A 57671-nucleotide genomic window follows, 5' to 3' on the forward strand; every position below is an offset into this window, starting at 1 on the left:
CTACACCAAATACTCGGGCGGCGTGTACTCGTCGGAGTGGTTCTGGTCGAAAATCACCCGCATCACCCGCGTCAACGAGCGGGTGGCCCGGGCCGCCTACTCGTGGCTGGAGCACTGCGACTGGCTGACGCTGGAGCTCACCGGCCTGCCGCTGGCCGAGCTGAAGCGCAGCCGCTGCGCCGCCGGCCACAAGGCCATGTGGCACGCTGAATGGGACGGCCTGCCCGCTGAAGAATTCCTCACCCAGCTCGAACCCCAGCTGGCCGGTCTGCGCGCCCGCCTCTACCAGCAAACCTACCCCGCCGACGAGCCCGCCGGCACCCTGAGTTCCGCGTGGGCCGAAAAGCTGGGCCTGGGCCCCGCAACGGTGGTGGCTGTGGGCACCATCGACGCCCACGCCGGGGGGGTAGGGGCCGGCATCACGCCCTATGCTATGGTGAAAGTGATGGGCACCAGCACCTGCGACATTGTGGTGGTGCCGCCCGCCGACCTGGCCGGCCACCCGCCCGTAGCCGGCATCTGCGGGCAGGTGGACGGCTCGGTGGTGCCGGGGCTGGTGGGCCTGGAAGCCGGCCAATCGGCCTTCGGCGACCTGCTGGCCTGGTTCGAGGGCCTGCTGAGCTGGCCGCTGGCGGCGCTGCTTGGCCAAGCCGGCAGCCTGAGTGCCGGGCAGCGCGAAGAGCTGCTGCTGGAGGCCGAGCGCAACCTGCTGGTGCTGCTTACCGAGGCCGCCGAGGCCCTGCCCTTCGCCGCCGAAAACCCCGTGCTGGCCCTGGATTGGGTGAACGGCCGCCGCACGCCCGACGCCAACCACCAGTTGCAGGGCGCGCTCCGCAACCTGACCATGGGCAGCAGCGCCCCCGAGGTTTTCCGGGCGCTGGTAGAGGCGCTGTGCTACGGCTCGCGCCACATTCTGGAGCGGTTCGAGCACGAGGGCATTGCCATCAAGCAGATCATCGGTATTGGCGGGGTGGCCAAGAAATCGGCTTACCTGATGCAGACGCTGGCCGACGTGCTGGGCCGGCGCATCGTGGTGACGGCCTCCGAGCAGGCCCCGGCTCTGGGCGCGGCCATGTACGCGGCCGTGGCCGCCGGCTGCCACCCCAGCGTGGAGGCGGCCCAGCAGGCCATGGGCAGCGGCTTTTCGGAGCAGTACGACCCCAACCCGGCGCGGGTGGCGGCCTACGACGCCCGCTACGCCGAATACCGGGCCCTGGGCGGGTTCATTGAGGCCACCACGCCCGGCCCCGAAAATCCGGCCAGCGCATAATCCGGGAACAAGCTGGGCTTTAACGGTTGATAATCCGTACTGCTTCACGGGCCGCTAAAGCCCGCTCATTTTCCACTTTCCGCATACATGGCTGAATCCTTTCTAACGGACATCAAAAAACATTTCGGCTCCGGCAACTACGAGGGCGACGAATTCGGCGGGGCCAGTGGCACCTCGGGGCAGGGGCTGCCCACCGGCACGCCGGGCAACTTCATGTTCGCCACCGGCATCGAGTGCTCGTACCCTACCATCGAGCACGGCAAGGTGCGGCGCGATTTGCTCGAAGAGTGCGGCCACTACGAGCACTGGAAAAAGGACCTGCAACTGGTGCAGGATATGGGCCTGAAGGTGTTGCGCTACGGCCTGCCCTACTACAGCATCCACAAGGGCCCCGGCGAGTACGACTGGGAGTTTGCCGACAAGGTGATGGCCGAAATCCAGCGCCTGGGCATTACCCCCATTCTGGATTTGATGCACTTTGGCGTGCCCGACTGGCTGGGCAACTTCCAGAATCCCGAGCTGCCGGTGCACTTCGCCGAGTACTGCGGCGCGGTGGCCGAGCGCTACCCCTGGGTGCGCTACTACACGCCCATCAACGAGATTTACGTCACGGCCAAGCTCAGCGCCAAAGACGGCATCTGGAACGAGCAGTTGCGCTCAGATAAAGCCTTCGTAACGGCCCTCAAGCACATGGTGGCGGCCAGCATCATGGGCAACCAGCAGATTGCCAAGCGCCGCCCCGACTGCGTCATCGTGCAGAGCGAGTCGGCCGAGTACACCCACGAGCTGCGCACCGAGCGCACGCCCCACATTCAGCTGGAAAACAAGCTACGCTTCCTGGCCCTCGACCTGCTCTACGCCCACCACCCCGATGGCGAGGTGTACCAGTACCTGCACGAGAACGGCATGAGCAAAGAGGAATACGACTGGTTTATGGCCGGCGAGCCGCCGGGCTATCAGATTATGGGCAACGACTACTACGGCCGCAACGAGCGCATGATTCTGCCCGACGGTGAAGTGTTGGTGGCGTCCGATGTGATGGGCTGGTTCAACATCACCCACGACTACTACCTGCGCTACCGCAAGCCGGTGATGCACACCGAAACCAATATTTTCGACCCCAACGAGGCCCCGGCCTGGCTCTGGAAACAGTGGGTCAATATCCTCCAGATGCGCAAAACCGGGGTGCCGGTGCTCGGCTTCACCTGGTACTCGCTCATCGACCAGGTCGATTGGAACCGGGGTCTGGAGGTGAAGGAGGGCACTGTAAACGCCTGCGGCCTGTTTGATATGGACCGCAACCCGCGCCCCGTAGCCGCCGCCTACCGCAAGCTGCTCCAGGAGTACGGCCAGATTACCATCATCCCGCACGGCGAGCTATTCGAACAAACCACCCGCCCCGCCACGCTTAAAGTGGAGATTTAAGGGGGTAGAATTTAGAAGTTAGAAGCTAGAATACGGCCTGTCATCCTGAGCGGAGCGAAGGACCTTGAACCATCCGTAAATCAGGTGGTACAAGGTCCTTCGCTCCGTTCAGGATGACAGACCGTATTCTAACTCCTAGCTGAATTGACAAGGTAAATTGGTATGCGGAACGTCATTCAGAGCGCAGCGAAGAATCTGGCGTGAACTCGTTCAACGGCTGTTCGAGCGAGATTCTTTGCTGCGCTCTGAATGACGTTCTGTACACCAAATTAGCCTGTCAGTTCAGTTAGCTCCTAGCTCCTAAATTCTAAACCCTGATTCCTAACTTCTCAAAAAATAATCCTATCGGATTTGCAGTAACGGAATAGAGTGGCTACTTTCCAGCAGTTCAACTGCTTAACGGCTGCCCGATGGCGAAATTCTACTTACTGGTAGTGCTTTTGGCCGGGCTGCCACTGGCCGCCCGTGCCCAGGGCCTGTGGGGTGCCCGCTCGGCCGCGCTGGGCCAGATTGGCTCCGTGCTGGAAGCCGACGGCTGGGCCGGCGCCGCCAATGCCGCCGCCCTGGGTCAGCTAAACCGCCCCACCTTAGGTGTGGGGGCCGAAAACCGCTACTTACTGCCCTCGCTCAACACTGTTTCGCTGGTGGTGGCCATGCCGCTTGGCTACCGCGGCAGCCAGGCACCGGCTGCCGCGCCGGTGGCGGGTGTGGCCGCCGCCGTGGCCGGAGCCGGGGCGCCGCGCTACGGCACGCTGGGCGTTACGGCCCAACGGTTCGGGGGCGCGCTGTACTCGGAGCAGCGGCTGGGGCTGGGCTACGGCTACCAGCTGGGTACTGTGCGGGTAGGGGCCCGGGTCGAGATGCTGCAAACCAGCATTCAGGGCCTGGGCAGCCGCCGGGCGGTGGCCGCCTCACTAGGCGGGCAGGCCGATATCATTCCGCGCAAACTCACGTTCGGGGCCACGCTCTACAACCTCAACCAGGCCCGGCTGGCCGAATACCAGGACGAGCGGGTGCCCACCGTACTACGCGCCGGCCTGGCCTGGCGCCCTGCCGAGAAAGTGCTGTTACTGGTAGAAACCGAGAAAGACGTGGAGCAGGACGCCGATTTCAAGGCCGGCCTCGAATACCAGCCCCTGCCGGCCCTGGCCCTGCGCGCCGGCCTGAGCACGCTCAGCAGCCAGCTCACTGGCGGCCTGGGCCTGCGTACCGGCGCCTTCCGCATCGACTACGCCGCCGGCTGGCACGAGGCCCTGGGCCTGAGCCAGCAACTGAGCGCCGCCTACGTGTGGGAAAAACCAGGCAAGCCATGAAGCGGGGCGGGGTACGGGGCGGCTGGCTGTGGCTCGGACTTCAGTCCGTAGCCCGAGCATTGCCTGCGGTTCTCACGGGCGGGCTACGGACTGAAGTCCGGGCCACAGCCATAGCCGCCACGCTGCTGCTGCTAGCCGGCAGCGCCAGCGGACAGGAGTACCCGCGCCCGCCGGTGCCCGACCTCGACCGGCTCACGCAGGAGCTGTTTGCCGAAATCCAGAGCGACGAAAGCGGCGTGGCTTATGAGGACCTCTACGAAACCCTGCTGCTCTACTACCAGACCCCGCTCAACCTCAACCTGGCCTCGCGCGACGAGCTGCGGAGTTTGCTGCTGCTCTCTGAAACTCAGATAACCCACCTGCTGGAGCACCGCCAGCGGACTGGTCCGCTGCTGAGCTTCTATGAGCTGCAAAGCGTCGAGGGGTTCGATTTGCGCACCATTTACCGCATCGCGCCCTTCGTGGCGGTGCTGACGTCGGACCCCAACGCGGCCCGCGGCAACCTCTGGCAGCGCATCGCCCACGAAGAAAACAACGCCCTGTTTCTGCGCTACGAGCGCACCGTGCAGGGCCGCCCCGGCTACGGCCCCGCCGATACCACCAGCACCGGCCGGCCCGCCACCCGCTACCTGGGCTCGCCCGACAAGCTGCTGCTGCGCTACCGCGTGAGCCGGAGCCGCGACTTCAGCCTGGGCTTCACGGCCGAAAAAGATGCCGGCGAGCAGCTCGTCTGGGACCCCGGTACCCGCCGCTACGGCGCCGATTTCTACTCGGCTCACTTCGTGGTGCAGGAGCGGGGCCGGCTCAAAACCCTGGCTTTGGGCGACTATCAGCTGCAATTCGGGCAGGGGCTGCTGCTGTCGTCGGGCTTTGTGGTGGGCAAGGGGGCCGAAACCATTACCACCGTGCGCCGCAGCTCGGTGGGCGTGCGGCCCTACGCCTCGGTGCTCGAAAACTCATTTTTTCGGGGCGCGGCGGCTACGGTGGCCGTTACACCCACGGTGCGGGCCACCGTGTTCGGCTCGCGCAAGCGCGTCGATGCCTCGTTGCAGCAGGCCCAGGATTCGCTGACCGATTTCCGCGAGTTTACGTCGGGGTTGCAGCTGAGCGGGTTTCACCGTACGCCCACCGAGCTGGCCAACCGCGAAGTGCTGCGCGAAACCGTGCTCGGCGGCCACGCCCAATACACCAGCCCCGACGGCGACCTGCAAATCGGGGCCACGGCCGTGAATACGCAGTTCGACAAGCCCCTGCAACGCCGCGACGAGCTGTACAACAAGTACGAGTTGCGCGGCGACCGGAACCTGGCCCTGGGCGTCCACTACAGCTACGTGTGGCGCAACCTGCTGCTGTTCGGCGAAACGGCCCGCAGTGCGGGTGGCGGCCTGGGCACCGTGAACGGGCTGCTGGCCAGCCTGTCGCCGGCCGTGGATATAGCGGTGCTCCAGCGCCACTACGCCCGCAATTTTCACACGCTCTACGGCAACGCGTTCGGCGAAAACACGCGCAACATCAACGAAAACGGACTGTATGTGGGCCTGAAAGTGCGGCCCGCGCCGCGCTGGGAGGCTTCGGCCTACTACGACCGGTTCAGCTTCCCGTGGCTGCGCTACCAGGTGGGCGCCCCCAGCGCGGGCCACGACTGGCTTGTGCGCCTCACCTTCAGCCCCAGCAAAACCAGCCTGCTTTATGCTCAGATCCGCCAGCGCACCAAGGCCTACGACGCCGACACGCTGCGGGCCGTACCGCTGCCCGTGCCCACCCAGCGCCGCAGCCTGCTCTTGTTTTACGATACCAGCCCGCTGCCCCAGCTCAGCCTGCGCACCCGCGTGCAGGGCAGCCGCTACCGCGAAGACGGCGGCGGCCCCGCCCGCCACGGCTACGTGCTGGCCCAGGACGTAACCGTGCAGCCCCTGCGCCGCCTGCGCCTCTCGGCCCGCTACGCCCTCTTCGACACCGACGACTACGACACCCGCCAGTACGTGTTCGAGCAGGACGTGCTCTACGCTTTCTCCATTCCGGTACTCGCCGGCCAGGGCACCCGCACCTACGTGCTGGCCCAGTTCGACGTCAACCGCCACCTCACGCTCTGGCTGCGCTACGCCGACACCCACTACCGCCACCAGGACACCATCGGCTCGGGACTAGACGAAATCCAGGGCAACCGCCGCTCCGACGTAAAAGCCCAGCTACGGTACCGGTTTTAGGTGTTAGAGCTTAGGTATTAGGGCTTAGAAGCTATTTGAGTTAACCCCGCACGGTGTAGAGACGCATAGTTGCGTCTCGTCGTTGAACGGTCGTTGAACGGTCATGTAGAAACACCTCAGCAACGACGAGACGCGATGGGTCGCGTCTCTACACCGTGCGGGGTTAACTCAAACAGCTTCTTAGAGAAATGCTTGAATAAAGGTTGGAATAACGTTCGGAGGCAGCGCGCAACAGCAGAATTTCGCGGTACGGTCTAAGAAGTAAAAGCGCAAAAAAACGGTCATCCCGCGCCAAAGGCGAAGGATGACCGTTTTTTCTAAGCTCTAAAGGCTTATTGCTTCAGCAGGCGCACTACGCTCGTGCCGTTGGGCAGGTCAAGGTGCAGCTGGTAGATGCCGGCCCCCAGGGGGCTCAGGTCGAGGCTGGTTTGCAGCTCGGCCGCGCCTTTGGTCAGCGTCCGGGTTTGTACCAGGCGGCCCACAGCGTCAGTCACGCGCAGCGTGACGGGGCCGCGCTGGTCGTTGCCGATGCGTACCCGGAACAGGCCGGTGCTGGGGTTCGGGGCCACCTCAATACCCTGCAGGGCGGCCGCTACAGTGCGCGTAATCACCGAAACCGTCTGGCAGGCCTGGTTCGAGTAATCCGAAGCGCCGGCCGTGTTGATGGCCCGCACGCGGTAGCAGTACTGGCCGTTGGCCGTCACCTTGTCGGTGTAGAAGGTGGTGCCGGCGGCTACGGTGCCTACTTTGGCAAAGGTGCCGGTGCTGCCCAGGGCACGCTCAATCTCATAGCCCGTTTCGTTGGTCGCGTTATCCAGCCAGATCAGGTCGATATCGGCGCCCGTCGTAGTAGTTACCGGGGCCAGAACCGTTAGGGAGGTAGGCGCGAGGGGCAGCTCATCCAGGGTACATACTTCCAGGCTCCAGCCCGTCAGCGTGCCGCCGTTGCCGGGCTTGTTGTCAACGATGGTGAGCGTCCAGTTGCCGTTGGCGGGCGAATTGAGCAGCTCGCCGAGCGGGTTGAGCGGGCGTACCGTCGAGCCGGCTACCAGCGGGCAGGCCAGGGCCGCAGTGGCCGCGTCGTCGAAGCTCAGGCTCAGGTTGCCGGTGCCGGGGCAGGTGCGCGAGAACAGCACCACCCGCCGGCCGGCGGGGTTGGTGAGCGAAATTTCCAGCTCGCTCACGTCGGGGTGCGTGATGGCCAGGTTGCGCACCCGGATGTTGGAGGCGCGGTTGGTGTTGGTTACGGCGATGATGGAGGTAACCGTAGCCGTTGCCGCGTCCGAAATGGTGAGCGGTACGTTGGTGGCGGCCAGCGTCTGGCAGGTCTGGGTGCCGGTTGTGAAGCTGGTTACGGCCGAGTAAGGGCCCGGGCCGCAGCCGCTGAGCGCCCGTACCCGCACAAAGTACTGAGTGGAAGCCTGCAGCTGGTTGGGCACGAAGCTGTTGGCGGGGCTGATGGTTTGGGTAATGACGCCGGTCGTGAAGGCGGCATCAAGCGCTACCTGCACTTCGTAGCCCGTGGCATTGGGCACGGCCGACCAGGTAATGGCCGGGCGCAGGCTGTTGCGGGTGCTGGCCGTAATCGGGGCCGTAATGGTTGGCGCCTGCGAGATGCCCGGCAGAATGGTCAGCAGCACATCGAGCGTGCGCGTGTCGGTGCCGCTCACGCCCGTCAGCTGCAGCGTGTAGGTGCCCGAAACAGCTGCGTTGGTCGTGGTAATAGTGGCCGTGCTGCTGGTGCCGGCTGCTACCGTAGTGGCGGGGTAGGTAACCGTTACGCCGGCGGGCAGGCCGGTGGCGGCCAGCGTTACCTGGCCGGTGAAGCCCTGGAGCTGGCCTACGGTGAAGGCTACCGTGCCCGAGCTGCCGGCGCAGAAGCTGAGGGCGCTGGCCGGTCCGGCCGGGCCCTGCAGGAAGAAGGTTGGCCCGGCGGGCACCTCAACCTTGAAGTTGTTGTCCGAAACATCGAAGAAGATGCCGCCCGTGGCCTGCACCTTGATGCGGGCCTGGGCCGTGGCGGCCACGCTGGCCGGGAGCGTCAGGGTTTCGTAGCCGTCGTTGGGCGTGTTGGCCAGCAGCGTCGTCGGGAAGGTCAGCCCGCCGTCGGTCGAGAGCAGAATATCAACATTGGCCGCGCTGATGGGTGCCTGGGTGGTGTTGGCCACATCCCAACTCACCTGCTGCGGCGCGCCCACCAGCCAGGTGGTGGCGGCCGAGTTGGGGGCCGTTACCACGAAGGGGCCGGCCGTGGGCACTACCACCACGTTCATCGAGTCGTAATCGACCCCGCCGCCGCCGGCGCGGTTGTCGCGGGCTACGAGGCGGAAGATGAGGCGGCGGCCGTACGTCGGCAGCAGCTCACCCTTGGTCTGGGTGTTGTTGAGAACGTCGGCCAGGCGCGGGAAGGTGCGCGAGGGGCTGGTGGTGGGGGCGAAAACGCGGAACAACGGAGCATCGGCCGCCGGGGCGCCGGGTGCGCCGGCTGGCCCCAGGTTGTACTGCTCCCACGAGTAGGTAAGCGCGTCGTTGTTCACGTCGGTGGCCGAGCCGGTGAGCGTGAAGGGCGTGCGCACCGGAATGGCGTAGTTGCGGCCGGCATTCACGACCGGGGCCGTGTTGCCGGTGGGCGTGTTCACCGAGCAGTTGCCATTGCCCGTGATGTGGGCTACAATCTGGTCGAAGCTGCGTGAGTGGAAGAAGGCGTCGGAGTTGGGCTGGGTGTTATCAGCCCCGCAGATACCGGCGTAGGCCATAATGGTGGTGCCCGAACCCGGCTCGTAGGCCGAAGTAGTGGCCCGGTTGCCGCCGCCGCAGGAGCCGGTCTGGCTGTTAAACGTATGGTCGCCACCGAACTGGTGGCCCATTTCGTGAGCTACATAGTCTACATCGAAGGCGTCGCCGATGGGGCTGCTGGTGCCGGTTACGCCGCGGGCCTTGCCCGAATTGACGCACACCGAAGGCCGTTGGGCCACGCCCCCGCCGTTGGTGCTGAACACGTGGCCAATATCGTAGTTGGCATTGCCAATGAGGTTGTCGACGTTGGTCTGGTTCTCATTGAGCATCGTACTGCCATTGTTGTTGGTGTACGGGTCGGTAGTGGCGTCGAAATAAATCAGCTTGTCGTTGTCGGGCACTATCACCATGCGCACGGCCACTTCGCGCTCGTAAATGCCGTTCACGCGGTTCATAGACGTGGCCATGGCCGCCATTACGGTTTCCTTGGTACCGCCGTGGAAGGCCGAGTATTCGGCTGTGGCGGCCAGGGCCAGCCGGTAGGTGCGCAGGGTAGTGCCGTTGGCTACGGCCGCGCGCTGGGCGTTTGTCAGCTTCACTTCCGGCTCGCTGCCATCGGGCGAGGCAACGGCGCACGCAAAGGCGGGCAGCAGCATGTTGCGCCGCTCAAATACCAGGTGCGTGCTGCTGCCCTGGGCCGTCGGGTCGATGTATACAGTGTAGCCGGCGGCCAGAATCTGGGCATGGAAGCCGGCGGGCGTTACGTCGAGGCGGGCCGTGGCCGACGCATCGTCGAGGCCCTGGGCTAGGTAGGTGCGGATGCTGGGGTAGCGGGCGGCCAGCGCCGGCGACATTACCGGCACCTGCTCTACCCGAAACCGCTGCGAAGTGCCGTTGGGCAGGGGCAGCGAAATAACCGTGGCCGCGCCCCGGTTGCCGGTGCGCTCAAGCGGCGCGGTGCTCAGGGCCTCGCGCACGGCATCGAGCTGAAAATCGACCGTCCGGAAGTGGGTGAGGGCCTGCGTGGCGGCGCGGGCCTGGGCTGGCACGCGGGCCGCATCGGCCCACAGCACGCGCTGGGCCTGGGCTACCGGCGCAGCTGCCAGCAGCAGCGCCGAACCGGCCAGCAGCGGCCGCCAGGCCCGTTGCAGCAGAGTAGAAAGTGGTTGCATAGAGAAAGAGAAGGGTGAGAAAGAATAGAAAAAGGGCGTCTTCCCGCAGTTGTCAGGAAAACGCCCTCAAGATAGAATTTTTGTCGGCAGCCAGCCGCATTTATTGCCAAAATGGCAAAGCATTTCCTCTCGAACGCCCGCCCCGCCGGCCAGCACCGGCAGGTGGTGCCGCGCACTGCCGTACGCCGGCCCAGTTTACCTCTCAGGCAGCCTCCAGGCCACTAACCCAGCCTGCAGGCCGCAGCGTTGGGGCTGGGCTAGGCATCCGTTTTCAGCAGCACCAGCTGAGCTTTGTCGGCGGCGCTTACTTTGCGGCGGAACTCCAGATAGGCCGGATAGTCGGCGCGGGCGAAACGGGTGCGCGGCATTTCGAGGCGGCGCACGTAGCGGAGGCTGCCGTTGGGCAGGGCCAGCAGCTGGCTGGAATAGGTACCGAAGGGGGTGCTCAGTTGCACGGGGGCGGGTAGCCGTTCGGGCTGCAGGCTGGCCGGCAGGTGCAGGTGTACGGTATCGAGCTGGGTGAAGGCATGATCGAGCCAGATATCGGTTTGCCGCTCGCCTACGGTGGCGGTGGGGGCCGGCAGGCGACTGAGCAGGTTGGGGGCAAGGAACACGCGCTTGCCGCTGGGCGGGGCCAGGCCGGGCAGCGTGAGGGCCAGCGTTTCTACTAAACCCGGTACCGGGGCCGTGGCCGGCAGCGGCTGGAAACCTACTTTGTTGAGCGTGAAATTGCCCAAAGCCAGACGGCTGCCCACGTGCTTTTTCTGCTCGCTCAGCTCCAGGCCCGCCAGGCCGGCCACGGCGTCGTACTCGAGGCCGGTGCGCAGCGTACGCAGGGTAGCGGTGGCGTTGCCGTCAGTATCCAGGTACACATCGGCGCGGCGCTGGCGGCGGTTTTCGGCGGCTCCGTAGCGGGGCGTGGACACCAGCCGGCCACCTTCGGGCAGCAGCAGCAGCGCGTGGCGGTTGCCCGTAAAGCCGCCCATATAGCCGAAGGGGTTGGTTTGGTCGGTGCATTCCAGCCACACGGTATCGGCCCTGGCCGCCTGGGTCAGGGGCACGCACAGCACTACGTGGTTGAACTGCGAGCTGGGGAAGTCGGTGCGGATATCGTGCGCATCGGGGCCGGCTTTTATCAGGGCGGCGTGGGCCGTTATGCCGGCCGCGCTCAGCAGGGCCTGGCAGTAATTGGTCAGGGCCTTGCAGTCGCCGTAGCCCTTGGCAGCCACGTCGGCGGCCGGAAACGTCTGCCAGCCGCCCAGCCCCAGCTGCACCGAAATGTAGCGGGTGTTGGCCTGCAGAAACCGGTATACTTTCCGGATGCGGGCCCGCTCGTCGGTTTCGCCGGCCACCAGCGCCTGCATACCGGCCACCAGGGCAGGGGGCAGCGTGGCCCGGTTGGCATTCAGCTCGTAAGTCCAGCGGCTGAGGTCGGCCCAGCTGTTGAGTTTGCCTGTATAGCCCTGCACTTCAAATTCGCTGGGCGCCGTGAACACGACCGGCGTCAGCTCCGACACCGGCGGCGCGTCGGCTTCTCCCTCCAGCGCCACCAGGTTCTGCACCCGCCACTCGTATACCTGCTGGCTGCCCTGCGTGCTTTTGGCCAGCGCCGTGCCGGCCGGCAGCCGCTGCTCCTGGAAGCGCAGGTTCAGTCCGGCCGGCATCACCACCTTAAACGTGGCCTCCTGCACGCTGAACTGCTCGGTGCGCTGGGGCTGCCAGGTTGAGTAAAACAGCGCATTGTCCGACACTACCTCGTACTCGAACTCGACGGTGTAAGGATACGTGGGCTGGCTCAGGTCGGCTACCCGGCCGCGGGCGTCGGTGGCCAGGCTGAAGCCGTCGGAAAGGCTGATGTCGCGGATGTCCTGGGCGCGTAGCTGCCGCAGCTGCCGGCCGCTGGCGTCGTACACCGCGCCCCGGAAGTAGCTGATGCGGTTAAGCGAGCTGTAGTACACCAGCTCGGAAGCCCAGCCGCTGCCGGCCTCGTCGAGAATGGTGGTGGCCCGCAGCACCGTTTCCACCGTCCGGGCCGCCGATTTCACGGTCAGCAGCTCATCGTGGCGACGCTCCACGGCGTGGGCATTTTCGCGCAATGTGGCGGGCAGCTCGGCCACCGCGTATTTGGGCGCCGGGCCGGCCAGAGCAGCCGGCGGGCCGCCACCCAGAATAAAGGCAAAAGCCAGCGGGATAAATCGCATGAGATAAGGCTTGAACAGTTGGCAGTTGCGGCTGCCGGCGGGTAACCGGCCGCTGCTACTAGGCTTTCTTTTTGATGACCAGCCGCTCGCTCTGCTTGGCCATGAGGCGGGCAAAAAACTCGCGCAGGTAAGCGTACTCCTCGGCCGAATACACCGGCTTGCTCAAGCTCAGCCGGCTTACCAGCTGCAGGCCCGTGGGGCCGTTCTGCACGCCGTAGGTGAAGCGCCCACCCTTTTCGGGCAGCTCCAGTATCAGGCCCTGGGGTGTTTCTTCCAGCTCGTAGCCGGCGGGCAGCGTCAGGCTTACCACAATGGTTTCTTCGAGCTGAGTGCCCAGATCAACCGGAAAGCGGCGGTTTTCGTGCAGGAAAGGATTTTTGCTGATCCCAAAGTCGCGCAGTGGGCTCAGGTAAATCGTGCTCACCGGCCCATCGGAGCTGCCGGTGCTCACAAACTCGTAATCCAGCAGCAGCGGCTTGTTCAACTCGTCGCGCTGCTTGAACGCATACTTGCCGATGCTCCAGCCCTCGTGGCCAGTGCTCATTTCGGTTACGTACTTTTTCTCGCCCAGCTCGCGCAGCTTTTCGCGCTGGCTAAGGCCCTGGTAGCCGGCGTGCTCCTGGTGCACCTGGCCGCGCAGCTCCCCGCTGGCAGCCACCTGCAGACTGATTTGGCGGTAAGTCGTCAGGCGGTCGGCGCTTTTGAGGGCCACCCAGCGCGAATCTTTTTCCTGGGGCATGACCAGGCGGCCCTGACCATTAAGGCAGTGGTGGGGCAGCATGCCCGCCGGCGCCAGCTCCTCGGTGGCATCTACCAGCATCTCCTGGCCGTCGGGCAGCTGCACGTGGGCCAGCACGTAGTTGAGGCGGCTGAGCAGCGGTACCTCGGGCTGCAGGCGGCCGTGGCTGCGGGTGCTAAGCACCACGGGGTTGGCCGTGAAGCCCGCCTCGCGCAGGGCCGCAATCAGCAGCAGGTTCACATCGGCCGACGAACCGGTTTTCTGGTCGAAGGCTTTGCGTACGCTGCCAGTCGTCCGCAGCCGGTGCTGGCCGTTGTGCTTCACGCTGCTGCGCACCAGCCCGTGCACGGCGGCTATGCGGGTGGCCGCATCCGTGCCGGCCGCGGCCAGCAGGGGGCCGAGCTTTTCCTTCAGAAAGCCGGCCCGGTTAAGCTGGGCCCCGAAGTTGTCGTCGGCGAGCAGCTCATGCTCGATTTTTCTCCACGAGCCGGCCGTGGTTTCATACGGCTGGTTGGGCATGCGCACCCCGGTCAGTTCGAAGTCAATGCGGGCCAGGTAGTCGTCGGGGGTGGTCATGTAGGGCTCCTCGTGCAGCGCCGGTACGTCTTTGATAGCCCAGCGGTAGTTGGTTACGACCGGGGTAATGGTTTCGGCGCCGCCCGAGGTGCGTCCTTCGCTGGTAGTATTCGACGACCAGCGGACCGTAAACTGGCCTACCGCCGAGTTCTGCTCGCGCACCGTCAGGGGCTCGTAGCCCTGCATCAGCATCTTGTAGTCGAAATACTCCGGAATGGAGGCCCGGTACTCGCTCCAGCGCACCGGAATGTCTTCCTGAAAGGTCCAGTCCTGGAAGTTGAAGGCGAAGTCGGACGAAACCGAGTAGGCATACTCCACCACCGATCCCACCCGCACGTTGGGCAGCGTAAACTTGCGAATCGTCACGTTGGCCGAGCTTTCCTCCCGGAAAATGGCATCGGAGTTGAGCTTGTCCTTCACCACCTGCCCATTCACAAGGTTGTAGGTGAAGCCCTTAACGCTCGTGAGCTTCTCTTCGCGGCCGTTGGCATGGTAAAGCGGAACGCGGCCGTTGGCATACTCGTAGCCCGATTTTTTGAGAATTTTAATGCGTTTAACCCGCTCAAAAACCACGATAAAGCCTTTCTCGCCGTAGTCGAAGCGCGAGCGGCCAAAGTCGCACAGCACTACGGCCGAGGCGGCAGTGTCGGCCGCAAAGGGCCGCTCGGTCAGGTCGGCCTCGTCGATTTTGCCAAATTTGATGGGGGCTTCCTGGGCACGGGCCAGGCTGGCCGCCGCAACTGTAAGGGCGCCCACCAGCAGGCCCCGGGTAAGTAAAGGTTGCATCATAGGTAAAGTAAATGGGTGCGAAGAAATAGGCGCCAAGTGAAAACGAGAACCGGAAACGCGCCGGCGCCTACTGCCGCTGCAGCACGATTGGTTCGGCCAGTTTGGCCAGGGCTTTAGCGTAGAACTCGCGCAGGGCGTGGTATTCCTGGGCCGAATAGCGGGTCTTGTTTAGCTGCAGGCGGCTGACCAGCGTCAGCTTGTCCGGGCCGTTGGGCACGGCCTGGAATATAAACCGCCCCCCGTTGTCGGGCAGAGCGAGCTGGATATTGGCGGGCAACCCGGTGGCCGTATAACCGCCGGGCAGGGTCAGTTCCACGGTTTGCTCCAGCCGGGGCGGGGCGGCAAAATCAACCGGGTAAAGGCGGGTGGCGGACCGAAAGGGGTTGCCCAGCTCGCCCAGGGCCTGCAAAGGCCGCAAATAGATGGTGCCGGCCGGCGCCCCGCCACCAGGCAGGCGGGCCTGTAGGTGCAAGGCTACCGAGCCGTCGGCGGCGGCAGGCAGCAAATCAGCCTTTTCCAGCTGCCAGTCGGGGTGGGCCTGCTGCCACTGCTGGCGCAGCGTGGCCACTGGCTGGCGGCGGTCGGCGGCCGCGTAGCCAGCGTATTCCTGCCGGATAGTGCCGCTTAGTTCGCCGGTGGAGGCCAGCGTCAGCTTTGCCTGGGTATAGGTGAAATGGCTGGCCGCCGGCGCTAGCGACACCCAGCCCCCCTTGGGGCCCAGCAGCCGGCCCTGGTCGTTAAGGCAGTTCTGGGGCAGCAGCCCGGCGGGTAGCCGGGCATCGGTGGCATCGAGCAGTAGCGGCTGGCCGCCGGGCACCGCCACGTGCGCCACCACATAATTGAACTGGCTGAGGACGGGCAGCTCCGTTTGAATGCGGCCGTGGCCGCGGGTGCTGAGCAACAGCGGCTGGGCCTCCAGGCCGGCCTGCCGCAGCAGGGCTATCAGCAGCAGGTTGAGGTCGGCGGCGTTGCCCTGGCGCAGTTCCAGAACCCGCCGGGGCGGGGCGCTGGCGTACAGCGTGGGTACTTCGTTGTACACCACCGCGCCCAGCAGCAGCTGCCGCACGGCCCCGGCCCGGGCCGCCACATCGGGCAGCGAAACCAGGGCAGCGGCAGCGGCTTTCAGGGGCGAGTCGCGCTCCAAAAAACCGCCGAAATCGGTATTTTTAAGCAGCTGCGCCTCAATCTGGGCCCAGCTGCCCACCTGGAACTGCGGGTCGTGGGTGGAGTCGAACTGAATGCGCTCCAGCTCGAAATCGACACCGCTCACGTAGTCGCGGGGCGTGGTCATGTACGGTTCGGGCCGGAAGGCGGGGGCCTCCTTCAGCACCCAGCGACGGGTCAGGGCCTTGGTGGAAAGCGTCAGGTTGCGGCTGTCGAAGGCCGAGTTGCCGTAGCCGGTGTCGCCCGATTGCTGGTAGGAGGTCTGGTAGGACTCTACCCCGGTTTCGTTCACCGCAAAGGGCAGGTAGGAGCGGGTCAGCTCCTTGTAGCTGTAAAAAGCCGGAATCGACACCCGGTATTCGCTCCAGCGCACCGGAATATCCTGCTGAAACCGCCAGTCCTGCAGGTTGAACAGGAAGGGCGAGGTGAGCAGGTAAGTGAATTCGAGGATGGCCCCGGCCCGCACGTTGGGCAGCGTGAAGGCATATTCGTCGTGGTGCTCATCGAGCTTGCGGCTGAATACGGCCTCCGTTTTCAGGGGTTCCTTGCTGAGCTGGGTGCCCGTGAGGTGGTAAGTGAGGCCCTTAAGCTGGCTGATTTTCTCGCGGCCGCCCTCCTTGTCGTGGTAAAGCACAATCCGGACGGTGGCCTGATCGTAGCCTTCCGTTCGGCGGATGAGCAGGCGGGCCGTGCGCTCGAACCGCAGCTCGAACCCATCCTGCTTGCCTTTAATGCGCGACTGGCCAAAGTCGCAGAGCACTTCGGCAGCGGCCGAGTCGGGAGTGGGCTGGGCCAGCAGCGCAGCGGCTTCGCGGGCTTCCAGTTTGCCAAACTTCAGCGGCGCTTCCTGGGCCCTGGCCAGTCCCAGCGTTGTACCAATAAGGCCAAAAACTAACAGCCCACGCAATAGGAGAGGGGTAGACATTAATAAAGCGGAAACAAACAGGATAAAGCAACTTCAGCGAGTAGCTGCCAACTAGATAGCTAGTGGCAGTAGAACCGAAATATCCAATTTATTCCGAAGATCAACAACGCGCGAAGCAAACTTATTTTCCGGTCGCCAGGAGCCACCGGACCGGGGTTGCCCGGCAGACTAACCGAAGCGGGGTTTAGAGAACCGAACGGACTGACCGGAGCGCGGCTGCGCGGTGTTGCGTCAGGCCACTTCCTCCAGTACCGCGGGCACGCGCCGGCGCATGGTCAGCAGAAAAACCAACCCCAGCAGTACGCTGCCGGCGCTGGCCAGGTGCACGAAGGGCAAGTGGGCCGGCTCGTTGCTGAATATCCAGCCCGCCAGCAGGGCCCCGATGCCGATGCCCGCCTCCAGGGCCATGTACATCGTGGAAACGGCCCGGCCGCGCCGTTCGGGGTGGCTTAAATCCACCGTCCAGGCATAAATGGTGGGTGAGTTGAGGCCGGTGCCCAGCCCGAACAGCACCGCCCCGGCCAGGAAACCCGGTACTGAGGGCGCAAAGGCCAGCAGCAGCAGGGCGGCAATCATCACGCCCGACGAGCCGATGAGCACCGGCACCCGGCCATATTTGTCGGAGCTGCGGCCGCCCACCAGGCGCACCACCAGCGAGGCGCCGGTGTAGCAGAGGTAAAACAGGCCCTTGCTCTCGCCCGTCAGGCCCAGCACCCGGCTCTGGTCGGGCACGACGGTAAAAATGGCTCCGAACGGAAACAGGAACAGCAGCGTAGCGGCGGCCGGCACCAGCACCCGGGGCTCGAACACCTCCTGCCAGCTTTCAATCTTGAGCAGTTTCCAGCTGAAGCGCTGCCGCTGGGCCGGGGCCAGGGTTTCGGTCATGGTGCCCTGCACAATCAGGCTGAGCAGGGCCAGGCCCGAGGAGCAGTAGAACAGCACGTTGAGCGAGAAGTGGGCCGCCAGCCACGAGCCCAGCGTGGGGCCGGCCGCCATGCCCACCGACCCGGCCACGCCCAGCAACCCCATGGCCTCGCCCCGACGGGCCAGCGGCACGATATCGGCAATGAAGGCGGCCGTGCCGGTGGGCTTGAAGCCGGTGCTGAAGCCGTGCAGCAGCCGCAGCCCCAGAAACCCCACCACCGTAACCGTAAACGGGTAAAAGAAGCCGCAGATAAAGCACACCAACGAGCCGAACACCATCACCGGAATGCGTCCGACGGTGTCGGCCAGCTTGCCCGAAAAGGGCCGCGAGAGGCCGGCCGTGAGCGTGAACAGGGCAATAATGTAGCCCTTGTACTCGCCGCCGCCCAGGCTGGTCAGGTAGTCGGGCAGCTCGGGCAGCAGCATGTTGAAGCTCATGAAAAACAGGAGCGACGAGAGGCACATCAGCCAGAAGCCGACGGTGTACACGCGGGGCGGCCGGGGCGTGGGGGCTGTAGTGGTGGTTGAGGTAGCCATGCGGCCGTAAAGGTACGGCGGCCCGGCCGGGCTTCGGTACGGAAAACAGACAATACCGCTACGGCTCGGCCTAGGGCTGCTGCCGCAACAGCCCGGCCGCCCCGGAGCCCGGCATGGGCAGCAGGGCCAGCAAAGCCTTCGGCCCCGGTAGCGTGGCGCGAGCTGATACCAGCTGGCGCCGCGCTACCGGGGCCGAAGGCTTTACGCGTCAGGCCGTCGTTTAGCCTACTGCGCCGGCGGGGTTACCACCAGCACCTCGCCGGGCTTCACGGCGAAATCGGGCTTGCCGTTCCACTCGATTAGCTGCTTGATAGTGACGCCGTAGCGGCGCGAAATGGCATAGAGCGTTTCGCCCGGCTGCACCGTGTGGCGCACCACTGCCGGCACCGCGGCGGCGGGCACGGCCGAAGCCGGACGAGCCGTTGGGGCAGCCGGGGTAGCAGCAGGTTTAGTGGCCGGAGTAGTAGCCGGGGCCGCATCGGTAGCGGGGGCCGCCACGCGCAGGACCTGCCCGATTTTCAGCGACGGGTTGGCCGGCAGCTCGTTCCAGGCAATAATGTCGGCCGGGCGCAGCTTGAAACGGCGGGCCACCGAGTACAGATTTTCCTTGGGCTCGACGGTGTGCAGGCCGCTGGCGGGCACCGGCTCCACGATGGTGGGCGGCCCGGCGGGCACGGCCGCCGCCTCCGGGGCTGGAGTTGGGGCCGGCGCGGCTGGCTTTACCGGAGCGGGCACTGGCGCCGCCGCCGGGGCCGGCGTGGCGGGAGCCGATGTAGCAGGACGGGGAGCCGGTGCGGGAGCTGGCCGCGGGGCTTGTGGCTCGGCCGGGGTAACCGGTGCGGCTGGCGCTCCGTCGCGGGGCTCGTCGGCTACGGGGCGCGGGGCAGGCAGCGGTCGGCGCGGCGGCAGCGACGAAGCCGGAGGGGCGGAAGGAGCCGCCGGCGCCGGAGCTGGCATTGCGCCGGCCGCTGCTACCGGGGCTGGGGCTGCTACCGGGGCTGGAGCCGCAGCTGGAGCCGCAGTTGGGGACGGCAGCTCGTTCACACTTTCCATCTGCCCATCAATTTCGGCGGTGGCCGAGTCGTCTTCCACGGCATCCTCCAGCGTCCGGGTGGCGCGGGCGGTGCTGCCACGGTAGGGCTCCGAGTCGTTGGCGGTGCGCTTTTTGGGGAGCTGCGGGGCGGGGCGGCTGGTTACGGGCTGCTCGAAAGCGGCCAGGGCGGCGCGGTTCTGGCTATCTACAAACTCGATGGGCGTGGTTTTGGGGCGGGTGTGTTGCAGCCACAGCACCCGGCCGGGGCGCAGCTCCTCGTTGCGGGCCATGCGGTTCTTCTGCCAGATAGCCTTGGCCCGCAGCCCGTACTTCTGCGACACGGTCAGCACGCTCTCGCCGGGCTGGGCTACGTGGTACTCCACGGCGGCCTTATCGCGCTTCTTCTGGAGGAAATAAGGCTGGCCGGGTACAATCTGGTCGAAGGCGAACAGGTCGTTGTACTTGAGAAAGCGCCGCAGCTTGAGGTTGCCGCGGCGGGCCAGGCTCTCCTTGGTGTCGCCGGGCAGGGCCACCAAAGCCCGCAGACCATTTACGCGCACCAGTTCGGCGTTTTCTGGGTCGGCAACGGGCGGGGTGAGCAGCTGGTTGGCGGCGGCGGTTTTCTGCTGGGCGGCCAGCAGCGTCAGCTGGGCCGGGTCGGAGATGGGCACCAGCACGGTGTATACGCGGTCGGTGGGCACGGTGGGGGCCAGCAGCCAGCGGTTGTGCTTGGCCAGCTCGTCGGGGTTCTGGCGCAGGCTGGTGGCGAGCAGCGCTAGGCTCTGCCCGGCCGGGGCCGGAAACTCCTGGAACAGCAGCGGCGGCCGCGGATTTAGGTTCAGGGCCGGCTCGAAGGCTACTTTATGGGCCAGAAACGTGAGCACGTAGCCGTTGCTCCGCTCCGTAATTTCCATTTCGGTGGCATCGTAATCGGTGGGCAGTGTATAGGGCTTGGCCCCGGTCAGGCCCAGGTTGTAGCTGATGAGGGCGTTGATCCAGTTATGAAACGTTTTGTTGTTGCGCAGCAGGTACTGAGCCGCGGCCTTCGACGAGGCCACGATGTGCTTACGCTCATCCACGGCCTCGTTTATCAGCAGGCCAAAGTCCTGGGCCGTTTCGCGCTTGAACTGCCAGTAGCCCACGGCGTCGTGAATGCTCTGTGCGTCGCCCTGCAGGCCGCTTTCGTGGAGCACCAGGAAGTGAAAATCCAGCGGCAGCCCTTCCTGCTGAAACACCCGATCAATAACGGGAAAGTAGGCATCGGCCAGCACCACTTTCGCCTGAAACGAGGCGGGGTGGCGGCGCAGCGCATCCACTTTCTGCTGCACGGCGGCCTGGCCGCCGGGCGTCAGGCGCAGGCGCAGATTGCCCAGCAGCAGGTTGGCCGGTACGGGCACGGTTTGGGCCATTCCCAGCAGCGGGAACAGCATTAGTAGCAGCAGGTAAACTCGTTTCATAAAGCAGCAAACCAGAGGCACAACGGCCGGCAATAGGGCCGGACCCGCCTCGTCGGGCCGCAAAATAGCGGAAAATACGGCGGCGGATGGCCTTTCATCTACCCCACCCCCTAGCCCCTCCCCTCCGGGAGAGGGGGAATTAGTTTCTAGCTTTATGGCCAGGTATAGAAAACTAAAAGCTAGTCCCCCTCTCCCGGAGGGGAGGGGCTAGGGGGCGGGGTACACGCAAGAGCACCCTAAAAGCCCCCTGGACGACCCCCATCAAGGCGTCCGCCCCCGCCTCCCGGCCGGCCCCCACCGGGGCGCGCACCATCGTTGATGTCCCCGCTTTCACGCTCGGGCCCCGCGCCGGCGCTGCCGAAGCTGCGGATGTTGTAGGTGAAGCTCAGCAGGAAGTAGCGCTGCAGGATGTTGGTGCGCACGTCCTCGGTGTAGGCGGCCGCAATGTTGCGCTGGATGCTGTTGTTCTGGCCCAGCAAATCGAAGGCGAACACCTGGATTTCGCCCCGCTGATTGGCGAAGATTTTCTTGCCCAGCGAGGCATTCCAGAGCACAAAGTTCTGGTTGAAGCCCGCCGCCAGGCCCGAATACAGCTGGTGGTTGACATCGGACTTGAGCGTGATGCCCCTGGTGATAATCCAGCTCAGGCGCAGGCTGGTGTTCTGGCGGAAGTAGCGGCTGTTGAGCTGCTGCTGCAAACTGTTGCGCACCCAGCTCTGGCTGGAGTTCGACGAGAGCGTAAAGTCCACCTCGGGGCTGATGTTGCTGCTCAGCGCCACGCCCAGGTTGGCCGAGGGGGTGCGGTTGTAGTTGAACTCCCCAAACACCAGGCCCGGCGTCTGGGAGTAGTTGGCGCCGGCATTCACGCTCAGATTTGACTTGATAAAGGCCAGCGGCTGGCTGTAGTTGGCGAAGGAGCGCACCGAATACTGCCGGCTCAGGTTGACGGGCCGCGTGAGCTGGCCCCCGGCCGGAATGACGATGCCATCGACGGTTAACGGCTCGCCGCTGGCGTAAATGGTGTTGTTGGTGATGTAATTGTTCACGTAGCTGCCGCCCAGAAATGCGAAGAAGGAGCGCGACTTCTCGGGCACCGCCGACGAGTAGCGCACGAACAGGTTCTGGCGGGTTTCCTGGCGCAGGTTGGGGTTGCCGGTCGTCAGCTGGAGCGGGTTGGCGTTGTTCACCACTTCCTGCAACTGGTTGACGGAGGGCGGGTTGGTGCTGGTGCGGTAGTTGAGGCGCAGGTTCTGCTGCTTCGAGAAGTTATAGCGCACCTGGGCGTTGGGCAGCAGGTTGAGGAAGGAGCGGCGGGTGCTGCCGGGCCTTGGGAACTCCTGGTCGCTGCGCAGGCGGGCGTTCTGTAGCTCCGCGCCCACCGCCCATTGCAGCTGCTGGTTGCGGTAGCGGTAGGTCAGGCCCCCCGAGTTGGTGAGGTAGCTGCTCTGGAACACCGAGCTGAGTGTGTCGTTGAGGCGGCTGAACTCCTGGTCGGCGGCCACGAAATCGTAGGTGCGTTTGTCCGACTGGTTGGGCGTGTAGGCCACATCGTACTCGGCCTGCAGGGCCCCGTGCTGGCCCAGCGGCTCGGTGTAGTCGAGGCTACCGCGCCAGTTCCAGCCAGTCTGGGTCAGCTCCGAAAACTGGTTGAGCGTGCTGGTAAGCGGCTGCTGCTGGCGGTAAAAGGTAGTGCTCGACAGCAGGTTGTTGTCGCCGCGGTTGTCGTTGTAGCCGGCGTTGAAGCCCGCTGCCAGCGTGCGGCCGCGCCGGGCAAAGCGGTGGCGGTACAGCAGCTGGCTGCTGCCCGTCAGGCCCGTCAGGGCCGAGCGGTACGAGCTGGCGTTGCCGCCCTGGGGCGTGGTGGCATTGGTGCCATCGGGCTGGTCGAGGTAGGTGGTACCGTCGAGCAGACTGTTGCCGGTGTTGCGCTGCATGGAGAAGCTGGGCCGCCACAAAATCGAGTTCAGCGAGTCGAATTTGTGGTCGATGCGCAGGTTGAAGCGGTTGTTGAAGTTGCGGCTGGTGGCGCGCGAATCCTCGGCGTAGCGCAGATCCTGGGGCTGGCCCACGGTGGGCACGTAGCGGCGCAGTAGGCTGGTGGCGCTGGTGTTGTCGCTCATATTAAAGAAGTAGCTGCCCTGCACGTCGGTTTTCGTGCCCCAGGTGTCGGAGTAGTTCAGGCCCAGCGCGTGGGTTTTGCTGATGCCCCCCTGCTGGTTCACCAGAAAGTCGCCCGCGTTGCCGCCGCCGCCCTGGCCGCCGCGCCCGCCACCGCCGCCGCGGCCACCCCGGCCGCCCCCGCCCGACGAGCCCACCACGCCCAGCAAGTCGTCGGTGCCGAAGTTCTGCTCGTTGATGTTGTTGCTCTGGGCCACCACCGACATGCGCCGCTTACCCTTGAAACTGTTCAGGTTGCCGCTCACCCGATACCGGTCGTCGAGGGGCCCGTAGCCGGCCACCACGCGCCCAAACTGGCCGTTGCGGAATTGCGGCTTGGTGATAATGTTGATGGTTTTCTGCTGGTTGCCGTCGTCGAAACCCGTAAACTGGCTCTGGTCGGAGGCCCGGTCGTACACCTGAATCTTGTCGATTACCTCGGCCGGCAGGTTCTTAAGCACGGCATCGGGGTCGTTGCCGAAAAACTCCTTGCCGTCTACCAGCACCCGCTGCACCTGCTCGCCCTGGGCCTGCACCTTGCCGGTGGCAGGGTCCACGGTCACGCCGGGCATCTTCCGGATCAGGTCGCCGGCGCTGGCGTCGGGGTTGGCTTTAAACGAGCCGGCGTTGAACTGGGCCGTGTCGCCCTTTTGCACGGCCGCGGCAGCCTGGCCCACCACTTCCACGCCCTTCAGCGCCACGCCCCCGGCCTGCAACGTCAGGGCGCCCAAATTCAGGGGCGCGCTACCCACTTCCACGGTGCGCTGCAAATCCTGGTAGCCTAAAAACGACACCGTGAGCCGGTAGCGCCCCGCCGGCACATTCGGCACCACAAACGCGCCGCTGGCATCCACCGCTGCCCCGCGCCGCACCGAGTCGGGCAGTTGCAGCAGTACCACGTTGGCCCCCAGCAGCGCCGACTGGTCCTGACCGTCGAGCACCCGCCCGCTCACGGTCGTCGTCTGGGCTTGGGCGGCGGTTAGTAGGGAAGTGAACAGCAGCAGGACAAGGAGCAAACGTAGCGTCATCAGATGGGGTAGAAAGGCGTTAGCCGGCATAGACGCCAGAATTCCGCTACGGTTTAACGAACGAGCTTTTTTCTTTTGAAATAGATTTGGTTGCCAGTAAATGGAACGTCATGCTGAGCTTGCCGAAGCATCTCACGTGCTGATGTTGCCATAGTAACTCAACGTCAGCACGCGAGATGCTTCGACAAGCTCAGCATGACGTTCCTTTTACTGGCAACTCATAATTTCCGCACCAACAGCAGCCCGTCGCGCATGGGCAGCAGCACGTTTTCCACCCGCGGGTCGGCCTGCACTTTGGCGTTGAAGGCGCGTACGGCGTGGGCGTCCTTGTCGGCGGGTTTCAGTGGGTAGTCGGGCAGCACCTTGCCGTTCCAGAGTACGTTGTCAATCAGGATGAAGCCGCCGGGCCGCACCTGGGGCAGCACCAGCTCGTAGTACGTGTCGTTGTTGATTTTGTCGGCGTCGATGAACACCAAATCCCAGGTTTCGGCCAGCGCGGCCAGCACCCGCCGGGCGTCGCCGATGTGCAGCCGAATCTGGTGTTCCAGGCCCGCCTCGGCCACGTAGCGCCCGATGCGGCCGGCCAGCTCGGGGTTCTGCTCGATGGTGTGCAGCAGTCCATCGGGGGCCAGCCCCTCGGCCAGGCACAGGGCCGAGTAGCCGGTAAACGTGCCCAACTCCAGCACCCGCCGCGGCCGCACCATGTGGCTGAGCATGCTCAAAAGCCGCCCCTGCGCGTGCCCCGACAGCATCCGGGCATGCAGCACCTGCACGTGGGTTTCGCGGTTGAGGCGCGCCAGCAGCGGGCTTTCGGGGCTGGTATGGTCGTCGGCGTAGCGCTGGGCGTCGTCGGGGGAGTACATAGGAGGAAGGGTAGAAGTCTGGAAGAATGTCATGCTGAGCTTGCCGAAGCATCTCGCGTGCAATTCTAATCAAACGATAGGGTTACATCTGCCCGCGAGATGTTTCGACTTCGCTCCGTCCTTGGCTTGATGCGCCGCCTGCTCAGCATGACTGTTCTTTCAACTTCCCAACTCAACCACCGGCACCAACCGAAACTTCCAGACTTGAAAACCGGCCTTGCCGGGCTCGTGCACGGCGGCCACTACCCGATAAAGTCCTTCGTAGCGGTAGCCGAAACCCGCCTCCACTGCAACCCGCCGAAAAACCCGCACCGGGCGGCCGGTTGCGAGGCTTTTGTGCATATACAGGTTGCGGCCGCTCAACTCCTGGTGCGCCGTTTGCCGGCCGGTGCGCGGGTCGCGGCCACCGCTGCCCGAGTACGTCAGGTCGTGCTCCCGAAAGTCGTCGTCCTCATACTGGTCGGCCAGAATAATGGATTCGGCCCCTTCGTCGGCCGAGCCGCTCACGCCGGTGCGCGTGGGCCGGTGCAGCCCGGCCCGGCTCAGCGCCAGCCGGCTGTCCAGCACATCGCCCGGCCGGTAATAGCTGATGTGGCCAAAGATGGGCATGAGGTGAGATGGTGAGATAATGAAATGGTGAGTTTGCTATTCGGGTGGCCTGACCTCCCAAGTGGAACAAGGGTCTTGTCATGCCAAAAGGAGCCGTTGGTACAGCCGTCCGAGCAAGATAAGTCCCTCTAGCGCTGGCTTGATGCGCTCTATACTCAGGATGACAGCACGTCAACTCACCATTTCACTACTCACCATCTCACCTACTCCGGCACGTACTGCAGCACGCTCAGGTTGTCGTCGGTGAGGATTTCGTTGGCTATTTCCAGCAACTCGGGGGCGCTGATGCAGCGGACGCGGTCGAAGATTTCGTTGATGCTCTCGACGCGGCCCAGGTCGAGGGTGCTTTTGGCCAGCAGCTGCATCAGGCCGCTGTTGCTTTCCTCGGCCATGGCCAGCTGGCCCATCAGCTGCTCCTTGGCCGTATGCAGCTGCGAGGTTCCCAGGGTTTGCTCGCGCAGGCGCTTAAGCTCCTTCTGCACCAGGGCCACGGTGCGGTTCACCTGCTTCTTCTCGGTGCCGAAGTAGATGCCGAACAGGCCCGTGTCGGTGTAGGGCGAGTAGGTGGAGTCGATGGTGTAGACGAGGCCATACTTTTCGCGCACGCCCAGGTTGAGGCGCGAGTTCATGCCGGGGCCGCCGAGCAGGTTGTTGAGCAGGAAAAACGGCACCCGCCGCTCGTCGTGCAACGCGTAGGCCGGCCCGCCAATCAGGCAGTGGGCCTGGGTGATGGGCTTGCGCTCCAGCCGCTCCAGCCGCTGGTAGCCCTCGAAGCCCAGCCGGGGCCGGGCACCCAGCCGGGCCGGCAGGGGGGCCAGATACTTGTCGGCCAGCCGCTTCACTTCCTTGAAGGGCAGGTTGCTCACCGAGCTGAACACCACCCGGTCGGTGCGCACGTTGTCGGCCAGAAACTGGTGGAAATCGGCCTGCTGGAAGCCCGCCACGCTTTCGCGGGTGCCCAGAATGTTGTGGCCCAGCGTGTGGCGGGCAAACACCACGTCGTCGAAGTCGTCGATGATGGCGTCTTCGGGCGCGTCGTGGTACATGGCCATTTCCTCCAGAATCACGCCGCGCTCCTTTTCAATCTCCTTTTCGGGGAAGACGGAGTTGAACGTCAGGTCGGTCAGCAGCTCGAAGGCCCGCTCGAAGTGGGTGCTCAGCAGCGAGGCGTAGAAGCAGATTTTCTCCTTAGTAGTATAGGCGTTCAGCTCGCCGCCCACGGTTTCGAGGCGGTTGAGAATGTGGAAGCTCTTGCGCTTGTGGGTGCCCTTGAAGGCCATGTGCTCCCAGAAGTGCGCCAGCCCAAGCTGGTGGGGCTTCTCGTCGCGCGAGCCAATGTCGAGCAAAAACCCACAGTGGGCGATTTTGGTGTGCGGAACCTGCTTATGCAGCACCCGAATTCCGTTGGGCAACTCGTACAGGTCGTAATCAGTCATTTCAGAGGATAAAGGGAAATTGAGCACTCAGGGACCTGGCTTTTTGCACCAGCGGCCCATCGGCCCCGCCCGGTATAACCACGCAGCGGCGCGGTAGGTTGCAAAGGTACAATGAGGTGAGATGGTGAAGGAACAGTCATTCTGAGCGGAGCGAAGAATCTCGCGTGCCAAAGTATCTCCTATCATCAGGAGTTACCATTGCACGCGAGATTCTTCGCTCCGCTCAGAATGACCGTCCTTTTACAACCTGACCACCTCACCTAAAACCGCCAGCAGCTGCTCGGTTCTAATATCGTGGGCGCAGCGGAAGTGGCCCAGGGGGCAGGCGGCGTGGCCGTGCAGGCCGCAGGGGCGGCAGGGCAGGGGCCCTTCGATTTCCACGATGCGCGAAAACGGACTCAGCGGCCCGAACCCGAAGGCCGGCACCGTGGAACAGTACACCGCGCACACCGGCGCACCCACGGCCGAGCACAGGTGCATGGGCGCCGAATCGTTCACGTAGTTGAGCACCGCCCCGCGCATGAGCGCCGCCGAGGCCAGCAGCGACAAACGGCCCGACAGATTCACCAGCCCCGGCCGGCCGCTCAGTTCCAGCAGCCGCTGGCAGGCTTCGGTGTCGGGCGGGCCGCCGAGCAAAAACACGCGGTACTCGGGTGGTAGCGCGGCCAGCAGCTTTAGCCACTGCTCCTCTGGAAACTGCTTGGTAAACCACACCGACGTGGGCGCGATGCAGATGTAGGGCCCGCCGCCGGCCGCCGCCACGGCTTCGGCGGCCGCCTGCTCGTCGGTGGCGGAAGGGTAGAGGCGGGGCGGCACCACCGGGCCCTGGTAGCCGGGGGCCAGCAGGCGCAGGTTGCGCATTACCTCGTGCACGCCGTCCTCGATAACGTGCGGGGCGGTGCGGGTGAAAAACCGGGCCAGCGGGTTCTTATCAAACCCCACCCGCTCCGGCGCGCCCGAAAAGGCCGTCAGCAGGCCGGTGCTGGCGAAGCGCTGCAGCGTAACGACGCGGCCGTAACCCGTGCGCCGGATCTGGCCCAGCAGCCGCAACAGGCCCCGGTACTTGTCCTGCTTCTTGTCCCACACCAGCACCTGCCGCACGTGCGGGTGGACCCGCAGCAGCCCCTCATTGCCCTTACGCACCAGAAAATCGACGGGCGTTTCGGGCTCGGTGCGGTGCAGGTACTCCAGCAGGGCCGTAGCCAGAATCACGTCGCCGATGAAGGCGGTCTGGATGAGCAGGACGGCGGGCGGGGTAGTGGGCATGGCGGGCTGGGTGGGCACACAAAGATACGGTAGTAGGGGCGGGGGAAATTGACCGTCATTCAGAGCGCGGCGAAGAATCTTGCGGGCTGATGTCGGGTTACTTGTTACAGCCTCAGCCCGCGGGATTCTTCGCCGCGCTCTGCATGACGGTCAATTACTACTTAACTTGGCCCGGCCGCTTCGGCGGCTTTCATCTGTTCTACCTCATCCCTGCCCTTATGCGCTACGGCCCTATTTCGCCCGATTTGTTCGTTGAAAACCGCCGCCGCTTCCGCGAGCTGCTGCCGCCCAACTCGCTGGCCATCTTCCAGGCCAACGACATCATGCCCACCAACGCCGACGGCACCATGCCGTTCCGCCAGAACAACGACCTGTTCTACCTGAGCGGCGTCGACCAGGAAGACAGCATCCTCGTTATCTGCCCCGACGCCACGCTGCCCCAGCACCGCGAAATCCTGTTTCTGAAGGAAACCAGCCCCGAAATCCTCATCTGGGAGGGCTACAAGCTCACCAAGGAGCAGGCCCGCGAGCAAACCGGCGTGCGCACCATCATGTGGCTCGACTCGTTCGAGGCGGTGCTGCCGGCCCTCATGAACGAGGCCGATCAGGTGTACCTGCCCAGCAACGAGCATATCCGGGCCGTGGTGGAGGTGGAGACCCGCAACGCCCGCTTCATCAAGCGCTTGCAGGCGGCTTATCCGCTGCACCAGTACCGCCGCGCCGCTCGCCTGCTCGACCAGCTGCGGGCCATCAAAAGTCCCGAGGAAATCCGGCTCATGCAAAAGGCCGCCGACCTCACCGAGGCCGCTTTCCGCCGGTTGCTTTCGTTTGTGAAGCCCGGCGTGATGGAGTACGAGGTAGAGGCCGAAATCTTCCACGAGTTTCTGCGCGGCGGCTCGCGCGGCCCCGCCTACGGCTCCATCATCGCCTCGGGGCCCAGCGCCTGCATCCTGCACTACGTCAGCAACGACCGCGAGTGCCAGGCCGGCGACGTGATGCTGCTCGATTTTGGGGCCGAGTACGCCAACTACGCGGCCGATATGTCGCGCTCCATCCCCATCAGCGGCACGTTCAGCAAGCGTCAGCGGGCCGTGTACGACGCCGTGTTGCACGTGATGAAGTTCGCCACGGCCCGGCTCGTGGCCGGCGGCAATATTGAGGAGTACCACGCCGCCGTGGGCGCCGAGATGGAGCAGCAGCTCATCAAGCTGGACTTGCTGAACGCGTCGGATGTGAAAAACCAGGACCCCGCCGCGCCGCTCTACAAGCAGTACTTCATGCACGGCACCAGCCACTACCTGGGCCTCGATGTGCACGATGTGGGCCACAAGTACCGCACCTTCGAGCCGGGCATGGTGTACACCTGCGAGCCGGGTATTTACATTCCGGCCGAGGGCCTGGGCATCCGCCTCGAAAACGACATTCTCATCACCAAAACCGGCAACGACGACCTGATGAAGAACATTCCGCTCGAAGCCGACGACATCGAGCGGCTGATGCGCCGCTAGGCAGCCGGCGGGCTGTTTACCAACAGCGTGCCGTCAATTTAAGGCTGGTGGTCATTTTCAACTCCGAAAATGGCCGCCAGCCTTTTTTTGCGGCCGGAATTCGGCTCGTTTAACTTTTTTTTTCGGGCGCTTTTTGGGGCAGCGCCGGAGAGCAAAGGTCCGGGGAAATTGCGCTGAGGCCGGAGGATGAAAAAAGCCCCGATTTGCCTGATCCGGTGCGTAATAGCTGATCTGTAGGCGTAGCCGGCCGCAAAATTAATAACATATTAGAGCAACCTAATTTTGTGTGGGCCGGTATAGGCACCATACCCGTGCTCGAAAGCCGCCGGTGCGGTTGCCAGGCCGGAAAGCCTACCTTTGCCTTCTCAAACCTCTTTCCTTATGAAAAAAATCCTAACCTCCATCGCGGCCTGTGGTCTCGCGATGTTGTCGTTGGCTCCCGATGCGCAAGCACAGACATCGGACCGTAAGACCAACATCAGCGTGTACTACAACTGGCTGCAGTACCACGGCGACCTGGGTTCAGAGTGGTTCAAGCACAACAAGGTAGAGTACGGCGCCGGCGTAACGGTGAGCCGCTACATCGCCCCGGGCCTCGACATTGGCCTCGACCTGAGCTACGGCGACATGAAGTTCTCGGCCGACTATCCGAAGAACACTTACTACAACGTGCGCCGCTTCGATGCCAACGTGGTAAACGTGGGCGTGCCGATCAAGCTGAAGCTCAACAACGGCTGGGCCCTGAAGGAGGACGCGTTCATCGCGCCTTACCTGGTGGTGCAGCCCGGCGTATTCTTCGCCAGCCCCGACCTGTACGATATCAACGACAAGGTAACCGGCAACTCGGACGTGTACGCGTTTGACATTGCGGCTGCCGCTGGTATCAAGTTCAACTTCTCGGAGACGGTGGGGCTGTTCATCCAGACCGGCCAGCATTACCCGCTCACCGACCAGATTGACGGCATCACCAACGTAGGTAAGAAGAACGACCGGTACCTGCAGCACAAGCTGGGCCTGAGCTTCAACCTGGGTAAAGCCAAAGACACGGACGGCGACGGCGTATCCGACCGCAAAGACAAGTGCCCCGACACCCCCGCTGGCGTAGCCGTGGACGAAAACGGTTGCCCGCTTGACGGCGACAAGGACGGCGTTCCGGATTACCAGGATCAGTGCCCAACCGAAGCCGGTACCGCCGCCATGATGGGTTGCCCCGACCGCGACGGTGATGGTGTTGCTGACAAAGACGACGAGTGCCCCGACCAGGCTGGCCTGCCCGCCCTGCGCGGCTGCCCGGATGCTGATGGCGACGGCGTAGCTGACAAGAACGACAAGTGCCCCGACACCCCGGCCGGCACGCAGGTAGATGCAACCGGCTGCCCGCTGGTAGTAGATGCTGACGGCGACGGTGTTCCCGACAACATGGATAAGTGCCCCAACACTCCGGCTGGCACCCGCGTTGACGCTAACGGCTGCCCAATGGAAGTGAACCCCGCCCTGCGCAAGCTGGAGCAGCCAATTCGCTTCGAGACGAACAGCACCGTAATCAAGCGCACTTCGTACGGTACCCTCGATAAGATGGTCCAGGCCCTCAAGGACAACCCCGAGTACAGCCTGCGGGTAATCGGCCACGCCGACTCGCGCGGTACCGATGAGTACAACCAGGGTCTGTCGGAGCGTCGTGCCGGTTCGGTGAAGCGTTACTTCACCGGCAAAGCCCTCGACCCCGCTCGCATCGTAACGGAAGGCAAGGGTGAGTCGGAGCCTGCCGCTCCGAACACTTCGGCCACCAACATGTCGAAAAACCGTCGGGTAGAATTCAAGTTTGAGTTCTTCATCCCGAACGCTCCCCAGCCCTAAGGCTTCGGAAGCCCAGTAAAAAAGCGGCGTACCCACCGGGTGCGCCGCTTTTTTGTTGCCGTGCTCTTCGTGTTTTGCGGTTGCGCAAGCCGGCCGGGCCCAACGGCCGGGCGGGTATTGCGTAAAGCAGCAACACCGTACTGTTTCCTCTTCCTTCTAACCAGATGCTTATGAAAGTTCGTTTCGCTCCCTTGCTGCTGGCCATTGCGCTGCTGTGGCTGGCCGGTTGCCGGGCCAGCGGTCCGGGAACCCCGGCCCGCACAGTGGCCCAGTTTTTCAGCAAGTACGAAAACCGCCCCGGCTTTAAGGCCACCGACTGGAACGCCGGCCTGGCTACCCGGTTTCTGCTGGGCCGCCTCGGCAAGCTCGGCGGCAACTCCGACCTGAGCCAGGCGCTCACCTCCATCCGGAGCGCCAAAATCCTCACCTTCACGCCTACCAGCAACAGTGCCCAGCAGCTGCTGACTGATGGGCTCGACAAGGAAGTGGCCGGCCTGCTGGCCAGTGAGCGGTACACCCCGCTGCCCGTAGCCAACGCCGACCCCGACATCCCGAACCAGCTGCGCTACTCGGTGCGCGAGCAGAACGACCGCGTGACGGAGCTGGTAGCCGTGGGCGGCGAGAAAACCACCGGCTCGTTTGTGCTCATGGCCATCAGCGGCAGCTTCACGCGCGCCCAGGTGGCCGAGCTGAGCAAAGTGCTGCCCAACGTGGCCAGCGGCGGCTTTTAGCCGGCATCAAGCCCCCAATTGCCATCCGCCCCCATAGCCCAGGACCCTATCCTGCGTTATGGGGGCGGATGGCAATTGGGGATTTCGGGACTTTAGCGTCCGGCCGGTTAAAAGGCCAAATCGTTGAGGAAAAATACGTCGCGCACCGCCCCGCGCTCGGGGCGGATGGTCTGGTAGCCAACGGCCAGAAAACGGCTGCCGTACCAGGGCATCAGGTGCTCCTGGTAGGTGCTGATGGTTTTCTCGCTGCTTTTCTGGGTGCCTTCGGGCGTGGCAGCGGCGAGCGGGGCCGTGCGCAGGCGCACCTGCCAGTCGTTAGGCGAGGGCGTCGTCTGGTCAACCAGCTTGTAATAGAGCTTGTCGTCTTTCAGGTAAGCCAGCACCATGCGCCCGTCGGCCAGGGGCCGGTGGGCCACGGTTTCTTCTAGCTGGGCGCGGTTGATGTCATCGAGCAGAAACGAGTTGTCCCAGAGCAGGTTGCCCTGGCGGTCGAGGCCCATCACAATGGCGTGGCTGAAATGGTAGCCGCTGGGCGGACGGCGGTTGCTATAGAAGCTGTTGTAGCGCGAGGGGTAGCCGAAACCGCCCGGCCCATAGCCCCCGTAGCCGTAGGGGAGGCCCGCGAAGCTGCCGGGCAGGGCCGTATAGGCCCCATTGCCGCTGGTGTAGCGGGCGTAGTATACCTCGGCTACCAGCACAAAGCCCTCGGGCGTGGGCAGCATATCGTGCATCAGCAGCTGGTAGCGGTGGCGCGGCTGGCGCGACCCATCAGAGCCCTCGCGCAGGCGGGCCTGGCGCTGGCGCAGCCGCGCCACCCGCGAGGGCTTCATAAAGTCGAAGAAGTGCTTGAAGTTGAGAAAGTCGTAGAAGCGCAGCGAGCGGCGCTGGCCCGTCGGCGTGGTGCCGGCCGTCAGGTCGGCCGCGAACAGGCCCTGCGAGAAGCGCGAGTCGCGCAGCGTGTAGGTGCCGGCCAGTATCCGGGCCGCGCTGTCGCCCGAGCTGAGCTGGGCATCGAGCAGGCCCCGCTCGGAGCCGGCCTGCACAAATTCGGAGCGCAGCAGCTGGCCCTGCTGGTCGAGCTGCTTGAGCTGCAGGCGCGACTTAAAGCCATTGGTTTCGCTCAGAATCAGTTCGGCCCGCCGGGTAACCGAGTCGGCAACCAGCGTAAAGCGGGCCGGCATCGGCTCGTATACCGAGGGCAGAAACTGGAACTGCGCCGTGGTCAGGTTCAGCAGCAGTACCGTCAGGTGCTGGTTCACTTCCACCGTTACAAACAGGTTGCCGTCGAGGGCAGTGAGGTTATGAATCTGGCGGGCCTTTTTGGTTTTGAACTCGCCGGTGGCCAGCTCGCCGGTGCGCGTATCATAGGCTGCTACCCAGAGCGTGCCCTCCACGGTGCCGCTGAACAGCGCGTACACATCGGTGCCCTCGGCGCAGATGCGCTGGAAATCGTAGCCCCGCGGTACTTCCAGCGGCCGGGCCGGCGCGGGCCGCAGCTGATAGTCGAGCTTCTGAAAGGAATAAGTGGGCCGGCTCGTCAGCCGCCCGTCCTGCTCCACGAGCAGCACCACGCTGCTGTCTTCGGCCAGCGGCTGCACCTGCACCTCGCTGCTGGTATACTGCAGCGGCAGTTCGGTGCGTAGCTCCTGCCGGGGCTCTATCGGGGGGCGGGCGTCTTTTGATTTCTGGGCCCGCAGCCCCGGCGCGGCCAGCAACAGGCAAAAAAGCAGTAGCGTGTATCTCATAGCAGTAACCACCGGGCTTTCAGGGAGAAGGGCTACGGTAAGATACGCAGAAGCCCGGGCTCTGCCTAACACCGGTAACTTCCGGATGATGCCCGCCCCCGCCAGATTCCACAAGTGGAATGGTGAGATAGTGAAACGGTGAGTTAATGTTCGGGGGGGGCCTGCTGCGCTGCGTGCGCCAGATGGCCTCCGCAACGTCAACTCACGGCTTCACCTTCTCACTATTGCGCCTCTCCCAGCTCCAGCAGCACGTCGAACTCTTCGGGCTTGAGCGGCATCACCGACAGGCGCGACTGGCGCAGCAGGGCAATTTGGCTCAGGCGCTCATCCTGCTTGATGCGGGCCAGCGAAACGGCGGCGGCCAGGGGCTGGCGCGGTACCAGGCGCACGGCCACCCAGTCGGTGCCGGCGGGGGCGGTGGCATCGGGGGCGGCGGGCGTGGCTACTTCGGCTATGCCCACTATCTGCTTGTCGCTCACGCTGTGGTAAAACAGCACCGGGTCGCCGGGCTGCATCTGGCGCAGGAAGTTGCGGGCTTGGAAGTTGCGCACGCCGGTCCAGTCGGTGCCGCCTTCGTGCACAAAGGTGGTCCAGGAGTAGGCCGCGGGTTCCGATTTAACGAGCCAGTAGTTCATAGAAAAGCAAGTGAGTTTCGGCGCAAACATAGCGCAAAACGGCCCGGCCGCCCACCAGCAGGGGCAGCCGGGCCGCTAAGCCGGTAGAGGCCGGGGCGGGCCGGTTAGGGCAGGTAGCGGGCCGTGAGGCGGTCGGCCACTACCGACACCACTTCCAGCCGCATATCGGGACGCGAGTTGTCGGTTACGTGAATCAGGAAAACAGGCTTTTCGGGGCTTTCGCGCTTCCAGGTAACCGGGTGGGTAGTGGGGCCGGGCCCGATGCCGGGGGCAATGTACACGCCCGTACCGTCGGCATCGAGCCGGAACCCGTCGCCGCCCTCCATGGGCATGTTGTAGCGCTCGGGCGGGGTGGCCCAGACATACCCTTCGGGCCGATAGACGGGCGTTTCGTTGCGCTGGGCTTCGTAGGAGTTGATCCAGAGCTTACCGAAAAAAGCGTTGCTAAAGCTCTGGGAGTCTACTTGTTTTTCTATTGGAGCTTCGGTGGCCTTGCTGGCGCAGGAGCCCAGGAATAAGGCCGTGGCGGCCAGTAGTGTCAGCAGGAGAGTACGCATGGGGATGGAGGTATAAAAGTGGAAGAATAAGCGCCACCCGCCGGCGGCCGGCTTAGTAGTCGCGCCGGGCCTGCAGCTGGTCGGTTGCGGGTTTAGTAATCAGCAGCAGGTAGCCTTTACGGGCCGCATTGCGAAAGGTGATGCGGTATTTCTGGCCGCCTTCCCGCTGCCAGGTGCCCGGCCGCGTTTCCGGGTTGTCGACGGGGTCGAGGCCGTACTCCAGAAAGCTGCCGTCGGCATTGAGGCGGAACCCATCGTGGCGCCAGGCCTGCTTCGGGTTGGTGGTCGAGAAAATCGAGTGGCCATCGTCGCCGGCCTGATAGGTGTTGTACCAGTTCTTGTCAAAAACATGGTCCGGCGTCGGTTCTTCCGATTTTTTGCAGCCCGCCGGCAGCAGTAGCATGGTTGCCGATAAATAGAGCAGAAAACGCATAAGGTAAGCGGTAAGAAATCAGGCAAAAGCACCCATCAGCAAGAGCCGGCGCCCTGTTGATGAGTTGCAAAGGCCTATAAATCTTTGCGCCGCACCTTCAGCACGTTGTTTTCCAACGACACCACATCGAGCGTGTAGTCGGGCTCCTGCTTGTCGTCGAGGCTGATGAGCAGCGTATGTTCGTTCTGCATTTTCCAGCGGCCCTTGTGGCCTTCGAGGCCGTCGGTGGGGGCAATGTCGTACTGCGTGAACAGGCCGTTGCGCTCGAAGGCAAAGCCCGTCCGGCCCCGCGAGGGCGGAAAGGCGTAGGTGTTGGGCCGGTACACGAGCACGTCGGCCTGGTCTTCTTCGTGGGCGTGCAGCCAGGTGCCTTCCAGTTGCTTGAGGTTGGGCGGCAGGCGGGCGCTCTGCGACTCGGGTTTGCAGGTGGCGGCCAGCAGCAGCACGCTCAGGGTGGCAAGAACAGTGAATAAACGCATGGCGGAAGGAGTAGATGAGCGGTAAAAGTACCTTACGTAAGGTAAGAAACGGTTGGTCCAGGCGGGCGGACGTGGCAGGAGCGGGGCCGGCCCGCCGCGCTACGGATGCACCAGGGCCCAGCCCTGGCCCTGGCGGATAATCAGCTCGCCGTTGCCGCTGGGTACGAAGGCCAGAAACGGCCACAGCTCCTGTTTGCTCACGTTTCGCTCGCGCATGGTGTTCAGGCACTGGGCCAGCATTACGCCCCGGCTTAGCAGCGCCCGCAGCTCGGTCTCGTAGGGCTGGTCTTTCCGAAACGCCGTAATGCCGCCCGAAAACGCCACCAGCTCAATCTGCAGCCGGCCCTGCAGGCGCGGGTCGTCGAGGGCGTTGCGGATGTTGCGCAGCGTCATCTTAATGTGGTCGGCATCGGCGCTGTTGAGCTGGTAGATGGCGTTGTACTGAACCTTATCAGCGGTTGCCCCCTGAAAGGTGCCCTGCTGAAAGGCTTGCTGGTCGGGGCTGAGGGTAGGCATGGTCTGGGCTGAAACCGTGAGGGCACGGCTGCCCAGCAGCAGCGCCGTCAGCAGCAGTTGTCGGGAAGTCGTCATAAGCCCTGATACGGCAAAATGGCGGTCCGGGCCCATGCCGGCGCTGCCCCGGTACCCGCCATCAGCAGGCATAAGGCGGCGGGCGGGCGGTAATCGACGTATATCGGCGGGCACTCTGTTCCCCAGTCATCCCCTCACGCACTACCTTTGCCCCTCATGGACAACCGCGCCCTAACCCGAGCCTTTCGCCTGGCGGCCCAACTGCTGGAGCTGCACGGCGAGAATCAGTTTAAAATCCGGGCCTACGAGGGCACCGCCAACGCCCTGGAGGCCCTGAGCTTCCCGGTGGCCGACGTGGAGCGCACCGGCCTGCCCGACCGCACCGGCCTGAGCAAAACGGCCGCCGCCAAAGTGGCCGAAATGCTCGACACCGGCTCGTTCGAGGAGCTCGACCGGCTGCTGGCCGCTACCCCGCCCGGCGTGGTGGAGCTGCTGAAAATAAAAGGCATCGGCCCCAAGAAAATCCGCACGCTGTGGAAAGATTTGGGCATTGAGGACGCGGCCCAGCTGCGCACGGCGGCTGAGAACGACGAGGTGAGCAAGCTCAAGGGCTTCGGCCAGAAAACCCAGCAGGCCCTGCTCGACGCCCTCGATTTCACCGACCAGAGCCGGGGCAAAGTGCTGTATCCGCAGGGCGAGGAGCTGGCCCACGAGCTGCTGGCCCGCCTGGAGGCCGCCCCCGGCACCGAGCGCGCCGCCGTGAGCGGGGAAGTGCGCCGCCGCCTCGAAACCATCGAAACCGTGCAACTGGTAGTGGCCACCAGCAACCCCGCCGCCGCCCGCCAAACTCTCAACGACCTCGACGGCCTCACGCTCGACCCGCGCCGTAGCGGCCCGTTTGCCTGGCGCGGCACGGCCACTGCCTCGGGTGTGCAGGTGGAAGTGCGCCTGGTTTCGTCCGCCGATTTCACCAACCAGCTGCTGCTGACCTCGGCCACCGATGCCCACCTGAGCGGCGCGCTAACCGACGAGCTGCCGGCCGCTGGCCAGCCCGCCAGCCTGCGCCAGTGGCTCAAGCGCGAGCAGTTCGCCACCGAAGCCGACTTGTACCAGCGCGCCGGCCTGCAATACGTGGAGCCCGAACTGCGCGAGGGCCTCTGGGAGCTGCCGCTGGCCCGCCAGAACCAGCTGCCCCAGCTGCTGGAGCCCGGCGATTTGCGCGGCTCGCTGCACAACCACAGCACCTACTCCGACGGCAGCCACACGCTGCGCGAAATGGCCACCTTCCTGCGCGACGGCGGCTACGAGTACCTGGGCATCTGCGACCACTCGCAGGCCGCCCACTACGCCAACGGCCTCTCGGTGGAGCGCGTGCGCCAGCAGCACCAGGAAATCGACCAGCTCAACCAGGAGCTGGCCCCGTTCCGCATTTTCAAGGGCATCGAGTCGGATATTCTCTCCGATGGGGCCCTGGATTACCCGCCGGCCGTGCTCGAAACCTTCGATTTCATCGTGGCCTCGGTGCATTCCAACCTGAAAATGGACGAGCGCAAGGCCACCACGCGGGTGCTGCGGGCCATCGAAAACCCCTACACCACCATGCTGGGCCACCCCACCGGCCGGCTGCTGCTGCGCCGCGAGGGCTACCCGCTCGACCACAAGGCCGTCATCGACGCCTGCGCCCAGCACCACGTCATCATCGAAATCAACGCCAACCCCTGGCGCCTCGACCTCGACTGGCGCTGGGTGCACTACGCCCTGGAGCAGGGCGTGCAGCTCAGCATCAATCCCGACGCCCACCACACCAACGGCTACGCCGACATGCGCTACGGCGTGCTGATGGGCCGCAAAGGCGGCCTCACCAAAGCCACGACCTTCAACACGAAATCGGTAGAAGAAGCCGCCGACTACTTTGCCCGGCGCAAAGCCAACATCAAGCCCCCGCTCGAATTCCAGGATTCGCTGTTTGGGTAGCTCAGTTGCCAGTGTCCAGTTGCCAGTTGATAGTTCGTTCTACTGACTGTCAATCGGACACTGGCAACTGGCAACTGACCACTGGCAACTGATATGAAAATACTGATTCTGCGGTTTTCCTCCATCGGCGACATCGTGTTGACGACGCCCGTTATCCGGGCCGTGAAGCAGCAGGTGGCGGGGGCGGTGGTGCACTTTGCCACCAAGCCTGCCTTCCGCGGAATCGTAGAACACAACCCCTACGTTGACCGGGTGCACTGCCTGACGGGCAGCCTGGGCGAGCTGGTGGCCGAGTTGAAAGCCGAGCAGTTCGACTTCGTCATCGACCTGCACCACAACCTGCGCACGGCCCTCATCAAGGCGCGGCTGGGGGTGAAGTCAAGCAGCTTCGACAAGCTGAATGCCCGCAAGTGGCTGCTGGTAAACTGGAAGATTGACACGCTGCCCCGCGTGCACATCGTAGACCGCTACCTGGCCGCCGCCGCGCCGCTGGGCGTGCGCAACGACAACCGGGGGCTCGACTATTTCATCCCGGAAGCCGACGAAGTGGACGTGGCCGCGGTGCTGCCGCCCGCCTTCCAGCGCGGCTACGTGGCCTTTGCCATCGGGGCCCAGCACGCCACCAAGCGCCTGCCCGTCGAGCGCATTATCGAGCTGTGCGGGCTGCTGCGGCAGCCGGTGGTGCTGCTGGGCGGCCCCACCGACGAAAGCACCGGCCACATCATCGAGCTGGCCTTTGATGCGGGGACGGCCGCCTCGCCGCCTGCGGAGCGGCAGCTGCCCGAGAGCCCGTACTACTTCCCCGGGTCATTGAGCCCGGAAGATCCCCAAACCATCATCTATAACGCCTGCGGCAAGTTCAACCTCAACCAGTCGGCCTCGCTGGTGCGGCAGGCGCGGCTGGTGGTGAGCCATGATACGGGCCTGATGCACATAGCAGCGGCTTTCCAGAAGGAGATTTTCAGCGTGTGGGGCAACACTGTGCCCGAGTTCGGCATGTACCCCTACCGCACCGAGTTCCGGCTGCTGCAGGTGGAGGGCCTCTCGTGCCGGCCCTGCTCAAAAATCGGCTTTGATAAGTGCCCCCAGGGCCATTTCAAGTGCATGCGCGACATCGTGTTCCACCTCGACCTGCCGCCGGCCCGCGACGGACGCTGACGCAGTGCATTGAAGCGGGCGGCCTGGAAGAAGAAGAGTATATAACGATGATGAGAATTTACTTTGCTTAAGCCGGCTGTCAAGCCTATTTTCTGGTAAAGTTCTGTTAGGCAGGTTTTAACGGCTGGGTTAGGGTTGATAAAAAAAGAAATAAGGGAAGCGGTGATCTGACGGAGAATTACTACTTTTCGGAGAAATTCAATTCAGTCGCGTGGCCCTTTTCGCAGGTATGGGCGCCGATCGGTTGGGTGGTTTGCCCTTCTCTCCCTCTCTTATTTTTTTCTTGTTAATTTGATGAAAACCTCTACCCTTAGCGTGTGGGCTGTCGCCCTGCTATGCCTTTTTTTGACCGCTTGCGGGCCATCTATTTATCTGGCCAATGATTTCCGCGCTTACGCGCCCAAGCACAAGATTGTCGCTATTCTGCCCGCCTCGGTTACTATGGAAATGCGCCCCAACCAGGCCCGCAATACCTCGCCCGAGCAGCGGCTGTCGATGGAAGAGAAAAGCGGTGCCGACTTCCAGGAGCAGATTTTTGCCTGGCTGCTGCGCCGCAGCCAGCAGCGCGGCTACACCGTGCAGTTTCAGAACGTGACGGAAACCAATGCCCGCCTCCGGGAAAGCGGCATTCCGCTAAGCGAACTGCGCAGCCACACTGCCCAGGAGCTGGCCCAGCTGCTGGGCGTAGATGCCGTGCTCACGACCAGCGTTCGGACCACCAAGCCCATGAGCGACGGTGCCGCCGTAGCCGTAGGGCTGCTGGTAGGCGCCTGGGGTGCTACCAACCAGGCCAATATCAGCGTCAATATTCAGGAAGCCGAGGCGGGTAAGCTGCTTTGGAAGTACGACTATGTGGCCGCCGGCTCGGTGTTCAGCTCTTCGGCCAGCGTGGTAGACGCACTGATGCGCAATGCTTCCAAGAAATTCCCTTACACGCCTAAATCCTGATCCGGCAGCCACCCAACCAGCAACCTGCCAGTTAACCGGAGGCCGTCTGTGCATAAAGCACGGGCGGCCTTTCGTTTGGCCCGCCCCGGCCGGCTAAGCACAACGGTTGGCCGGGGCCTGCGTACCCCTGACGGAACCCTTTGCTTTTCTGCCACAAACGTTTGCCGCCCGAAACCATGACCGATACTCCACTGAATGAATATACCGTAGCAGTGAAAGTGGGCCCCGAGGCCCTTACGGCCGACGTGCGGGCCGGCCGCCACACCTGGCTCGTGGACGAACCCACCGCCGTGGGCGGCCTCGACCGGGGCCCTACGCCCTACGACCTGCTGCTCTCGGCCCTGGGTGCCTGTACGGCCATCACGCTGCGCCTCTACGCCAGCCGCAAGCAGTGGCCGCTCGAAGGCATTGAAGTGCGCCTGCGCCACGGCCGCGTACACGAGCAGGACTGCGAAAAGTGCGAGGAGCCCGGCCACATGCTCGAACAGGTTGATAAAGAACTGCGCCTGCTCGGCCCGCTCACGCCCGAGCAGCGCAAGCGCCTGGAAATCATTTCCTCCAAGTGCCCCGTCCAGAAAACCCTCCAGGCCAGCCTACGCATCGTGACGACGGTGGTGGAGTAAGTGAGCGAATAAGCGAAAAAGCCCCTGTCATTCAGAGCGAAGCGAAGAATCTCGCGTGCCAAAGCAACCCCTTTTATCAGGAGCTACCGTGGCACGCGAGATTCTTCGCTTCGCTCTGAATGACAGGGGCTTTTCACCACATCACTCCCCTAATTACCCGCCAATCGTCTCGAAGCCGCAGTACGAGTGCAGCACCTGGGGCAGGCGGATGCCTTCGGCGGTCTGGTTGTTTTCGAGCAGGGCGGCCACGATGCGGGGCAGGGCCAGGGCCGAGCCGTTGAGCGTGTGCAGCAGCTGGGTTTTGCCGCCGGCCTCGGGGCGGTAGCGCAGCTTGAGGCGGTTGGCCTGGTAGGTTTCGAAATTGGAGGCCGAGCTGACTTCCAGCCAACGCTCCTGAGCGGCGCTCCACACTTCGAGGTCGTAGGTGAGGGCCGAGGTGAAGCCCATGTCGCCGCCGCACAGACGCAGCACGCGGTAGGGCAGCTCGAGCTTTTGCAGCAGGCTTTCGATGTGGCTCACCATTACTTCGAGGGCCGCGTAGCTGTTTTCGGGCTGGGTGATTTGCACGATTTCCACCTTGTCGAACTGGTGCAGGCGGTTGAGGCCCCGCACGTGCGCGCCCCAGGAGCCGGCCTCGCGGCGGAAGCAGGGCGTGTAGCCGGCATTGCGGATGGGCAGCCGCTCGGTAGCCACAATATCGTCGCGGTAGAGGTTGGTAATGGGCACCTCGGCCGTCGGAATCAGGTACAGGTCGTCGGCGGTGGCGTGGTACATCTGGCCCTCTTTGTCGGGCAGCTGGCCGGTGCCGTAGCCGCTGGCCTCATTTATCAGGATGGGGGGCTGCACCTCGATGTAGCCGGCGGCGCGGGCCTCATCCAGGAAAAAGTTGATGAGGCCCCGCTGCAATCGGGCGCCTTTGTCCTTGTACACCGGGAAGCCGGCCCCGGTAATCTTGTTGCCCAGCGCGAAGTCGATGATGTCGTACTGCTCAATCAACTCCCAATGGGGCTTGGCCTCAGCGGTCAGCTCGGGCTTGGCTCCCCACTCGCGCACCACCTCGTTGTCGTCGGCGCCGCGGCCTTCCGGCACGCTCTCGTGGGGCAGGTTGGGCAGCTTATAGAGCAGTTGCTGGAGCTGGCGCTCGGTGTCGGCCAGCTCGTCGGAGTGGGTTTTGGTTTGCTGCTTGAGCTCGGCGGTGCGGATTTTAAGGGCCTCGGCCTCGGCTTTCTGGCCCGTTTTCATCAGGCCCCCAATCTGGCGGGCCAGCTCGTTGGCTTCGGCCTGGGCCTGGTCGTGGCCGGTTTGCAGCTCGCGGCGGCGCTGGTCGAGGTCGAGCACGGCCTGCACGTCGGCTTCGGCGGTGGGGTAGTGGCGCTTGGCCAGGGCCGCCAGCACGGCGGCGGTGTTTTCTTTCAGGACGGCAACTTGCAGCATATCGGCGGAGCGGAAAAAGCGAATTCGGAAGCCCAAAAATAGCCGTTTGATTTCAGCGGCCAAGCGCGGGCCATTGGTGGGCCACCAGACCGGCCCGCATCGGCGCCGGGAACTTGCCGCGCCACCACGTTCGTTGTGCGGGCAACCGGGGCGGCGCGGGCAGCCGGCCGCATCTTTTTAGCGCCGCCGGCCGTATGGGTCGGTAGCGGGTTTGCCCCGGGTGCTGTTGGTTTTCGGGCGTGCTTCTCTTTGCCTCGCGGCCACTGCGCCCCGCCCATCAGCCAGGGTGGCCGGATTGAAAGCCCGATTTGGCAGTTCCCGCTTATTCCCTTAACATTGCACGTACAAGTCGGCCCTGGCCGGCGGGCCCGTTAGCTGCTTTATTCTTTACGCCCCGCCCGTCTTCGCCCCGCGCCAGCCGGTTTCATTTACCCTATTTCCTGCTTTTCCCCGCGTCAGGCCCCGCAGTGCGGTTGCCGCCGATGCCCGGAACGCCCCTTGCCCCGTCTGTGCGGGGTGTGCGCGGCCCCGAACTCCCTTTTATTGCCCCCACATCAGTATATGTACACCATCGACGAGCTGAAGGACCGTTTGTTGTCCGAGTTGAAGGAAATTGCCGAAACCATTCAGGTGGGCAACTTCAAGAAGCTGAGCAAGCAGGACCTGATCTACAAGATTTTAGACCACCAGGCCAAGGGCCCCGCGCCCAAGCCGGCCCCGCGCCGCGCCGCCGAAGAGTCGGGCGAGGCCGCTGTTGCGCCCGCCGAAGCAGCTCCCAAAAAGCCGGCCGCCCGTGCCCCCAAGGAGGCTGCTGCCAAGAAACCCGCCGCCCGCCCGGCCGCCAGCCGCACCAAAGCCGCCGCTGCCGCCGCCGCCGAGCAGACTTCCTCCGAGCAGACTTCCTCCGAGCCAGCACCCGCTGAAGCCCCGGCCGCTGCGCCCGAAGCTGCCGCCGAAGCAGCGGCCCCGGCTGCGCCAGCCCCGCCGCTCGTGCTGGAATCTTCGCCGACCTTCGACGATGTAACCGTATCCGCCGCGCCCGCCGAATCGGCCCCGACTGCCGAAATTGCCGGCGCCGACCGTCCGGTTAAGCTTTACCAGCGCCCCGAGCGGCGCCTCCGCACCGACCGCGCCGGCCGCCCCATTGCGGCCTCCGACGTAGCCCTGGCCGATGTCGCGCTTTCCGACTACGTAACCGAAACCGCCGCCCCCGCCGGGGATACCCGCGAAACCAACGAAGCCGCCCGCAACGGCCGCCCCGACCAGCCCCGCAACTTCCGCGACGACCGCGCCGATACCCTCGGCCGGGAAGGCCGCGACGGCCGGGAGAATCGGGACGGCCGGGAAAACCGCGACGGCCGCGACGGCCGCGACGGCCGGGAGGGCCGCGAAAACCGCAACGACCAGCCCCGCGAAGGCCGGCAGCGCGACGGCAACCGCCCCGATGGCCGCGAGCAGCGCGAACAGCGCCGCGAAGAGCGGTTTGCTGCCCGCGAGCTGGCCCGCCAGCAGCGACTGGCCGAGCGCCAGAACAACGGCGGCGCCGAAGCCGGCCGCTCGGAGGGAGGCCGCCAGGACCAGCCGCGCGACCAGCGCCAGGACCGGCAGGACCAGCCCCGCAACGACCGCCAGGACCAGCCGCGCGCCAACAAGCTGCCGGAAATGGACCTCGTGATTCCCGGCGACGGTACGCTGGAAATGATGCCCGACGGCGGCTACGGCTTCCTGCGCAGCCCCTTCTACAACTACCTGACCTCGCCCGACGACATCTACGTGTCGCCCCAGCAGGTGAAGCAGTTCGCCCTCAAGGCCGGCGACTCGGTGAAAGCCACCATCCGCCCGCCCCGCGAGGGCGAGAAGTATTTCACGCTGGTGAGCGTGGAAAGCGTGAACGGCCGCACGGTAGAAGAAGCCCGCGACCGAATCCCGTTCACCAACCTCACGCCCCTCTTCGCCGATGAGCGCCTCAAGCTGTCGACCAAATCGGCGCAGTACAGCACCCGGATTCTCGATTTGTTCGCCCCCATCGGTAAGGGCCAGCGGGGCCTGATTGTGGCCCAGCCCAAAACCGGCAAAACGGTGCTGCTCCAGGAAATTGCCAACTCGATTTCCGAAAACCACCCCGAGGTGTACCTGATGATTCTGCTCATCGACGAGCGGCCCGAGGAAGTAACCGACATGGCCCGCACCGTAAAGGCCGAGGTGCTCAGCTCGACCTTCGACGAAACGGCCGACCGCCACGTAAAAATTGCCACCATCGCCCTCGAAAAGGCCAAGCGCCTCGTCGAGTGCGGCCACGACGTGGTGATTCTGCTCGACTCGATTACCCGTTTGGCCCGCGCCTACAACGCCGTACAGCCGGCTTCGGGCAAAATTCTGTCGGGTGGTGTCGATGCCAACGCGCTGCACAAGCCCAAGCGCTTCTTCGGCGCGGCCCGCAACGTGGAAGACGGTGGTTCGCTCACTATTATTGCCACGGCCCTCATCGAAACCGGCTCCAAAATGGACGAGGTAATCTTCGAGGAATTCAAGGGCACCGGCAACATGGAATTGCAGCTGGACCGCAAGCTGGCCAACAAGCGCATTTTCCCCGCCATCGACGTGCCGGCCTCCGGCACCCGCCGCGAAGACCTGCTCATGAGCAAGGACGAGCTGAACCGCATCTGGGTGCTGCGCAAGTTTATGTCCGACATGACGGCCTCCGAGGCCATGGAGTTCCTCAAGGACCGTATGAAAGGCACCAAGGACAACGAAGAATTCCTGCTGGCCATGAACGGCTAATTGTTGAGCTGTTAGCTACTGGCTTATAGCTGTTGGCTGCTGTTCTTTTGTTGCGAACCTGGTAGTAGCGCGAAGCAGAAGCTTCGCGCTACTACCGTTTTATAGTCTCAACCTACTCACGTATGTCAACCACTTCTGCCACCGCCGACCTGCCCGAACTGCTCTACATCTACGACGCCTACTGCGGCTGGTGTTACGGCATGAGCCCGGTAATGCAGCGCGTACAGGCCGATTTTGCGGGCCGTCTGACCGTTTCCGTGCTTAGCGGCGGCATGCTGGCCGGCGAGCGGGCCGAGCCCATCGGGGCCGCCTGGAGCTACATTGAAGGCGCTATGCCCCAGGTCGAGCAGGCCACGGGCGTGCGGTTTGGCGAAGCCTACCGGCAGCTGGGCGCGGCCGGCCGCTACTTCCAGGACTCGGAGGCGCCGGCCCGCGCGCTGTACGTGGTGCGCCAGTTCGATGCCCAGAGCCGGGTGCTGGATTTTGCGCACGCTATTCAGCAGGCCTTATTCAGTAGGGGCGAAGACTTGAACGATGTGGTTACCTACAAGCCGCTGGTGCGGGCGCTGGACCTGGATTTCGAGGAATTCGCCCGCCAATTTGCGCTGCCCGAAACCGGGGCCGCCGTGCGCCGCGAGTTCGAGGCCGTGGGCCGCATCGGCGTGCAGGGCTTCCCCACCATTATTCTGCGGGCAGGCTCGCAGGGCTACGTGCTCAGCCGAGGATTTCAGCCCTACGATGTATTTGCCCGCAACTTGCAGGACGCGTTAAAGCAGGTAGCGGAGGAGCAGGCCGGAGGCTGATTGCACCCAGTAGAACCGAGTCAGGGCAGGTGTACGACCTGCTGGCTGAGCGGCGACCAGGCCAGATGGCGGCGGTCTTCCTTGCCCACCAGGTAGTCGAAGCGCACGGCGTCGGGGCGCTGGCGCAGGTCGTTCCAAGTGGCGCGGTCGGGGCTGGCGGGCGCGGGGCTGGGGTAAGTGGCGGTGGCGGGTAGGGCGGGGCGCTGGAAATTTGTTTCAGCGAAGAATTCCCGCACCCGGCGGCGCACGTAGGCCTCGCGCTCGGCCTGGGTGGCGGTGGGCGTCTTCATCTCGTACACCAGCGCCGCTTCGAGCTCGGGCGAAGTCAGGATTTCGCGGAAGATAACCTGCCCGGCGGCCGTGGTGATGGTGAACGTGGCCTCCCCGCTAAGCACCGAGGGGCCGCGCAGCACCAGCGCAAACACATCGGGCGCGGCCGGATTTGAGAAGACGTGGCGGCTCCGGCTCGCCAGCAGCGTATCGGATTGCGGGCTGATGGCGGCGGCGCGGGCCGTATCGAGCGGTTCCAGCGCGGCGGCAGTCGTGTCGGAGGCCGTTGCAGAGCTGGTTGAGTTGGCTGGTTGGTCGGTGGGGCCGGAGCAGGCCGCGACCAGTGGGAGCAGGGCAGATAGCAGCAGGCATAGGCGCATGGCAGAAAGCAGGATGAGGTTCGGGCAGTTCTACGCAACGACAAACCCGGCAGTTGGCCCGCGCCGGCAGGCAGCGCCGCCACCGGCCCAACGGACCACCGGTTCAGTTTCGCTTCGGCCCCGACTTCGGCCTAAAAAAGCAGCATCAACGCGAAAGCCAGGCTCAGGCACAGCGACGAAACCTGGTTCATGCGCATGGTGCGGTCGAAGTTGGCGGCGGCCTCATCGTGCCACACCGCCCAGGCCCAGCGGCCGAACAGCCCCACTACCGGGCCGGTAGCCACCAGAAACAGCAGCAGGTGCGTGGGCTCGTGGCGGCGCAGGTAGGCGTAGGCCAGCAGTCCGGCCCCGGCCGCCAGGGCCAGTCCGGCAAACACGAACGTGCCCCGCAGGCCCAGCCGCAAGCTCAGCGTCCGGTCGCCGCGGCGGGCGTCTTCGGCGTGCTGGTACACTTGGGTGAGCGGGTAGGAGCCACACAGAAACAGGCTGCTCACGAGGGCCAGCAGCAGGTTGTCGGGGGCCAGCAGCTGGCCCTGGGAAGCGCCCACGCCCACCTGGGTCATCAGGAACGTGTAGGCTCCCTGGAACACCACGACCACGGCCGTGCTCAGCAGCGGGTACTTTTTGAGCCGGATGCCCTCGTAGCTGTAGGCCTTCGATACGAGCAGGTACACGGCCACCAGCCCCGCGAAAACCGGGCTCAGCAGCCAGCCCCCCACCACGGCTAGCGCATCAAACAGCCACACCAGATGCAGCAGCTCGGGCGACACTTTGGGGGGAGTGCGCAGGCCGCCGATACTGCCTTCGTCGCGGTCGTAGTAGCTGTTGTAGCCGTTGGAGGCGGGGTAGGCCAGCAGGTGCAGCACCACGAACACGCCCGCCGCCCGCCACGGGCTGAACGGCTCCCGCAAGGCGCTCAGCCCAAACCAGAACACCGGCATCAGGTACACCGAAAACGGTATCCGCAGCAGCGGCAGGGCTTTTTTGTACTTGGTGATTGCCAATTAGTAATGGATAATTGGGGTGGAAGAGAGGGAGTGAGGCAAATGTAGTAGAATGGGAGGATGAGGTGATGGGGTGAGGAGGTGATGGAGTGAGGAGGTAAGGAGGTGATGGGGGGTAAAAAAGGGGTGTCATTCTGAGCGGAGCGAAGAATCTCGCGTGCAATGGTAACTCCTGACGATAAGATTACTTTGGCACGCGAGATTCTTCGCTCCGCTCAGAATGACACCCCTTTACCCCTTTACTTCCTCACCCCATCACCCTCAACCGGCACGCCAATCAGATACGTCACCTCGGGGCCCCACCAGTGGCGCACTTTGCCGGCTTGCCAGCTGAAACGGCCTGCCGGGTCGGCGCGGTGGGCCAGGGCCAGCAGCTGCTCGGGCGGGTACATGCGCAGGATGCTCACGCAGCCGTCCCAGATGGTGAAGAGCGGGATAAGGGGAATGACGTAGGTGAAAAACAGCCGGCTGAGGCGGAACGGGCGGATGAAAGGCGTGATGAGCAGTTGAGCCACCGGCAGCACCGAGACGGCCAGCAGCAGCTCCAGCCAATGCTTGCCCGCGCCCTCAAACACGCCAATGCCGGTGCGCTGCCGCACCGCATCGGCCAGTAAAGCCTCGGCGGCGGCGGGAGGAAAGTGGTGGAAAGCCGAGAAAATGGTACGGAAGCCCGTGAGCCCGGCCGGCACGGCCAGCGCGTTTACGGGCTCCGGTGCAAACTCCAGGCCGGGCGTGGCGGCTTGTAGCGGCTGCCAGGCCGTGGGCTGGGGGTAGAGGTCGGTGAGGCAGATGCGGGCTTCGGGCAGGCCGCCGGCCCGCAGCCCGCGCAGCACGCCCGCCGTGCCGCCGCCCGCCCCGGCCCCCAGCTCCAGCACCCGCGACTGGCCCGTGTGGCGCAACGCCCCCAGCAGCAGCGGCACGATGGGCCGGTAGGTGCCCAGGGCCGTAATCATAAACCGCAGGTAGTCCATCATCCCGGCCCGAATCACCTTCGGAAACCAGGGCAAATCCTCAAACTCGAACAGGTGCAGGCGCAGCTTCATGCCGTGGGCTTACGGGGAAATAGGGGTTTCAGCCGCTTATTGCCGTGGGCTCATGAGTCGGAAGCAGTTCGCGTAGCGCATATCTCCGGCGTGGGCTCCGGCATCCGGCCTGGCCACAAGCGCAAAGCCGCCAGCACCGAGGACAGCAGCCAGGGCAGGCTGAGGCCGAAGAATAGTTGAGCTGTATAAAGCGGTTCTGCTTGGTCGTGAGAACTTAACAGGAAGCTTCCAAGAAGATAAGCAAGCAGTAGCCCCAACACCGAGCCTTCCACAACCAATCCAACCCGCCATACCAAGCTGCTCCGGGAGCCCGCCGTGGCAAAGGACCATTCTATGCCTCGGCGGCGAATAAAGGCGCCTATTAGCGAAGGCACTCCCAGAAAAACTCCCACTAATGGCGGGCATAACAGCAGCATCACGAGTCCCTCAGATAAGGAAGACCAACTCCAGCGCATACTTGGCATGGCAAGTAGTAATAGCCAAAAAGCCAGCAGTAACATCGCCAGCGCTAGACCGCCAAACCAAGCAGACCAGAGATGGTGTTGGGCTAGAATGCGCGGACTTGGTTTAGGAAGAATCATCACAGCGCAAAAATAAGTTTGGCGAAGTTCGGTAAATGTGATTGCTTTGTAACGCAAAGTTCTTTCAGACATATGGCCCAGCCCACTCCCGACCCGCTCGCCCAACTTACCGAGATTCGCGCCATCATGGAGCGGTCGTCGCGCTTTATTTCGCTGAGCGGGCTGGCCGGGGTAGGGGCGGGGCTGGTGGCGCTGGCCGGCGCCGGGCTGGGGCACTGGTACCTGAAGGGCTTGTACCCCAACGCCGGCTACCTGGGCTTGTTGGAAAGCTCGGCGCAGGAGCGACGGGCGGTGCTGCCGTTTCTGCTGGGGCTGGCGGGGGGCATTGTGGTGGTGGCGCTGCTGGTGGCCTCGTTTTTCACGCTGCGCCGGGCCCGCCGCAACGGGCAGCCGCTCTGGAGCGCGCTGGGCCGGCGGCTGGCCATCAGCCTGGCCATTCCGCTGGTGGCGGGCGGACTGTTCTGCATCGCGCTGTACCTGGAGGGGGCCGTGGCGCTGGTGGTGCCGGCCATGCTCATCTTCTACGGCCTGGCCCTGCTCAACGCCAGCAAGTACACCCTCGACGAAATCCGCTGGCTGGGCCTCACCGTTATCGGCCTCGGCTTGGTGGCTTTGTTGATTCCCGGCCTTGGTCTGCTGTTCTTTGCCCTGGGTTTCGGCCTGGGCCACATCGGCTACGGCTTGCTGATGTACAACCGCTACGAGCGGTGAGATGGTGAAATAGTGAGTTGTCGTTCAACGGCCCTACTTGCGCCAGATGCACCATTTACACCGTTAGCGCCCCAAGCTTCGAACTTCAAACTCACCATCTCACCATTTCACTATCTCACCGCTTTGAAGCACCTGATTCACACGCTCAATAAGGCTTTCGACAACCGGGTGCGGTTGGGCGTGATGGCGGTGCTCATGGCCAACGAGGTGGTCAGCTTCACCGAGCTCAAAGAAGCCCTCGACCTGACTGACGGCAACCTCGCCAGCCACGTAGCGGCCCTCGAAAAAGCGGGCTACGTGAGCGTCAGCAAGCAGTTCGTGGGCAAGAAACCCAACACCACCTACTCGGCTTCCAAAGAAGGCAAAACCGCTTTCCAGGAGCATCTGGCGGCGCTGGAAAAACTGCTGCGGGGCTAGCCGGGCTCTTTTTTTTGCCTCTAAACTTTGAATTACAAAGTTCTTTTAAAATAAATGTGATGACGACATTCGCTGTTCCCGCCGCCGCACCAGCGGCCCCTGCTGCCACCGCGGCCCGCCGCCGGCCCCTGCCCCTCACGGCTCTTCAGAAACTACTGCTCCCGCTGGGCGCCGTGCTGTTCGACGTGCTGTTCTACCAACAGGCCGTGGGGCTGAACCTGGCGCTCTACACGCTGTTTGTGGTGGCCGCTACGCTCGTGGGGCTGCCCCGGCACGCGGCGGTGTGGCGCTCGGGCTACTTCCGGCTACTGCTGGCCGGCACGCTGTTGAGCGCGGGCGCCGTGGTCTGGTACGGCTCGGGGGCCGCCTGGCTGGCCTGCGTGGCCTCGTTAGTAATGCTGCTCGGCTTCGTGAACCAGCCCCATTTGCGGCTGCTGGCTTTCGCGCTGCTCACGGCTTTGGGTGGGGCCGCGCGGGCGCTGCCGGGGCTGCTGCCCTACCTGCGCCTGCCCAGCAACGGGGCCGGCAAGTGGAGCCGCACGCGCTTCTACGGCCGGCTGCTGCTGGCCCCGCTGGCGGTGCTGGTGGTGTTCCACTTCCTGTTCGTGCTGGCCAACCCGCGCTACGCCGCGTTGGCCGGGCAGGTATTCGAGCACCTGGGCGACTGGCTGCTGGCGCTGCTGCCCGCCATTTCCCTGCCGCATCTGCTGTTTTTTCTGGTCGGATTCGCGCTGACTGCCGGGGCGTTGGTGGTCGTGCCCCTGCACTATTTCCAGGACCGGGAGTCGCGGCTGGGCGAGTTTGTGCGGCGGCAGCGCGACCGGGTAGCCTCGCTGGGCGTGCGCCGGCCCGACTTTCGGGCCCTCGACCGCAAGGCCCTCGATTTGCGCAAGGAGTACCTGGCGGCCCTGGCCGTGTTCGGCCTCGTGAACGCGCTGCTGCTGATAGTCAACATCATCGACATCCGCTGGATTTGGTTCGGCTTTGTGCTGACTCCCGGCTTCGACCTCACGCAGTTCGTGCACGAAGGGACCTACGTGCTCATTTTCAGCATTCTGGTGGCGATGGGGATTGTGCTGTGGTTTTTCCGGCGCAATCTCAACTTCTACCAGCCCGGTCTGGCGGCGTTGCGCTGGGGCGCTACCGTGTGGGTGGTGCAGAACGCGGTGCTGGCCGTGTCGGTGGGGCTGCGCAACTACTACTACATTCAGTACACGGGCCTGGCCTACAAGCGCATCGGGGTGTACGGGTTTCTGCTGCTGACTTTCTTCGGCTTGGTTACCGTGCTGCTTAAAATCTGGCAGCGCCGCTCGGCCTTTGGGCTGGTGCGCCTCAACTCGCTGGCCGCCTACGGGCTACTGCTGCTGCTGGCGCTGGGCAACTGGGAAATCTGGATTGCCCGCTACAACCTCAACGCCCGCTTCAGCACCCTCGACCTGGGCTTCCTGCTCGAAATGCCCGCCCGCGTACTGCCCGAAGTAGCCGCCCGCCAGCAGGTCCTCGATGGCATGCGCCGCATCATCATCAGCCCGCCCGGCAGCTACCAAGAGGAAACCGCCACGCCCGCCGAGGCCCGCACCCTCATCCAACAGCGCCTCGCCGCTTGGCGCCGCGCCTACCCGCGCCAGCGCACCTGGCAAAGCTGGACCCGGGCCGAATCGGCCGCTTTTGATTCAGCTGTGCGGTAGTCGCACCCCACCCCCCGGCCCCCTCCCCTCCGGGAGAGGGGGTGCGTTCAACGACAAACGTCAGGCTCCCCCTCTCCCGGAGGGGAGGGGGCCGGAGGGTGGGGTGGATAGCAGAACGATACCTAACTACAAAATCATGACCTTCTTCCTCACTTTCCTGGGCCTGCTCTGGTGCATAGCCAGCATCGTAATCCTGGCCACGCTGCTCACCTGGCGCGAGCGGGCCGCCACGCCGCCGGCCCGCCGCTGGCGGCTGCTGGCCGTGGTGCTGCCCGCCGCAGCCCTGCTGCTGGGCTCCGTCCTCTGGACGCTGCTGCACGTGATGCTCCTCTGGGGGGCGGGTGCGGCGGCCGTGGCAGCCCGGTAAATGGATAGGCACTCCACCAATTCCCCCGGCCGCTGCCTGGCCGTGCTGCTGGCCGCTGGGGCCCTGCTCTGGACCATCTGGCAGGTGCCCGGCTGGTACCGCCTGGGCACCACCGATGCAGCCGGCCTGGCCATGCTGATGCGGCTTTGGCAGCAGCCGCTGCTGGTGGCCCTGTTGCTGGCCGCCGCCAACGCCGTGGTGCTGTACCGGGCCACGCTGCCGCTGGCCCTGCCCGATGCGCCGGCCACGCTGCTCGACCGCCCCCGCCACCAAGCCGATTTCGTGTTCTGGCTCTGCGTGGTTTTTCACTTGGGCACGCTGCTGTTTCTGCTGCTGCTCGGAGCTGGCTGGCTGCACCTCAACCCCCTGGCCTGATGAAAACAACCGAATCCTATACCGCGCAGCTGGGGCAGTTCATTCGCTACGTGCTGCTGCCGGCCGTGCCGCGGCTGGCCTGGTGGGCGCTGGGGCTGCTGGGGTTTAGCTGGCTGAACCTGCTATTGCTGGCGGAGCTGTGGCCGCACCATCCGCAGGCGGAAACGTGGTTTGCGGCCGGGTTTATGCTCTGCCTGGCGCTGCTTCCGTGGTTAGGCGTTTATACCGCTCAGCGGCTTATATCGCGCGTACGGCGTTGGTGGTGGCGCAGCTTCTGGCGTCTTGTCACCATCGGGGGCTACCTCGCGGGAGTTGTTGCGCTGTTTGCTTTGCTGATTGGCGTTATGGTGAGTTCGTGAACTGGCTGGGCGAACGGCGGGCGGGTAGCCGGCCGGGGTAAGGCCACATCGGTCGGTAGCCCGGCCGCAACTGGTATATTTGCACTCCCGCGGCCGGCTTGTCCGGCGCGGCCTGCTACTCCGCGCCCTGCATGTCCGCTCCTAAAGCTCCGAAACCAACTGATTCTGCCGCTGCTGCCCGGCCCGTGCGCCGCTGGCCCAACCGGGTTTCCCGGCTGCTGTGGGCCGGTTTTGTGGTGGGTGTGGGCGTGTTTCTGCTCTACCCCATTCTGGTGAGCATGAACTTTATGTACCTGTTTGGCAAGTCGCCGAGTTTGGAGGAGCTGGAGAGCCCGCGCGTCGAGCAGCCCTCGCAGGTGTTCACGGCCGACGGGGTGCTGCTGGGCCGCTACTTCCGCGAAAACCGCAGCCCGGTGCCGCTCAGCAAAATGTCGCCCTGGCTGATAAAGGCGTTGGTGGCCACCGAGGACGTGCGTTTCGAGGAGCATTCGGGTATTGATGCCATTGCCATTGCCCGGGCCGTGGCGGGCGTGGCCACCGGCGGCAGCGGGGGCGGGGGCTCCACCATCACCCAGCAGCTGGCCAAAAACCTCTACAAAACCCGCCGCAAGGAAAACACCGGGGCCCTGGGCCGGGTGCCGCTCGTGGGCACCATCATCAGCAAAACCAAGGAGTGGCTGACGGCCGTGGAGCTGGAGCGCCGCTACACCAAAAACGAAATCCTGGCCCTGTACTTCAACACCGTCGAGTACGGCTCGCAGGCCTACGGGGTGAAAGTGGCCGCTAAAACGTTCTACAGCACCTCGCCCGACTCGCTCACCGTCGAGCAGGCGGCCATGCTGGTGGGCATGCTCAATAACCCCACCGCCTTCAACCCCCAGTTCCACCCCGAAGCCGCCAAGCGCCGCCGCGACCTGGTACTCACCCGCATGGGCCAGGCCGGCGTACTCACGGCCGCTCAGGTGGCCGCTCAGCAGGCCACGCCCATTGTGCTGCAATACCAGGTAGAAAAGCACGTCGACGGCCCCGAAACCTACTACCGCAGCGCCATCAGCCAGAAAGCCAACGAGTGGTGCAAGGCCAACGGCTACGACCTGTACCGCGACGGCCTGAAGGTGTACACCACCATCGACTCGCGCATGCAGGGCTACGCCGAGGAGGCCGTGGACAAGAAGATGAAGAGCCTGCAACGCACCTTCGACAACTTCTGGCGCAACCGCGGCACCGACCCCTGGGTGGACGAGGACGGCAACGTCATCCCCAACTTCATCGAAACCCAGATGAAGCGCACCCAGCAGTACAAGCGCCTGGCCGCCCAGTACAAGGGCCAGCCCCAGCGCCTCGATTCGGCCCTGCACGCCAAGCGCCCCATGAAGGTGTTCACCTGGAAAGGCGACCGGGACACCACGCTCATGCTTTCGCCCCTCGACTCGCTGGCCTACTACAAGCACTTTCTGCACGCCGGTCTGATGACCATGGACCCCTTCACGGGCCAGATCAAGGCCTGGGTGGGCGGCATCGACTACCGCTTTTTCCAGTACGACCATGTGAAGCAGGGCAAGCGCCAGGCCGGCTCCACCTTCAAGCCCTTCGTCTACCTGACGGCCCTCGACAACGGCTACGCCCCCTGCGACCGAATCCGGGATGAGCGCGTGACCATCAAGTACGTGGAAAACGGCAAGCCCATGGAGTGGAAGCCCGACAACGTAACCCGCGAGTATACCGGCATGAACATGACGCTGCGCTACGCTATGGCCCGCTCGGTAAACTCCGTCACGGCCCAGCTCACCGAGAAAGTCGGCTGGGACAACGTGGCCAAGTACGCCCACAAAGTCGGTATCAAAAGCAAGCTGCTCGGCGTGCCCAGCATCGGCCTGGGTTCGGGTGGCGACGTGAGCGTGTACGAGATGGTGAATGCCTACAGCACCTTCGTCAACCAGGGTTTCCGGCCCGAGCCCATGCTCATCACCCGCATCGAAGACCAGAACGGCAACGTGCTGGTGCAGTTCGACCCCCGCCAGAAGCGCGTAATTCCGGCCGAAACGGCTTGGTTGATGACTTACATGCTGCGCGGCGGCATGGAGGAGCCCGGCGGCACCTCCCAGGCCCTCTGGGACTACGAGCTCTGGAAAAAGAACAACCAGATTGGCGGCAAAACCGGCACCACCAGCAATTACTCCGACGGCTGGTACATGGGCATCACCCGCGACCTGGTAACCGGCGTGTGGGTGGGCGGCGAAGACCGCAGCATCCACTTCGTGGGCTCGCAGCAGGGCGAGGGCGGCCGCACGGCCCTGCCCATCTTCGGCACCTACATGGAAAAGCTCTATAAAGACCCCGACCTGGACATCCGCATGGGCCCCTTCCCCCAACCCACCGTCAAAATCAACAAAAAGTACAACTGCGTTACGGCCGAACCCCGCCGCCGTCCCGAACCCGTCGACAGCCTCATCGTCGATGATCTACTGGAGCGCATCAACCAGGGCGCCATCGCCATTCCCGACAGCCTGAAGCTGTAACAGCGGGCTGTAGAGACGCGCCCCTTCGCGTCTCGGCGTTGCTGAGGTTGCTGAGGTTGTTGCCGTAGGGCCGTTCAGAGCCGGGCCGTTCAACGCTGAGACGCGAAGGGTCGCGTCTCTACAGCCCGCTGTTACCCTCCAGATACGTTTCCACATCACCTGGATGCCTTTCGATGCCCTCCGGATGCGTCTCCACATGCTCCGGATCCGTTTCCAGGGCTTTCGGATGTCTGCGTGGACAACTCCAGTATCAGCGGCGGCGCCGGGGCTGGAGAGCTGCCCCGGCGGCTAGCAGAACAGCTGCGGCCACGGCCGACAGCAGCTGAAACGAGCCACGCCAGCCCGCCGCGCCCCGGATTTCGTGGGTGGCTTCTATGGAATTGGCCCAGGCAATAAAGGCGTCGGCAATGGGCAACTGCCCGAACAGGTAGCGCTTGCCCGCGGAGGTCGTGAAGGCGGCCCCGAAGCCTTCGATGCTGTTGCGCAAACCCACGGCCGTGGTAGTATCGGCGTAGCGCTGCATGGTGCGGCGGCCCACCAGCGAGGCCGCCCCGCCCACGTCCCAAATCACCGGGCCCGAGTCGATGTCATCGGCCGGGGGCGCCCCGTGGGCCGCTTCGCGGATGCCCGGCAAACCCAGGCGGCTGGTGAGGAAGCTGCGGCGGTAAAGCTGGAATTGCTGCCGGGCGAAAGTTGGGTCTATTTCCAGCAGAAAGTTGAGCAGTTGGCTTTGCGACGAGCCCCGGGCGTCCTCCCTGCTGCGGCCGCTGCCAGCCGCCGCGCGGTGCGGAATCAGCCCCCGCGCGTCGAGCCGGCCCTTTACCTGGCTTACCCACTGCCACAGCAAAGGCTGGTAGCGGGCCGGATACAGCCGGTCGTGCCAGGCCAGCGCGGCCACGCCCATCACGCCATCGGCGGGCCAGGCCGCGCCAGAATATGATTCGAGGTAGGGCGAGGGGCTGGCTTGCAGCGCCCGGGCAATGAGGGCGCACTGCCGCCGGAACCGGCCCACGTCGGCCGTGTCGCGAAGGGCGGCGGGTTGGGCGGCTAGGTAGCGCCCCAGCACGTAGGCCGACCAGCCCTGGTAGAAGGCGCCATTTGGCAAAGGCAAATCGGGGTTGACAAACTGCGCGTAGCCGTTGGGCGACTGAATCTCGCGCACCGCCCACCGGGTTTCCGCCAGTCCTTCCTGGTACAGCGGGCTTTGCGGGGGCAGATGCGGCAGCAGCTCCGCCCACGCCAGCGCATACAGGGCGTTCAGGTACACAAAGCCCTCGGGGTAGAGGTCCTGCATCTGCTGGCCGGCGCCGTGGTGCATAGGCCCGCGCAGAAACCGCAGCTGGGCCACTACATCCTGGTTGATGGCGTAGCCGGCCGCCGGGGTGAAATCGGGGCGGTAATACAGGCGGGCGTTCAGGTAGCCGATGAGCAGCAACGGCAGCAAAAGCACTCCTTGCAGGAACCGCCGCATCGTCCCGGCCTACTGCTCGTCGCCGTAGAACGACTCCAGGGCCGGTTTCAGGGTCGGGTACTCGAATTTGAAGCCCAGGCCCAGCACCCGCTCGGCACTCACCCGCTGCGAGGCCAGCACGATTTCGCTCATCTCGCCCATCATTAGCTTCAGGCCGAACTCGGGCACCTTGGGCAGCACCAGCGGGCGGTGCAGCACGTCGGCCAGGGTTTCGGTAAACTCCTTGTTGGTAACCGGGTTGGGCGCCACGGCATTGTACACGCCGCGCCACTGCTCATCTTCAATGGCCCGGATGAAGAGCCGGCACAGGTCGTCGAGGTGAATCCAGGACATGTACTGCTTGCCCGAGCCCAGCGGCGCGCCGGCCATCAGCTTCACGGTGCGGGCCAGCGGCACCAGCGCCCCGCCCTCGGGGCTGAGCACAATGCCGATGCGCAGAATGGCCGTACGGATACCGTCCTG

Annotated in this window: 44 protein-coding genes (2 of these 44 cut by a window edge); 20 read left to right on the forward strand and 24 right to left on the reverse strand. The window is 64.4% G+C overall.

The genetic code is table 11. The features are described 5' to 3' along the window. From BMY67_RS03340 to BMY67_RS03355, 4 genes are all read left to right on the forward strand, one after another. Nucleotides 1-1270, forward strand: the 3' portion of a protein-coding gene (locus tag BMY67_RS03340; RefSeq protein ID WP_092768255.1) for a ribulokinase. It extends 431 nt beyond the left edge of the window; the window shows 1270 of its 1701 coding nt (coding positions 432-1701); its start codon lies off the left edge, out of view; the stop codon is at nucleotides 1268-1270. Between the two features lie 87 nt (nucleotides 1271-1357). Beyond that, nucleotides 1358-2695, forward strand: a complete 1338-nt coding sequence (locus tag BMY67_RS03345) for a family 1 glycosylhydrolase (RefSeq protein ID WP_092768257.1) — start codon at nucleotides 1358-1360, stop codon at nucleotides 2693-2695. 410 nt (nucleotides 2696-3105) lie between these two features. Next, nucleotides 3106-4008, forward strand: a complete 903-nt coding sequence (locus BMY67_RS03350) for a hypothetical protein (protein ID WP_092768259.1) — start codon at nucleotides 3106-3108, stop codon at nucleotides 4006-4008. Nucleotides 4009-4067: 59 nt separating this feature from the next. Then, the gene (locus BMY67_RS03355; protein ID WP_245744856.1) at nucleotides 4068-6215 is read left to right on the forward strand and encodes a helix-hairpin-helix domain-containing protein; all 2148 of its coding nucleotides are present in this window, start codon (nucleotides 4068-4070) and stop codon (nucleotides 6213-6215) included. Nucleotides 6216-6547: 332 nt separating this feature from the next. Here the strand turns inward: BMY67_RS03355 and BMY67_RS03360 are convergent, their stop codons facing one another. The 11 genes from BMY67_RS03360 to BMY67_RS03410 all read right to left on the reverse strand — a co-directional run bounded on the left by BMY67_RS03360 (nucleotide 6548) and on the right by BMY67_RS03410 (nucleotide 27827). Further along, nucleotides 6548-10123 carry a reprolysin-like metallopeptidase gene (locus tag BMY67_RS03360; RefSeq protein WP_092768261.1) on the reverse strand — a complete coding sequence of 1192 codons (3576 nt, stop codon included), beginning with the start codon at nucleotides 10121-10123 and terminating at the stop codon, nucleotides 6548-6550. A 257-nt stretch (nucleotides 10124-10380) separates the two neighbouring features. Continuing rightward, complete coding sequence (locus BMY67_RS03365) at nucleotides 10381-12324, reverse strand: DUF3857 domain-containing protein (RefSeq protein WP_092768263.1); 1944 nt, start codon at nucleotides 12322-12324, stop codon at nucleotides 10381-10383. A gap of 58 nt (nucleotides 12325-12382) precedes the next feature. Beyond that, on the reverse strand, nucleotides 12383-14428 hold the full coding sequence (locus tag BMY67_RS03370; protein ID WP_092768265.1) for a DUF3857 domain-containing protein: 2046 nt from the start codon (nucleotides 14426-14428) through the stop codon (nucleotides 12383-12385). Nucleotides 14429-14495: 67 nt separating this feature from the next. Continuing rightward, nucleotides 14496-16517 carry a DUF3857 domain-containing protein gene (locus tag BMY67_RS03375; RefSeq protein WP_143069679.1) on the reverse strand — a complete coding sequence of 674 codons (2022 nt, stop codon included), beginning with the start codon at nucleotides 16515-16517 and terminating at the stop codon, nucleotides 14496-14498. A 231-nt stretch (nucleotides 16518-16748) separates the two neighbouring features. After that, nucleotides 16749-17978, reverse strand: a complete 1230-nt coding sequence (locus BMY67_RS03380; RefSeq protein ID WP_245744857.1) for an MFS transporter — start codon at nucleotides 17976-17978, stop codon at nucleotides 16749-16751. 225 nt (nucleotides 17979-18203) lie between these two features. Further along, a complete protein-coding gene (locus BMY67_RS03385) occupies nucleotides 18204-20468 on the reverse strand; it encodes a LysM peptidoglycan-binding domain-containing protein (protein ID WP_092768269.1) in 2265 nt (754 codons plus the stop codon). A 236-nt stretch (nucleotides 20469-20704) separates the two neighbouring features. Beyond that, nucleotides 20705-23653 carry a TonB-dependent receptor gene (locus BMY67_RS03390; protein WP_177189666.1) on the reverse strand — a complete coding sequence of 983 codons (2949 nt, stop codon included), beginning with the start codon at nucleotides 23651-23653 and terminating at the stop codon, nucleotides 20705-20707. Between the two features lie 218 nt (nucleotides 23654-23871). Beyond that, complete coding sequence (locus BMY67_RS03395) at nucleotides 23872-24516, reverse strand: O-methyltransferase (protein ID WP_092768273.1); 645 nt, start codon at nucleotides 24514-24516, stop codon at nucleotides 23872-23874. Nucleotides 24517-24675: 159 nt separating this feature from the next. Beyond that, nucleotides 24676-25125, reverse strand: a complete 450-nt coding sequence (locus tag BMY67_RS03400) for a YDG/SRA domain-containing protein (RefSeq protein ID WP_092768275.1) — start codon at nucleotides 25123-25125, stop codon at nucleotides 24676-24678. A gap of 203 nt (nucleotides 25126-25328) precedes the next feature. Next, complete coding sequence (locus tag BMY67_RS03405) at nucleotides 25329-26561, reverse strand: M16 family metallopeptidase (protein ID WP_092768277.1); 1233 nt, start codon at nucleotides 26559-26561, stop codon at nucleotides 25329-25331. 240 nt (nucleotides 26562-26801) lie between these two features. Further along, the gene (locus BMY67_RS03410; RefSeq protein ID WP_092769576.1) at nucleotides 26802-27827 is read right to left on the reverse strand and encodes a glycosyltransferase family 9 protein; all 1026 of its coding nucleotides are present in this window, start codon (nucleotides 27825-27827) and stop codon (nucleotides 26802-26804) included. Between the two features lie 218 nt (nucleotides 27828-28045). Between BMY67_RS03410 and BMY67_RS03415 the strand changes: the two genes are divergently transcribed. From BMY67_RS03415 to BMY67_RS03425, 3 genes are all read left to right on the forward strand, one after another. Further along, complete coding sequence (locus BMY67_RS03415) at nucleotides 28046-29335, forward strand: aminopeptidase P N-terminal domain-containing protein (protein WP_092769578.1); 1290 nt, start codon at nucleotides 28046-28048, stop codon at nucleotides 29333-29335. 381 nt (nucleotides 29336-29716) lie between these two features. Continuing rightward, nucleotides 29717-31192 (forward strand): OmpA family protein, encoded by a 1476-nt coding sequence (locus tag BMY67_RS19770; RefSeq protein ID WP_092768279.1) that lies wholly within the window; start codon nucleotides 29717-29719, stop codon nucleotides 31190-31192. A 170-nt stretch (nucleotides 31193-31362) separates the two neighbouring features. After that, nucleotides 31363-31923 carry a DUF4252 domain-containing protein gene (locus BMY67_RS03425; RefSeq protein ID WP_177189667.1) on the forward strand — a complete coding sequence of 187 codons (561 nt, stop codon included), beginning with the start codon at nucleotides 31363-31365 and terminating at the stop codon, nucleotides 31921-31923. A gap of 107 nt (nucleotides 31924-32030) precedes the next feature. Here BMY67_RS03425 and BMY67_RS03430 read toward each other — a convergent pair whose 3' ends face one another. The 6 genes from BMY67_RS03430 to BMY67_RS03455 form a co-directional block, all read right to left on the reverse strand. Continuing rightward, nucleotides 32031-33668, reverse strand: coding sequence for a hypothetical protein (locus tag BMY67_RS03430; RefSeq protein ID WP_143069680.1), 1638 nt, complete (start codon nucleotides 33666-33668; stop codon nucleotides 32031-32033). Between the two features lie 221 nt (nucleotides 33669-33889). Next, nucleotides 33890-34303 (reverse strand): EVE domain-containing protein, encoded by a 414-nt coding sequence (locus tag BMY67_RS03435; protein ID WP_092768284.1) that lies wholly within the window; start codon nucleotides 34301-34303, stop codon nucleotides 33890-33892. 104 nt (nucleotides 34304-34407) lie between these two features. Next, complete coding sequence (locus BMY67_RS03440) at nucleotides 34408-34860, reverse strand: hypothetical protein (RefSeq protein WP_092768286.1); 453 nt, start codon at nucleotides 34858-34860, stop codon at nucleotides 34408-34410. 52 nt (nucleotides 34861-34912) lie between these two features. Beyond that, nucleotides 34913-35293, reverse strand: a complete 381-nt coding sequence (locus BMY67_RS03445) for a fibroblast growth factor (protein WP_092768288.1) — start codon at nucleotides 35291-35293, stop codon at nucleotides 34913-34915. 74 nt (nucleotides 35294-35367) lie between these two features. Next, nucleotides 35368-35772 carry a hypothetical protein gene (locus BMY67_RS03450; protein ID WP_092768290.1) on the reverse strand — a complete coding sequence of 135 codons (405 nt, stop codon included), beginning with the start codon at nucleotides 35770-35772 and terminating at the stop codon, nucleotides 35368-35370. A 99-nt stretch (nucleotides 35773-35871) separates the two neighbouring features. Further along, complete coding sequence (locus tag BMY67_RS03455) at nucleotides 35872-36363, reverse strand: DsrE family protein (protein ID WP_092768292.1); 492 nt, start codon at nucleotides 36361-36363, stop codon at nucleotides 35872-35874. 156 nt (nucleotides 36364-36519) lie between these two features. Here BMY67_RS03455 and BMY67_RS03460 point away from each other — a divergent pair, with 156 nt between their 5' ends. The 4 genes from BMY67_RS03460 (at nucleotide 36520) to BMY67_RS03475 (ending at nucleotide 41006) form a co-directional block, all read left to right on the forward strand. Continuing rightward, complete coding sequence (locus tag BMY67_RS03460; RefSeq protein WP_092768294.1) at nucleotides 36520-38277, forward strand: helix-hairpin-helix domain-containing protein; 1758 nt, start codon at nucleotides 36520-36522, stop codon at nucleotides 38275-38277. A gap of 93 nt (nucleotides 38278-38370) precedes the next feature. Next, a complete protein-coding gene (locus tag BMY67_RS03465) occupies nucleotides 38371-39435 on the forward strand; it encodes a glycosyltransferase family 9 protein (protein WP_092768296.1) in 1065 nt (354 codons plus the stop codon). A 345-nt stretch (nucleotides 39436-39780) separates the two neighbouring features. Continuing rightward, nucleotides 39781-40383, forward strand: coding sequence for a hypothetical protein (locus BMY67_RS03470; protein WP_177189668.1), 603 nt, complete (start codon nucleotides 39781-39783; stop codon nucleotides 40381-40383). 176 nt (nucleotides 40384-40559) lie between these two features. After that, nucleotides 40560-41006: an OsmC family protein gene (locus BMY67_RS03475; protein ID WP_092769580.1), complete on the forward strand. Its 447-nt coding sequence runs from the start codon at nucleotides 40560-40562 to the stop codon at nucleotides 41004-41006. Nucleotides 41007-41159: 153 nt separating this feature from the next. Here BMY67_RS03475 and serS read toward each other — a convergent pair whose 3' ends face one another. Continuing rightward, on the reverse strand, nucleotides 41160-42440 hold the full coding sequence (gene serS, locus BMY67_RS03480; protein ID WP_092769582.1) for a serine--tRNA ligase: 1281 nt from the start codon (nucleotides 42438-42440) through the stop codon (nucleotides 41160-41162). A 561-nt stretch (nucleotides 42441-43001) separates the two neighbouring features. Between serS and rho the strand changes: the two genes are divergently transcribed. Continuing rightward, the gene (rho, locus tag BMY67_RS03485; protein WP_092768300.1) at nucleotides 43002-45221 is read left to right on the forward strand and encodes a transcription termination factor Rho; all 2220 of its coding nucleotides are present in this window, start codon (nucleotides 43002-43004) and stop codon (nucleotides 45219-45221) included. A gap of 122 nt (nucleotides 45222-45343) precedes the next feature. Then, nucleotides 45344-46024 (forward strand): DsbA family protein, encoded by a 681-nt coding sequence (locus BMY67_RS03490; protein ID WP_092768302.1) that lies wholly within the window; start codon nucleotides 45344-45346, stop codon nucleotides 46022-46024. Nucleotides 46025-46044: 20 nt separating this feature from the next. Here BMY67_RS03490 and BMY67_RS03495 read toward each other — a convergent pair whose 3' ends face one another. From BMY67_RS03495 to BMY67_RS19250, 4 genes are all read right to left on the reverse strand, one after another. After that, nucleotides 46045-46674 carry a hypothetical protein gene (locus BMY67_RS03495; RefSeq protein WP_092768304.1) on the reverse strand — a complete coding sequence of 210 codons (630 nt, stop codon included), beginning with the start codon at nucleotides 46672-46674 and terminating at the stop codon, nucleotides 46045-46047. Nucleotides 46675-46805: 131 nt separating this feature from the next. Next, the gene (locus BMY67_RS03500; protein WP_092768306.1) at nucleotides 46806-47678 is read right to left on the reverse strand and encodes a UbiA family prenyltransferase; all 873 of its coding nucleotides are present in this window, start codon (nucleotides 47676-47678) and stop codon (nucleotides 46806-46808) included. 239 nt (nucleotides 47679-47917) lie between these two features. After that, nucleotides 47918-48721: a hypothetical protein gene (locus BMY67_RS03505; protein ID WP_092768308.1), complete on the reverse strand. Its 804-nt coding sequence runs from the start codon at nucleotides 48719-48721 to the stop codon at nucleotides 47918-47920. A gap of 50 nt (nucleotides 48722-48771) precedes the next feature. Next, nucleotides 48772-49374, reverse strand: a complete 603-nt coding sequence (locus tag BMY67_RS19250; RefSeq protein WP_177189669.1) for a hypothetical protein — start codon at nucleotides 49372-49374, stop codon at nucleotides 48772-48774. Here BMY67_RS19250 and BMY67_RS03510 point away from each other — a divergent pair, their 5' ends adjacent. The 7 genes from BMY67_RS03510 to BMY67_RS03540 all read left to right on the forward strand — a co-directional run bounded on the left by BMY67_RS03510 (nucleotide 49375) and on the right by BMY67_RS03540 (nucleotide 55738). Next, entirely contained in the window at nucleotides 49375-50013 is a 639-nt protein-coding gene (locus tag BMY67_RS03510) for a hypothetical protein (RefSeq protein WP_092768310.1), read from the forward strand. It abuts the gene before it with no gap. A gap of 123 nt (nucleotides 50014-50136) precedes the next feature. Continuing rightward, entirely contained in the window at nucleotides 50137-50430 is a 294-nt protein-coding gene (locus tag BMY67_RS03515; protein ID WP_019948559.1) for a winged helix-turn-helix domain-containing protein, read from the forward strand. Nucleotides 50431-50489: 59 nt separating this feature from the next. Beyond that, a complete protein-coding gene (locus BMY67_RS03520; protein ID WP_092768312.1) occupies nucleotides 50490-52118 on the forward strand; it encodes a DUF4153 domain-containing protein in 1629 nt (542 codons plus the stop codon). A gap of 136 nt (nucleotides 52119-52254) precedes the next feature. Next, complete coding sequence (locus tag BMY67_RS03525; RefSeq protein ID WP_092768314.1) at nucleotides 52255-52485, forward strand: hypothetical protein; 231 nt, start codon at nucleotides 52255-52257, stop codon at nucleotides 52483-52485. Then, nucleotides 52486-52860, forward strand: a complete 375-nt coding sequence (locus BMY67_RS03530) for a hypothetical protein (protein WP_092768316.1) — start codon at nucleotides 52486-52488, stop codon at nucleotides 52858-52860. Further along, entirely contained in the window at nucleotides 52860-53219 is a 360-nt protein-coding gene (locus BMY67_RS03535) for a hypothetical protein (RefSeq protein ID WP_092768318.1), read from the forward strand. The genes BMY67_RS03530 and BMY67_RS03535 overlap by 1 nt, the downstream gene beginning before the upstream one ends. 131 nt (nucleotides 53220-53350) lie before the next feature. Continuing rightward, nucleotides 53351-55738 (forward strand): transglycosylase domain-containing protein, encoded by a 2388-nt coding sequence (locus BMY67_RS03540; protein ID WP_245744860.1) that lies wholly within the window; start codon nucleotides 53351-53353, stop codon nucleotides 55736-55738. A gap of 250 nt (nucleotides 55739-55988) precedes the next feature. Here the strand turns inward: BMY67_RS03540 and BMY67_RS03545 are convergent, their stop codons facing one another. Next, nucleotides 55989-57182: a hypothetical protein gene (locus BMY67_RS03545; RefSeq protein WP_177189670.1), complete on the reverse strand. Its 1194-nt coding sequence runs from the start codon at nucleotides 57180-57182 to the stop codon at nucleotides 55989-55991. Between the two features lie 36 nt (nucleotides 57183-57218). Then, nucleotides 57219-57671, reverse strand: the end of a protein-coding gene (locus BMY67_RS03550; RefSeq protein WP_092768322.1) for a TIGR01777 family oxidoreductase. It continues 462 nt past the right edge of the window; the window shows 453 of its 915 coding nt (coding positions 463-915); its start codon lies beyond the right edge, outside the window; its stop codon occupies nucleotides 57219-57221.

Origin of the sequence: Hymenobacter actinosclerus (genome assembly GCF_900111515.1) — a bacterium.
Lineage (GTDB): Bacteria > Bacteroidota > Bacteroidia > Cytophagales > Hymenobacteraceae > Hymenobacter > Hymenobacter actinosclerus.

Excerpts from the sequence above, each read along its gene's own strand:
- BMY67_RS03370 (WP_092768265.1), bottom strand. The coding sequence starts at position 14,428 with ATGATGCAACCTTTACTTACCCGGGGCCTGCTGGTGGGCGCCCTTACA.
- BMY67_RS03350 (WP_092768259.1), top strand. The coding sequence starts at position 3,106 with ATGGCGAAATTCTACTTACTGGTAGTGCTTTTGGCCGGGCTGCCACTG.
- BMY67_RS03440 (WP_092768286.1), bottom strand. The coding sequence starts at position 34,860 with ATGCGTACTCTCCTGCTGACACTACTGGCCGCCACGGCCTTATTCCTG.
- rho (WP_092768300.1), top strand. The coding sequence starts at position 43,002 with ATGTACACCATCGACGAGCTGAAGGACCGTTTGTTGTCCGAGTTGAAG.
- BMY67_RS03360 (WP_092768261.1), bottom strand. The coding sequence starts at position 10,123 with ATGCAACCACTTTCTACTCTGCTGCAACGGGCCTGGCGGCCGCTGCTG.
- BMY67_RS03505 (WP_092768308.1), bottom strand. The coding sequence starts at position 48,721 with ATGAAGCTGCGCCTGCACCTGTTCGAGTTTGAGGATTTGCCCTGGTTT.
- BMY67_RS03450 (WP_092768290.1), bottom strand. The coding sequence starts at position 35,772 with ATGCGTTTATTCACTGTTCTTGCCACCCTGAGCGTGCTGCTGCTGGCC.
- BMY67_RS03380 (WP_245744857.1), bottom strand. The coding sequence starts at position 17,978 with ATGGCTACCTCAACCACCACTACAGCCCCCACGCCCCGGCCGCCCCGC.
- BMY67_RS03520 (WP_092768312.1), top strand. The coding sequence starts at position 50,490 with ATGACGACATTCGCTGTTCCCGCCGCCGCACCAGCGGCCCCTGCTGCC.
- BMY67_RS03365 (WP_092768263.1), bottom strand. The coding sequence starts at position 12,324 with ATGCGATTTATCCCGCTGGCTTTTGCCTTTATTCTGGGTGGCGGCCCG.
- BMY67_RS03390 (WP_177189666.1), bottom strand. The coding sequence starts at position 23,653 with ATGACGCTACGTTTGCTCCTTGTCCTGCTGCTGTTCACTTCCCTACTA.
- BMY67_RS03385 (WP_092768269.1), bottom strand. The coding sequence starts at position 20,468 with ATGAAACGAGTTTACCTGCTGCTACTAATGCTGTTCCCGCTGCTGGGA.
- BMY67_RS19770 (WP_092768279.1), top strand. The coding sequence starts at position 29,717 with ATGAAAAAAATCCTAACCTCCATCGCGGCCTGTGGTCTCGCGATGTTG.
- BMY67_RS03455 (WP_092768292.1), bottom strand. The coding sequence starts at position 36,363 with ATGACGACTTCCCGACAACTGCTGCTGACGGCGCTGCTGCTGGGCAGC.
- BMY67_RS03445 (WP_092768288.1), bottom strand. The coding sequence starts at position 35,293 with ATGCGTTTTCTGCTCTATTTATCGGCAACCATGCTACTGCTGCCGGCG.
- BMY67_RS03495 (WP_092768304.1), bottom strand. The coding sequence starts at position 46,674 with ATGCGCCTATGCCTGCTGCTATCTGCCCTGCTCCCACTGGTCGCGGCC.
- BMY67_RS03410 (WP_092769576.1), bottom strand. The coding sequence starts at position 27,827 with ATGCCCACTACCCCGCCCGCCGTCCTGCTCATCCAGACCGCCTTCATC.
- BMY67_RS03425 (WP_177189667.1), top strand. The coding sequence starts at position 31,363 with ATGAAAGTTCGTTTCGCTCCCTTGCTGCTGGCCATTGCGCTGCTGTGG.
- BMY67_RS03435 (WP_092768284.1), bottom strand. The coding sequence starts at position 34,303 with ATGAACTACTGGCTCGTTAAATCGGAACCCGCGGCCTACTCCTGGACC.
- BMY67_RS03540 (WP_245744860.1), top strand. The coding sequence starts at position 53,351 with ATGTCCGCTCCTAAAGCTCCGAAACCAACTGATTCTGCCGCTGCTGCC.
- serS (WP_092769582.1), bottom strand. The coding sequence starts at position 42,440 with ATGCTGCAAGTTGCCGTCCTGAAAGAAAACACCGCCGCCGTGCTGGCG.
- BMY67_RS03405 (WP_092768277.1), bottom strand. The coding sequence starts at position 26,561 with ATGACTGATTACGACCTGTACGAGTTGCCCAACGGAATTCGGGTGCTG.
- BMY67_RS03345 (WP_092768257.1), top strand. The coding sequence starts at position 1,358 with ATGGCTGAATCCTTTCTAACGGACATCAAAAAACATTTCGGCTCCGGC.
- BMY67_RS03535 (WP_092768318.1), top strand. The coding sequence starts at position 52,860 with ATGAAAACAACCGAATCCTATACCGCGCAGCTGGGGCAGTTCATTCGC.
- BMY67_RS03400 (WP_092768275.1), bottom strand. The coding sequence starts at position 25,125 with ATGCCCATCTTTGGCCACATCAGCTATTACCGGCCGGGCGATGTGCTG.
- BMY67_RS03510 (WP_092768310.1), top strand. The coding sequence starts at position 49,375 with ATGGCCCAGCCCACTCCCGACCCGCTCGCCCAACTTACCGAGATTCGC.
- BMY67_RS03395 (WP_092768273.1), bottom strand. The coding sequence starts at position 24,516 with ATGTACTCCCCCGACGACGCCCAGCGCTACGCCGACGACCATACCAGC.
- BMY67_RS03460 (WP_092768294.1), top strand. The coding sequence starts at position 36,520 with ATGGACAACCGCGCCCTAACCCGAGCCTTTCGCCTGGCGGCCCAACTG.
- BMY67_RS03530 (WP_092768316.1), top strand. The coding sequence starts at position 52,486 with ATGGATAGGCACTCCACCAATTCCCCCGGCCGCTGCCTGGCCGTGCTG.
- BMY67_RS03525 (WP_092768314.1), top strand. The coding sequence starts at position 52,255 with ATGACCTTCTTCCTCACTTTCCTGGGCCTGCTCTGGTGCATAGCCAGC.
- BMY67_RS19250 (WP_177189669.1), bottom strand. The coding sequence starts at position 49,374 with ATGTCTGAAAGAACTTTGCGTTACAAAGCAATCACATTTACCGAACTT.
- BMY67_RS03475 (WP_092769580.1), top strand. The coding sequence starts at position 40,560 with ATGACCGATACTCCACTGAATGAATATACCGTAGCAGTGAAAGTGGGC.
- BMY67_RS03430 (WP_143069680.1), bottom strand. The coding sequence starts at position 33,668 with ATGAGATACACGCTACTGCTTTTTTGCCTGTTGCTGGCCGCGCCGGGG.
- BMY67_RS03490 (WP_092768302.1), top strand. The coding sequence starts at position 45,344 with ATGTCAACCACTTCTGCCACCGCCGACCTGCCCGAACTGCTCTACATC.
- BMY67_RS03375 (WP_143069679.1), bottom strand. The coding sequence starts at position 16,517 with ATGTCTACCCCTCTCCTATTGCGTGGGCTGTTAGTTTTTGGCCTTATT.
- BMY67_RS03415 (WP_092769578.1), top strand. The coding sequence starts at position 28,046 with ATGCGCTACGGCCCTATTTCGCCCGATTTGTTCGTTGAAAACCGCCGC.
- BMY67_RS03465 (WP_092768296.1), top strand. The coding sequence starts at position 38,371 with ATGAAAATACTGATTCTGCGGTTTTCCTCCATCGGCGACATCGTGTTG.